A 56,161-nucleotide genomic window follows, 5' to 3' on the forward strand; every position below is an offset into this window, starting at 1 on the left:
AGCACGTCCATGCTCTGGGCGCGGGTGGTGCGCGGCGCGGCTTCGAGCGCGAAGGCCGTGAGGCCGGCCGTGGCCAGGCGCTGCAGGCCGGCCGCATCGAAGGGGTTGAGCATGCCGATGACCACGGTGCCGGGCTTCATGAGCGCGGTCTCGGCATCGCTGGGGGTGCGCACCTTGAGCACCATGTCGGCCGCGAAGGCGGCGTTCATGTTGACGATCTCGGCACCGGCGGCCTCGTAGGCGGCATCGGTGACGCTGGCGGCAATGCCAGCCCCGGACTGCACGCGCACGGTGTGCCCGGAGGCGGCCAGTTTCTTCACCGTCTCGGGCGTTACGGCCACACGGGTTTCGCCGGCCATCGTCTCGGCAGGCACGCCTATCAGCATAGAGATCTCCTCAGGGCAAGGGCAATACGGGAACGCGGCCAGAGCTTACAGCAAGATTACGGCTGCGCTGTCGCCAAAATCCACCGCCTGTTCGCCGCTTGATGACCGTAGTCATTGCATGTGTAGCTATATAAATGGTAGCGAAGCCGGCGGCATCGGGACCGGCAGGCCCGTGCATCGGTTGTTTCCCCCGTATCGGGCTCCCATGCTTCGGCGTGCCCGGCCGCCAAGCAGCGGCGTCCGGCAACGCTTGTCGTCAATTAGCGCGCATTTGTTTGCAATTGCTATCAACTCCAAGAAAGATACCTTCATTTCGTGCATTAGTTACGCGAAGCCTTTTTTCCGGAGACGCAGATAGATACACTTCTTTCACTCGAAAGCCCGCAGAGGCAAATTTGGCAGGAAGAAGGGGATGGAATGCGTATTGCAGTACTTGATCACGAGCCCGATCAGCTTCGGCTGATCGCCGAGGCGATGTCGGGGCTCGGCCACGAATGTCACTCGTACACCGAAGGGCGTCCCTTGCTCCAGGCGCTGCGCCGGCAAACCTTCGATCTTCTGATCCTCGAATGGAACCCGCCGGACATGCGCGGCCTCGAGCTCGTGAAGACCGCGCGCAACGAGCTGCGAAGCCGCGCGCCCATTCTTTTCGTGACCACCACGCGCGACGAGACCGCCGTGGTCGAAGGGCTCAATGCGGGCGCCGACGATTTCATGGTCGCGCCGGTGCGCGCCACCGAGCTCGAGGCCCGGGTCAATGCGCTGCTGCGCCGGTCCTATCCCGCGCAGCACGAGACCGAGCTGGTGTTCGGCCCTTATCACTTCTATCCGCCCGCGCGCGTCCTCAAGGTGAATGGCACGCCCGTCGAGCTGAAGAACCGCGAATACGCGCTCGCGCTGTTCCTGTTCCAGAACCTCGGCCGGCTGCTGTCGCGCGAGCACCTGCACGAGGCGGTGTGGGGCGTTGGCACGGCAGCGCTGTCGCGGTCGCTGGACACCCACATCTCCCGCCTGCGGACCAAGCTGGGCCTCGGGCCCGCGAGCGGCTTCCTGCTGCTGGCCATCTATGGGCTGGGCTACCGGCTCGAAGTGGTCGACGCCAGCACGCATCCCGACAGCCTCGCGCGCTGAGGCCCCGCCCGGGAATCTCCGCTCCGATACGGGCTCCAAACGGCTTCGGGCCCCTGCCGTGGGCCGCCCCAAAGGAATGAAGCCGATGAAAGTTCTCGCGAGGCTGCTGCTGGCCGCCGTACTGTGCTGGGGCGTCTTCGGTACGGCCGCCGCGCAGGATGTGGAAGCCAGCGACCTGGTGCAGGGCGGCATGCAGGCCATCCGGATGATCGACCAGGGCAGGACCGGCGAGCTCTGGGACGGCGCCACGGCCGCCACCCGCAAGCGCATCGCGCGCACCGACTTCGCCGCCAAGGTTTCCGGCAGCCGTTCCGCGCTGGGCGCGCCGCTGCAGCGCACCTGGGTGGCGGTCAAGCGCCGGGCCGTGGCCGATCCTGATGCCGAGGCGGCCGGACAATATGTCAGCATCGAGTACGAGACCCGCTTCAGCAACAAGCCGGATGGCACACTGCGCGAACTCGTGAGCTTTCACCTCGACAGCGACCGCATCTGGCGCTTCAGCGGCTACGCGCTGCATTGAGTAGTCAAAAGGGCCCAAGACAATGACGACCCCGCGCTGGAAACCCAACGTCACCGTGGCCGCCGTGATCGAACAGGACGGCCGCTTCCTGCTGGTCGAGGAGCACACCGCCCAGGGGCTCAGGCTCAACACTCCGGCGGGGCACCTCGACCCGGGCGAATCGCCGATCGAAGGCTGCGCCCGCGAAACGCTCGAGGAAACCGCCCACGCCTTCACGCCCACCGCGCTGGTCGGCATCTACATGGCGCGCTCGAGCCACCGCACGGGCAGCAAGGAGGACGTGACCTACCTGCGCTTTGCCTTTGCCGGCACGCTCGGCGCGCAGGAAGCGGGCCGAGCGCTCGACGAAGGCATCGTGCGCACGGTCTGGATGAGCGCCGACGAGATCCGCGCCTGCGTGCCGCGGCACCGCAGCCCGCTGCTGCTGCAGTGCGTCGAGGACCACCTGGCCGGCAAGCGCTATCCGCTCGACCTGATCCACGTCCACGAATCGGTGCGCTGACGGCGGCCGCGCGCCGGCCTCAGGCGGTCAGACGATGACCCCGCCGCCCAGGCAGCGCTCGCCGTCGTAGAGCACCGCCGACTGCCCCGGCGTGACGGCCCATTGCGGCTCGCCGAAGCGCAGGCCGAAGCTGGCCGCGGGGTCGCCGCCGCCTTCTTCCAGTTCGCACGCCGCATCGGCCTGGCGGTAGCGCGCCTTCGACCCGTAGCGGCCCGGCGCGGGCGCCTCGCCCGAGACCCAGCTCGCGTCGCCGGCCGCGAGTGCCGAGGACAGCAGCCAGGGATGGTCATGGCCCTGCACCACCCAGAGCGTGTTCTTCTCGACGTCCTTGCGCGCCACGAACCATGGCGAGTGGTCGCCCGAGCCGCGCTGCGCGCCCTTCTCCTTGACGCCGCCGATGCCCAGCCCCTGCCGCTGGCCCAGCGTGTAGAAGCTCAGGCCCTGGTGCTCGCCGAGCTTGCGGCCGCGGTCGTCCTTGATCGGGCCCGGCTCCTTCGAGATGTAGCGGTTGAGGAACTCGCGGAACGGCCGCTCGCCGATGAAGCAGATGCCGGTCGAATCCTTCTTCTTCGCGTTGGGCAGGCCGATCTCTTCCGCGATGCGGCGCACCTCGGTCTTGTGCAGCTCGCCCACGGGAAACAGCGTCTTCGACAGTTGCGCCTGGTTCAGCCGATGCAGGAAATAGCTCTGGTCCTTGGAGGGATCGAGCCCCTTGAGCAGTTCGTGCCTGCCCGTGGCTTCGTTCAGCCGCACGCGCGCGTAGTGGCCGGTGGCGATCTTCTCGGCCCCCAGGCGCATCGCGTGGTCGAGGAAGGCCTTGAACTTGATCTCGGCGTTGCACAGCACGTCGGGGTTGGGCGTGCGGCCGGCCTTGTATTCGCGCAGGAACTCGGCGAACACGCGGTCCTTGTAGTCGGCCGCGAAGTTGACGTGCTCGATCTCGATGCCCAGCACGTCGGCCACGCTGGCGGCGTCCACGAAGTCGATGTTCGACGAGCAGTATTCGCTGTCGTCGTCGTCTTCCCAGTTCTTCATGAAGATGCCGACCACCTCGTGCCCCTGCTGCTTGAGCAGGTGCGCCGTGACCGCGGAATCGACCCCGCCGCTCAGTCCCACCACGATCCGTTGCTTTGCCATAAGCCCGCCATTGTCCCAGCCCGGCGCCCGGGCGGCCGGCGTGGGGGAATCAGGCTTGGCCGCGCAAGCCGGCCAAGAGCTCGTAGGAGCGCAGCCGCGCCGCGTGGTCGAACACCTGCGAGGTGATCATCAGCTCGTCGGCGCCCGTGCGCTCGATGAAGGCCTGCACGCCTTCGCGCACGCGGGCGGGCGAGCCCACGGCCGAGCACGACAGCACCGAATCGAGCAGCGCGTTCTCCGCCGGGCCGACCTTCTGCCGGTAGCCCTCGACCGGCGGCGGCAGGCGCCCCGGCCGGCCGCTGCGCAGGTTCACGAAGGCCTGCTGCCACGAGGTGGCGCGAAATTCTGCCTCTTCGTCGGTGTCGGCCACGAACACGTTGAAGCCCAGCATCACATGAGGCTTCTGCAGCTGCGCCGACGGCTTGAAGGTCTCGCGGTAGATCTGGATCGCCTGCATCAGCTGCTGCGGCGCGAAATGCGAGGCAAAGGCGTAGGGCAAGCCCAGGTGCGCGGCCAGCTGGGCGCCGAAGGTGCTCGACCCGAGGATCCACACCGGCACTTCGAGCCCCGCGCCGGGCACCGCGCGCACGGGCTGCTGCGGCGCCTTGGACATGAAGTCCATGAGCTCGACCACGTCCTGCGGGAACTGGTCGGCGTCGGATTCGAGGTTGCGGCGCAGCGCGCGCGCCGTGCGCTGGTCGGAGCCGGGCGCGCGGCCCAGGCCCAGGTCGATGCGCCCCGGATACAGCGACTCCAGCGTGCCGAACTGCTCGGCGATCACCAGCGGCGAATGGTTGGGCAGCATCACGCCGCCGGCGCCGATGCGGATCGTCGAGGTGCCGGCGCCCACGTAGGCGAGCAGCACCGCGGTGGCCGCGCTCGCGATGCCCGGCATGCCGTGGTGCTCGGCCAGCCAGTAGCGCCGGTAGCCCAGCTTCTCCCCGTGCTGCGCGAGCGAAAGCGAGTTGCGGAACGACTGCGCGGCGTCGCTGCCTTCGGTGATGGGAGAGAGGTCGAGGATCGAGAACGGAATCATGGGCCGGATGATGGCGCGATCCGGCGATCCCTGCTCGTGCAAGCCATTGCCCGCTCTGCTAGGGCTGGCCGTAGCCCGGCTACGGGCTTCGCTTGCGCCACTGGCCCAGGTCGGCCTCGATGCGCTCGTTGATGTTGCCGCTCCACTGCGCGCCGAAGCCGGCCGCGCGCAGCAGCTCGACGATGCGCCGGCCGACCGCGACGGTGTTGGCCTCGCGCTGGTCGATCTCTGGAATCATGCCGCCGCTGAATGCGAGGTAGAGGCGGCCGGTGCGCACGGCGGTGTCGAGGTCCTGCGCGTGATAGAAGCAGCAGCCGCGAATGCCCGAGGCAAGCCGGCCCGCGGCACGCCACTGCTCGCGCACGTCGTCATGGCCATCGGCCAGCGAGTTGCCGGCGCGGTGCAGCGCAATGATCTTCTCGCTGCGCAGCTGGGCGAACACCGCTTCGAGCCGGTCGTATTCGGTCTGGGCGGGCCACGAAGCCTCGGCGGCGCGCTTGGCGGCGCAGGCGCGCGCGGCCTCGGCCTTGACCCAGGCGCGGTCTTCGGCCGTGAGCTCGTCGGGGTCGAGGTACTCGTCGGTGATCATCCATTCGATGTCGCCGTCGGGATGGAAGCCGCACCACGCCAGGCCGTGAATGCGTTCGCGCGTGTCTTCGGGGTCGAGCGTGAGGGCCATGCGTGCTCGGTTCAACCTGCCAGGCACGCGAAGGCATCGGCTTCGAAGCGGCCGGCGTCGTCTTTCAGAACCAGGGTGCAGCTCACGTTGTGGGTATCTTGCGGATGGGAGGCCACCAAAACCGCGCCGGCCAGCCCCGCCGCGGCGGGCACCATCGTACCGGGCTGCGGCCAAAGCTCGATGTCCGCCCGTGGAGGCGGCGGCCATTTTGTAAGGCGAAAGCATTTGCCTGCGTGGCAAATCAGCCACGCCCGGGCCGCGGGCCTCGCATCCGGAGCGGCGAGCACGGCAAAAAGCCGGCCCATGCTTTCGCATGGCCGGCTTTTTGGAGGATTGGCGCTCGCCGAGCGCCGGGGCCGTTTTACAGCGGCAGAGCGTCGCCGCGGGCAGCAGCGCGGGCTGCGGCGCGCACCGTGGCGCGGTCCACCGTGCTGGCGACGATCGGGGCCACGCCCGACGAGGCGCCTTCGGCGTACGGATCGGCGCTGCGGGCCGCGACGGCGGCTTCTGCACGGACCGCATCGCGGCTGTTCGACGAAACGAGCACCTGGGCCGGGCCTGCATTGGCGCCGGTGGCGTAGGGGTTGGCGCTGTGCGCGGCAACCACGGCCTGGCCGGCGACGTCGGCGCGGCTGGCGGCCGAGGTCAGCTGATGCACGCCTTCGTAGGTTTCGGCGTGGGCGGCACCGGCGACGGCCATGAGGGCAACAGCAACGGCGGAGAGGATCTTCGAGGCGGTCATTTTGATTTCCTTCAATTCAGTTCAGTTTTGACTTTGGATGATTTCGAACCGGTCTTGGGTGGGTCACCGTCCCATCGGGGGGCGGCCACCTCGCTCGGGGCCCTGTTCACCCAGATCGGCTTGGGGGCCGGTCTGTGAGATGAATTGTGCGCCGTCTTCTACGTAAAAACCCTTAGCAAAAAGAACCACGGCGTTCACGGAAAGGAAACAATCGCACCGCCCAAGCGAGAAACCGGGGCCATGGCGACGCCGGCCTTCGCAGATTGGAAAAAGCGACCGTCCCCAGGCGCTGCGGCTAAAGTAGTTGCCCCAAACGGCCCATCCAGCCACACACACAACACAAGGAACATCAGCCATGGGCGCACAGTGGAAAGCAAAGCACAAGGACCTGGCGGCCAATGCCAAGGGCCGCCTGTTCGGAAAACTGGCCAAGGAAATCATGGTGGCCGCGCGCAGCGGCGCCGATCCGGCCTCCAATGCGCGCCTGCGGCTGGTGGTGGAGCAGGCCCGCAAGGTCTCGATGCCCAAGGACACGCTGGACCGCGCCATCAAGAAGGGCGCGGGGCTCAGCGGCGAGGCGGTGCACTTCGAGCATGTGATCTACGAAGGCTTTGCGCCGCACCAGGTGCCCGTGATGGTCGAGTGCCTGACCGACAACGTGAACCGCACCGCGCCTGAAATGCGCGTGCTGTTCCGCAAGGGCCAGCTCGGCACCTCGGGCTCGGTGTCGTGGGACTTCGACCACGTGGGCATGATCGAGGCCGAGCCTTCGCGTGCCGATGCCGATGCCGAAGTGGCCGCCATCGAAGCGGGCGCGCAGGACTTCGAGGCGGCCGGCGAAGGCGGGGCCACGGTGTTCCTGACCGACCCGACCGACCTCGACCTGGTGAGCCGCGCGCTGCCGGCCCAGGGCTTCACCGTGCTGTCGGCCAAGCTGGGCTACAAGCCAAAGAACCCGGTCGATCCGGCCAGCCTCAGCGCGGAGCACCTCGAGGAGGTCGAAGTGTTCCTGGCCGCCATCGATGCCAACGACGACGTGCAGAACGTGTTCGTGGGCCTGGCGGGCTGAACCGCCGCCTTTCGGTCGATGGACAGTCCGGTGAGCAGCCCCGAGAACGCGGCCACCCGCACGCTGGCCGGCCGCTGCCTTTGCGGCGCGGTGCGCTACACGGTGGCCGACGCCTTCGCCTACGCGCTGAACTGCCACTGCGCCGACTGCCGGCGCGCGACCGGCTCGGCCTTCAAGCCCTTCGCCGGCATCGAGCGGCACAAGCTGGCCATTGCACAGGGCCAGGACGAACTCCTGGTCTTCGGCAAAGAAGACGCGGGCGACGTGCACTGCCGCCATTGCGGCTCGCTGCTCTACTCGGTGGTGCGCGATGGCCTGTTCGTGCATGTGACGCTGGGCACGCTGGTGGACGCCCCTTCGATCCGCCCGCGTGCGCACATCTTCGTGGGCTCGAAGGCGCCCTGGTTCACGATCACCGACGACCTGCCCCAATACGCGGGCCACGCCGACGCCGGCTGAGCCTCCGGCCTGCTACGCCGACCGCCCGCCGCGCTGGAGCGGCAGCCAGAGCGTGAACAGCGTGCCTCCGGGCCCCGAGCGCCACGACACCTCGCCCCCGACGGCCTGCGCCCGGCGCTGCTGGTTCTGCATGCCGCGCCCGCCGGCACCGGCCAAGGCCTTCTCGACGTCGAAGCCCTGGCCGTTGTCCTCGATGCTCACCCGCACGCCCGATGCCTGGCGCTCGGTGGCCACCCGGATCTCGGTGGCGCGCGTATGGCGCAGCACGTTGGCGATGCTCTCCTGCACGATGCGCAGGATGTGCAGCGCGCTGGTCGGGTCGAGCCAGTCCAGCGCCGGCAGCTCCTGCACCTGCCATTGCAGCGCCACGCCCGAGCTCTCGAGCCGCGGGCCGAGCCGGTAGCGCAGCGTGGCCAGCAGCAGCAGCAGGTCGTCCTCGAGCGGCTCCATCGAATCGATGGTGAGCTTGAGGTCGTCCAGGCAGCTCTTGAGCACCTGCGAGACCTTGTCGTCGCTCATGCTGCCGCCCTCCACCGAGCGGATGGCGCTGATCAGCGAGGAGCCCAGGCCGTCGTGCATGTCCTGCATGAGGCGCTGGCGCTCGTCGCTGATGGTCTGCTTCCTCTCGACCTCGCGCAGCCGCCGGTGGCTGAGCTCGAGCTCGGCTTCGCGGGCCGCAAGGCGCTGGGCCAGGCTGGCGTTGACGCGCTCGACTTCGGCAATGGCATTGACGTAGCGCCGGTACAGCAGCACCCCGAACACGCTGAAGGTGACGGCGTTGGTGTAGGCGCCCAGGTACCAGCCTTCGGGGCTCACGAAATTGTTCTGCAGCAGCCAGTCGGACACCCCCAGCAGCACGCACACGCCGATGCCCACGGCCACCAGCCGCCCCTCGCCGGAGCGGCGCCAGGCGCTGATGCCGCCCACCAGCGCAACGGCGACCCCCATCAGCGCCGCGCCCAGGTAGATCAGCGGCGTGACCTGCGGCGTGTTCCTCAGGATCGCCAGGCCCGGCAGCGTCAGCACGCCGGTCAGCACCGTCCACGCCACCACCGCGCCGGTGAACCACCGCAGCGGTCGGCCGTGCAGCTGGCGCAGCGCGAAGTGCACCACCGCCACCAGCCAGAACAGCGAGTTGACCGTGAGCCAGGCGAACCAGTCGTTGGCGACCGGAACGCCGACATAGAAATGCAGGCTGCGCAGGAAGGAGGTGGTCGCCAGGTTGAAGAAGAGCAGGTAGCCGGTTTCGTGGCTGCGCCTGAACCACACGAACAGCGCGAACACGCCCACCGCCATGAAGGCCGTGCTGAGCATGGCCGGCAGCTCCTGCTGCAGCCACTGCCGCATGCGGTAGCGCGGCTCCAGCGCTTCGGCGGGCCCGAGCCACAGCGACGAAACCGCCACCTGCGCGCCGCGTGTGTGCTCCATCCGCACCAGGATCTCGTCCAGCGGCGCGCCGTCGGTCGTCTTGCCCAGCAGCACCCACAGCGGCGTGCGGGTGCTGTTCCACAGCGGGCCCTGCACCTGCGCGCGGTGGACCTGCCGCCCGTTGGCGTACACCGCGATGGTGCCGTCGGTCTTGATGCGCGCGCCGTAGAGCGCGAGCGGCGCCTGCGCGGGCAGGCCGCGCGTGGAGATCCGCAGCCAGGTGATGCGGGTCGCACCCGCCGATGCACTGCCGTCGGCCTGGCGCAGCAGCGCAATGGGCAGCGCCAGCGGCAGCTCGACCGGCTGCCAGGCGGAAGGCAGGGCCTTGCTGTCCACGGCAAGCGGCAGTGCACGGAAGCCGGGTGCGTCCTGCACCTGCCAGTCGGCCTGCGTCAGGTGCAGCGCCGCGTTGTGCTGCGCAGCGCTGGTGCCGAAAAAGGCGGCCATGGCCACCAGCAGCGCCACGGACGCGGCGAGCACCACGTTCGCCCAGAAAGAGGCAAAGCGGTATCTGGAGAAATGTTCGAGCAGCCGGCGCGCAGATCCGAGGCTCATGCGAGGCTCATCCGCGTGCGGCCTGCCCGGTCCGGCTCAGGAAACAGTGCGATTCAGCTCAGAACGGAATGTCGTCGTCCATGTCGTCGAAGCCCGACGACGACTTGGCCGGAGCCTGGCGCGGTGCCGGTGCCGGAGCGCGCGGTGCCGCGGCCGGTGCGCGGGGGGCATAGCCGCCGCCACCGCCACCGCCGGCGCCTTGCGAGTAGCCGCCGCCACCGCCGCCCTGCGAATAGCCGCCGTCGTCCTCGGGACCGCCCGAGGGGCCGCCCTGGCCCTGGCGGCTGCCCAGCATCTGCATCTGGTCGGCGCGGATTTCAGTGGTGTATTTCTCGATGCCGTCCTTGTCGGTCCACTTGCGCGTGCGCAGGCTGCCTTCGACGTACACCTGCGAGCCCTTGCGCAGGTACTGGCCGGCGATTTCGGCCAGGCGGCCGTTGAAGACGATGCGGTGCCACTCGGTGGCTTCGCGCATTTCGCCGCTTTGCTTGTCTTTCCAGCGATCGGTGGTGGCCACGGTGACGTTCGCGACCTGGTCGCCGCTCGGGAAGGTACGCATTTCGGGGTCGCGCCCCAGATTGCCGACGACGATGACTTTGTTGACCGATGCCATATGCACTGCCCCTGATAAGTGGATGAAGGAGAAGGAAGAAAAGAACCCTAGATTGTGCCCGATGCCGGCGCCCCGGGCGCCCCCGCGGGGCCCCGCCGAAGCACCGCCTGCTTGAAACCGCCGCAACCCGCCCGCTCGCCATGAAATGCCGCTCGGACTATCATGTCCGGTTGCCCTCGGACGATCGCCCCCTTGAATTCCAAAGCCATTGAATACGCCGACGACGGCGCGCAGCGCGCACGCGACGCGGAACTCGAACGCGACACCTACCTCGGCGCGGTGCTCGCGCAGCAGCGCATCAGCATCCGCGGTGCGCGCACCCACAACCTGAAGAATGTCGACCTCGACATTCCGCGCAACAAGCTGGTGGTGATCACCGGCCTGTCGGGCTCGGGCAAATCGAGCCTGGCCTTCGACACGCTGTATGCCGAAGGCCAGCGGCGCTACGTGGAAAGCCTCTCGGCCTATGCGCGGCAGTTCCTGCAGCTCATGGACAAGCCCGACGTCGACGTGATCGAGGGCCTTTCGCCCGCCATCAGCATCGAGCAGAAGGCGACCAGCCACAACCCGCGCTCCACCGTGGGCACGGTGACCGAGATCCACGACTACCTGCGCCTCTTGTACGCCCGCGCCGGCACGCCCTACTGCCCCGACCACCACCTGCCGCTGCAGGCGCAGACCGTATCGCAGATGGTCGATGCCACGCTGGCCATTCCCGACGAACCGCGGCTCATGATCCTCGCGCCCGTGGCGCGCGAGAAGAAAGGCGAGTTCCTCGAGCTCTTCGCCGAGATGCAGGCCGCGGGCTACGTGCGTTTCCGTGTCGACGGCCAGACCTACGAATACAACGACCTGCCCAAGCTCAAGAAGACCGAGAAGCACGACATCGACGTGGTGATCGACCGCCTGCGTGCGCGCCCCGACATGCAGCAGCGCCTGGCCGAGAGCTTCGAGGCGGCGCTGCGGCTGGCCGAAGGCCGCGCCATCGCGCTGGAACTGGGTGCAAGGCCGGAAGGCAGCGCCGATGGCACTGCGGGCGCACCCGACAAGGAGCACCTGTTCAACGCCAAGTTCGCCTGCCCGATCTGCCACTACTCGCTGTCGGAGCTGGAGCCGCGCCTCTTTTCGTTCAACTCGCCCGTGGGCGCCTGCCCGAGCTGCGACGGCCTCGGCCACCGCGAGGTGTTCGACCCGGCGCGCGTGGTCGCCTTCCCCTCGCTCTCGCTCGCGAGCGGCGCCATCAAGGGCTGGGACCGCCGCAACGGCTACTACTTCAGCATGATCGAGAGCGTCGCCAAGCACTACAAGTTCGACGTCGACGCGCCCTTCGAATCGCTGCCCGCCTCGGTGCAGCAGGTGCTGCTGCACGGCTCGGCGGCCGAGGAGATCAAGTTCAACTACACCATGGAGTCGGGCAACTTCGCGGGCAAGAAGCTCACGAAGAAGCACCCCTTCGAGGGGATCATCCCGAACATGGCGCGGCGCTACCGCGAGACCGATTCGGTGATGGTGCGCGAAGACCTCGCGCGCTTTCGCAACCTGCAGCCGTGTCCCGACTGCGGCGGCTCGCGGCTGCGGCCTGAAGCGCGCAACGTGTTCCTGGTCGATGAATCGGCCCGGCCCGCGGACGGCGGCGAGCCGCCGCGCATGGCGATCTTCGAGCTCAGCCATCTCACGCTGCGCGATTCCCTCGCCTGGTTCCAGACGCTCAAGCTGCGCGGCGCCAAGGCCGACATCGCCGACAAGGTGGTGCGCGAGATCGGCCTGCGCCTCAAGTTCCTGAACGACGTGGGCCTGAACTACCTGAGCCTGGACCGCAGCGCCGAGACGCTCTCGGGCGGCGAGGCGCAGCGCATCCGGCTGGCCTCGCAGATCGGCTCGGGCCTGACGGGCGTGATGTACGTGCTCGACGAGCCCAGCATCGGCCTGCACCAGCGCGACAACGACCGGCTGATCGGCACGCTCAAGCATCTGCGCGACATCGGCAACAGCGTGATCGTGGTCGAGCACGACGAGGACATGATCCACGCCGCCGACCACGTGATCGACATGGGCCCGGGCGCGGGCATCCACGGGGGGCGCGTGATGGCGCAGGGCAGCTACGCCCAGGTGGCGGCCAACCCCGATTCGCTGACCGGCCAATACCTTTCCGGCACAAAGAAGATCGAAGTGCCCAAGCGCCGCACCGCCTGGCTGCCGGTCGTGAAGAAGCCGGCCTTCAACGAAGGCAAGAAGGCCTCGCGCTTTCCGCCGAGCCCCGCGGCCGAGCGGCGCGCTGCACGCGAAGCGGCGCACCTGGCCTCGCAGACCGACCTGCAGGAAATCCGCGTGGTGGGTGCCACCGGCAACAACCTGAAGAACGTGAGCGTGGCCTTCCCGGTCGGCCTGCTGACCTGCGTGACGGGCGTCTCGGGCTCGGGCAAGTCGACGCTGGTGAACGACACGCTCTACACCGCCGTGGCGCGCACGCTCTACCGCGCGCACGAAGAGCCGGCCGCGCACGAGTCGGTCGAGGGCATCGAGTACTTCGACAAGGTCATCAACGTCGACCAGAGTCCCATCGGCCGCACGCCGCGCAGCAACCCGGCCACCTACACGGGCCTCTTCACGCCGATCCGCGAGCTGATGGCCGAGACCAACACAGCGCGCGAACGCGGCTACGGCCCGGGCCGCTTCAGCTTCAACGTGGCGGGCGGGCGCTGCGAGGCCTGCCAGGGCGACGGCGTGGTGAAGGTCGAGATGCACTTTTTGCCCGACGTGTACGTGCCCTGCGAGGTGTGCCACGGCCAGCGCTACAACCGCGAGACGCTCGAGGTGCTCTACAAGGGCAAGAACATCGCGCAGATCCTCGAGATGACGGTGGAGACCGCGCACGAATTCCTGAAGGCCGTGCCGACCATCGAGCGCAAGCTGCGCACGCTGCTGGACGTGGGCCTCAGCTACATCAAGCTCGGCCAGTCGGCCACCACGCTCTCGGGCGGCGAGGCGCAGCGCGTGAAGCTGGCGCTGGAGCTCAGCAAGCGCGACACCGGCCGCACGCTCTACATCCTCGACGAGCCGACCACCGGCCTGCACTTTGCCGACATCGAGCTGCTGCTCAAGGTGCTGCACCAGCTGCGCGACGCGGGCAACACCATCGTCGTGATCGAGCACAACCTGGACGTCATCAAGACGGCCGACTGGCTGATCGACATGGGCCCCGAGGGCGGTGCCGGCGGCGGCACGGTGGTGGGCGAAGGCACGCCCGAGGACATCGCGGCCAACGAGGCGAGCCACACGGGGCGCTACCTCAAGCGGCTGCTGTAGCGCGCGCCCGTTTCCTGCACGAATGCGCGGGCCGCGCCACAATCGCGGCCCATGCCTTCCTTCACGCCGCGCCAGTTCGTCCTGCTCGTTCTCCTCACGCTTGCATGGGGCCTCAACTGGCCCGTGATGAAGCTCGGCGTGGCGGACTATCCGCCGCTGGCCTTCCGCGCGATCTCGATCTGGCTCGGCGTGCCGGTGCTGGGACTTGCGCTGGTATGGATGAAGGTGCCGTTCCACGTGCCGCGCCGCGCATGGCCCGAGCTGGTCTGGCTGGGCGCCACCAACATGTTCATCTGGCACGCCTGCATCATCCTGGCGGTGAAGGCGCTCTCGGGCGGGCGCGCCGCGATCCTGGGCTACACGATGCCGGTGTTCTCGGCGGTGATCGGTGCGCTGCTGTTCTCGGCCGTGCTCACGCGGCGCTCATGGGTGGGCGTGGGCGCCTGCGCGGTCGGCGTGTGGCTTTTGCTGTGGCACGAGCTCACCGACCTGGCGGGGCGGCCCGGCTACGTGGCGCTCGCACTGGTGGCGGCCGCGACATGGGCGCTGGGCACGCAGCTGCTGCGCCACTCGCGCATCGGGCTGCCGACGCTCACGCTCTCGTTCTGGATGACGGCGATGACGGCCGTGGTGATGACGGTGCTGTCGCTGCTGTTCGAGCGCGGCCCATGGCGCTGGCCCGGTCCCGTGACCTGGGGCTCGATCGCCTACAACGCGGTGCTGATCTTCGGCTTTGCGCATGCCGCATGGTTCTACCTGGCGCGCGGCCTGCCGCCGGTGGCCTCGACCCTGAGCGTGATGTTCATTCCGGTGCTGGGCGTGTTCAGCGGCGCGGTGTGGCTCGGCGAAGTGGTGCACTGGCAGGACTGGGTGGCCGTCGCGCTGATGATGGTGGCCATTGCCTCGGTGCTCTGGCCCTCGCGCAGCACCGCCAAGGCCTGAAGAAAGATCAGGTGGTCGTCTGCACGTGCAGGCGGCTGGTCTTGCAGCGGTGCAGCGCGCGGTAGTGCTCCAGCGGCCGGCCGTTGGCACCGTAGGCAATCGACTCGATGCGCAGCAGCGGCTCGGGCTGCGGCAGGTCGAGCAGCCTGCAGGTTTCGGCGTCGGGCAGCACCGCGTCGATCCAGCGTTCGGCGCGCACCAGGCGCAGGCCGTACTGGCGGCGCAGCACGTCGTAGAGCGAGCGGTCTTCCAGCCGCGCACGGTGCAGGCCGGGCGCGAGGTCCGCCGGCACCGCCGTCTCGACCAAGAGGCGCAGCTCGCCATCCACGCTGCGCAGGCGCTTGAGGGCCACCACCTGCGTGTCGTCGGCCAGGCCCAGCGCTGCGGCCTCGTGCTCGGTGGGCGCGCGCAGTTCCTGCGCGAGTATCTGCGTGCGCACCGAGCGGCCCTTGCGCTCCATCTCGTCGGAGAAGCCGAGCACGGTGGAAACAAAGTCCTCGTCGCGTTCGCGCGCCGATACAAAAGCGCCGCGGCCCTTGATCTTGTAGATGAGGTTGTTGCGCACCAGGTCGGCCAAGGCCTCGCGCACCACGATGCGCGAAATGCCGAACTGCTCGCCGAGCTCCGCCTCCGAAGGCAGCTTGGCGCCGATGGGCAGCACGCCCTGCAATATCTGCAAGCGAATGGCGTCGCGGAACTGGGCCCACAGCGGCGATTCGGAATTGCGGTCGAGCACGGTTGAGATGTCGTTGGGACTACTGTTCACTTTTAGGCTTGGCCGAGGACTGAGCTGGCCATCAATGATGCATCGAAAGAAGGCGCCTCGCCGGCCGCCACCGGGTGCAGCCGCACGTTGTGCCGCTCGCGCAGCGCGGTGGCGCAGGCGCACAGCTCGTTGTGGGCGTGGGTGGCGTCCCAGCCCAGCGCCTCGGCCGCCACGCCCGCGATCTCGGCGAGCGCGGCGTCGGTGACGAGGCCGCGAATGGCCAGCAGCGTGCGGCGGATCACGAGGTCGTCCAGGTGCAGCACGCCGGTCTCCAGGCACAGGTAGGAAAGCTCGGCGGCCGAGTAGTCCGGTGCATGCTGCAGCGGCACATCGCCCGAGGCCGCGAGCCGCTGCGCGAGCGGCAATGCCTTGGAGCCATAGCGGCCGAGCAGGGTCAGTGCGCGCCTGCGGTCCATGCCAGAGGCGCCCATCATCTTCTCGACGAAGCGCTCGGCCGCCGGTGCATCGGCCGGCAGTTCCGCGCCGCCGCCGATGGGCAGCAGCTCGGTCGATGCGGTGCGCGAGCGGCCGAGCAGCTGCAGCACCTCATTGGTGGCCTCCTCGGCCAGCGAGCGGAAGGTGGTCCACTTGCCGCCGACGAGGCCGACGATGGCGATGTCGCGCGTCGCGTTCGGCGGATCGACCACCACCGAATGGTCGCGCGAGATCTGGCCCGGCTTGTCGGCCTCCGAACGCGCGAGCGGCCGCACGCCCACATAGGTGTAGACCACGTCGCCGCGGCCGAAGGCCATGTTGGGGAAGACCTCGCGCAGCACGTCGATCAGGTAGTCGACCTCGGCCGGCTCGGTGACGATCTGGTCGGGGTCCTCGACCGGGATGTCGGTGGAGCCCACCAGCACGCGGTCCAGGAACGGATAGACGATGCACACGCGCCCATCGACCGCCTCGAAGTAGGCCATGCGGCCGTCGAGCGCATCGCGCAGCGCGGGATGGTCGAGCACGAGGTGCGAGCCCTTGGTGCCCATCACGCGCGGGCCGGCGCCGCCGAGCACGGCCGCGCTGCGGTCGAGCCAGGCGCCGGTGGCGTTCACCACCGTGTCGGCGGTCACGCGCACGAGCTCGCCGGCGATCTCGTCGCGCAAGGTGAGGATGTTGCCCGCGCAGCCCATCACGCGGCAGTAGTTGGCGGCCGCGGAGCGCGGCTGGTCGCGGCAGGCATCGCCGATCAGCTCGAGGATGAGCCATTCGGGATGGCTGATCCACGCATCGAAGAAGGTGGCGGTCCAGCGGATCGCCGTGCGGAACAGGCTGCGGTCGGCCAGTGGCACGCGGCTGATGCGGTGCCCCGGCATCACGCGCTGGCGGCGTCCCAGGATGTCGTAGAGCCGCAGGCCCAGCGCCACGGCCAGGAGGCCGCGCGTACGCTGCGGCGGGGTGCGGCCGAAGAACTTGAGCGCGCTGCTCATCAGGCCGCCGAAGAAGCTCGCGAGCGGCACCACCGTCTTGAGCGGCCGCACCAGGTGCGGCGCATTGCGCAGCAGCAGATTGCGCTCGCGCGTGGCTTCGGCCACCAGCGAGAAGCTGCCGTTCTCCAGGTAGCGCAGGCCGCCGTGGATCATGCGCGAGGGCGCGCTGCTGGCGCCGGCGCCGAAGTCGCCCTTGTCGACGATCAGGCAGTCGACGCGCTGCAGCGACAGGTCGCGGAACACGCCCACGCCGTTGATGCCGGCGCCCACGATCACGGTAGAGAAATGGCGGCCCGCGAGCGAAGCCGGGCGCACGAAGGGAAGTTGCCAGGCGCTCATTGCACGCTTTCCGCAATGTGGGTGAATACAGGTGACATGCTGTCGATCAGTTCGTTGAAACCGGCGTTGAAATCCGCATGGGCGCGTGCCTCGCGCGCATCGGGCTCGATCACGTCGCAGGGCGCGAGCAAGGCGCTGCCCTGCGCTGCGTCGCCCAGCCCTTGCGACATGGCGGCGTAGATCGCGGCACCGCGCGCACCGGTCTCGTCGTCGGCGCAGCGCTCGACCGGGCGCCCGAGGAAGGCCGCGAGCAGCCGCACGAGGCGCGCGTCGCCCGCGCCGCCGCCGAGCACCGTCGTCTGGCCCACCGCGAGGCCGGCCGCGGCCAGGCGCGCCGTGTGCCGCGCATGCAGCGCCGCCACGGCATCGACCACGGCGCGGGCCATGTCGGCGCGCGTGTGATGGCTCTTGAGCCCCACAAAGCCGGCCGTCACGCCGCCTCCGCCATTGACGAAGGGCAGGAAGCGCAGGCCGCCAGCGCCCAGCGGCACCGTCATGGCCAGGTCGACCACCGCGCGCGCATCGGGCAGCGCGAGCACGCCGGCCAGCCAGGCGATATTGGCCATCGAGGACGGGCTGTTCTCCATGTAGAGCCGCGCGTTGCCGCGGCCGAAATTCACGATGGCCGCGACGGCGGGCTTGGGCGCCATCACCGGGCCGACGACCGCGTTCACGCACCAGGTGCCGAGCACCGATACCGCGCGGCCCCGCCCTTCCGCGCGGATCGCGGTCATCGAGGCCAGCAGGTCGATCGCGCCCATGGCCACCGGGATGCCAGCGGGCAGGCCGTACAGCGCGGCCTCGGCGGGCAGGAGCTTTCCGATCGTGGTGCCGCTCGGCACGATGGGGCCGAAGGCGCCCGCGCCGAGCTCCGCGATGCCCGAGGCCTCGAGGGCCGTGCGCGACCAGCTGCCGGTGGCAAGCGACACCAGGCCGGCGGTGCTCGCATCGCTGGCGTCGGTGGCGATCTGGCCGGTGAGCAGAAAGCCGAGGTAGTCCTTGGCGAACAGCAGGCGGTGCAGTTCGCCGCGCTGCACGGCATCCGCACCCAGCAGCTCGGCCGCGATCACCGTGGGCTGCCCGGGCCAGGGGCTGCAGCCCACCTCCTCGAACAACTGCACGCCGTGGCTCGCCGCCAGCGCGCGCGCCCGGGCATCGGCGCGCTGGTCGGTGGAGCCGACGGCGCGGCCGCCGATGAGCTGGTTGCCGGCATCGAGCGCATAGAGGCCGGCGCCGTGGCCGGTGCAGGCCATGGCGCGGACTTCGGCTGCGCGCGGGCCGAGCTGGCGGACGACATCACGCAGCACATGCGTCAGCGCGGCGCGGATCGCGGGCGCGCCCACTTCGCAGCCTCCGCCGGGCAGCCGGTCGTGCGGCAGGGGCATGCGGGACAAGGCGACGGTGCGGCCGCTCGCGGCTTCGAGGGCCAGCGCCTTCAGGCTGCTCGAGCCCATGTCGACGCCGATCAATATGTTGGACTTCATGTCATAACAGCTTCGGCGAGTTGAAAGCAGCTTGCCAGTAGCGTTTCCCCTAGTTATCGCGGCGAACAACCCGCGATTACATTCTACCTGTCATAACAACTGTCGTGACAACGAGGTCCGAAGATCTGCTCGCAAGGCAGGTCGCAAGCTCTGCCAGTCAACGCGAGGAGACACAAGATGAGGCGAAATTTCCTGAAGTCCGCGGCGGCCGCCGGTATCGGCCTGGCCGGCACCAGCGCATTTGCGCAATCCACCCCCACGCCCGCCGCCACCGGCTTGCGCGGCAACGCGAGCGACGTCTACGTGATGAACGTGATGGTGTCGGGCGTCGAATACTGGTTTCCGGTCTACGAGATGATGAAGCAGCTGGGCCGCACGCTGGGCGTGCGCACGCGCTACACCGGCACGCCCGAGTACGACGTCAACAAGCAGCTGGCCTCGTTCGAGCAGGAGCTGGCGCGCAAGCCCGCGGGCATCCTGCTGCACCCGATGAACCCCGATCCGTTCATCGAGCCGATCAACCGGGCGGTGGCCATGGGCATCCCGGTCGTGACCTTCGCGGCCGACTCGCCCAACTCCAAGCGCGCCTCCTTCATCACGTCTGACAACGACCGCGAAGGCACGCAGGCGGCCGACGCGATTGCCGCGGCGCTGGGCGGCAAGGGCGAATACGCGGTGCTCGAGAACCCGGGCCAGGACAACCACGACCGCCGCATCGCGGCCTTCGTCAACCGCATGAAGACCAAGCATGCGGGCATGAAGCTGGTCGGCCGCGCCGCCAGCAACCAGGACCCGAGCAAGGCCTACCAGGCGGTTCTGAGCCTGGCCCAGGCCAACCCGAACCTGGGTGCGCTGTTCATGCCCGAGGCCAACTCGGCGCTGGGTGCCGCGCAGGCCAAGATCGAATCGAAGAAGAACATCCGCGTGATGTGCTGCGACGTGAACGCCAAGATCCTCGACATGATCAAGGCCGGCGACGTGTTCGGCGCCATCAACCCGAACCAGGGCATGCAGGGCTACATGGGCATGATGATGCTGTTCCTGGCAAAGAACCCCTCGCTCATCGACCCGATGAACGACGCCAAGCGCAACGGCACCAATCCGATGTCGGTGCCGTTCCTGGACAACGGCCTGTCGGTGGTCAGCAAGGCCAATGCCGACGACTTCTACTGGGACAAGTACCTCGCGCGCCGCGGCACCAAGGGAATCGGCGAGTGAGCGCTGTGGGCTCTTCTGCATTGCTCGAACTGCGCGGCATCAGCAAGCGCTTCGGCGCTTCGCGCGCGCTCTCGGGCGTGGACTTCTCGCTGCAGGCGGGCGAGATCCACGCCCTGTGCGGCGAGAACGGCGCGGGCAAGTCGACGCTGATGAACATCATCGACGGCATCCACCGCCCCGACGAAGGCGACATCGTTCTCAACGGCCAGAAGGTGGTGATCGACGGCCCGGCGCACGCGATGCGCCTGGGCATCGGCCTGGTGCACCAGGAGATCGCGCTGTGCGCCGACGCCACGGTGGCCGAGAACATCTTCATGCCCGAGATCAACGCCGGCCGGCAGGCCTGGATGAACTACGCCAGCCTGAACGCGCGCGCCGCCCAGGTGCTGGCGCGGCTCGGGCAGGACATCGCTCCCGCCACGCCGGTGCGAGAGCTGAGCATCTCGAGCCAGCAGCTGGTGGAGATTGCCAAGGCGCTCACGCTGGACTGCAAGGTGCTGATCCTCGACGAGCCCACGGCGGCGCTCACCGACAACGAATCGGCCGCGCTCTTTCGCGTGCTGCACGACCTGAAGGCGCAGGGCATCGGCATCATCTACATCAGCCACCGCATGGCTGAAATATTCACGCACTGCGACCGCGTCACGGTGCTGCGCGACGGGCGCAACGTGCATTGCGGACCGCTCGCCGGCATGACCGCCGACGAGCTGGTGCGCCGCATGGTGGGGCGCGACCTCGGCAACTACTACCCGCCCAAGCAAAAGGCCACCGAACCGTCCGGGCCGGTGCTCGAAGCGGTGGACATCGCCGATGGCGAGCGCGTGCACGGCATCTCGTTTGCGCTCCAGCGCGGCGAGATCCTCGGCATTGCCGGGCTCATGGGTGCCGGCCGCAGCGAACTGGCCGAGACCATTTGCGGCCTGCGCCCTGCCACGCGCGGCACGCTGCGCCTGCACGGCAAGGCGATCGCGATCCGCAAGTACAGCGATGCGCTGCGCGAAGGCATCGCCTACCTCAGCGAAGACCGCAAGGCAGCAGGTGTGTACCTGGACCTGCCGATCGCGCAGAACATCTCGTCGATGGCGCTGCGGCGCGTGAGCTCCGGCTGGGGCCTGTTGCAGCGCGCGGCCGAACACCGCCTGGCCCGCGAGCTGGGCGCCAGGCTCAAGCTCAAGTCGGACGGCGTGGCCATCGAGGTGTCGAGCCTGTCGGGCGGCAACCAGCAGAAGGTGGCGATTGCCAAGCTGCTGGCCACCAACCCCGTGGTGCTGCTGATGGACGAGCCCACGCGCGGCGTGGACGTGGGCGCCAAGTCGGAGATCCACCACATCCTGCGCGAGCTCGCGAACCAGGGCGTGGGCGTGATCGTGATCTCTTCGGAGCTGCCCGAGATCATCGGCCTGTGCGACCGGGCGCTGGTGATCCGCGATGGCCGGCTGGCCGGCGAACTGAATTCCAACGACATGACGGAGGAAGCCCTGTTGCGGCTGGCCTCCGGACTCTGCGAACAGGAGGAGATGGCATGAACTACCCGGCACAACTCGATGCGGGCCTGGCACCGCGCCCATCGGGAGGCGGCCCCGTGAAGCCCGCCAGCAAGCTCACCAGCATGCGCGAGATGGGCCTGCTGCTGATCATTGCGGTGCTGTGCGTGGCGATGAGCTTCGCATCGCCCTACTTCCTCACCTGGGACAACGTGCGCGCCATGCTGCTGTCCTTCTCGATCGAAGGCATCGTGGTGGTGGGCATGACCATTTTGCTGATCGTCGGCGGCATCGATCTGTCGGTGGGCTCGGTGGTCTGCTTCGCGATGGTGGTCACGGGCAAGCTGTTCCTGATGGGCGTGGACCCATGGATCGCGAGCCTGGTGGCCATCGGTGCGAGCGGGCTGGTCGGCGCGATGATCGGCGGCTGCGTCACGCGCATCGGGCTGAACCATTTCATCGCCTCGCTGGCTTTCATGGTGATCGTGCGCGGGCTGTGCCTGGCGCTCACGCAGGGCACGCCGCAGTCGCTGTTCTCGCTGCCGGCGGAGTTCAAGTTCATCGGGCAGGGCACGCTGTTCGGCGTTCCGGCCGTGATCCTGATCTTCGTGGCGATCGTGGTGGTGAGCGACTTCGTGCTGCGCCGCTCGACCTTGCTGCGGCGCGTGTTCTACACCGGCAGCAACGAGAAGGCCGCGCTGTACTCGGGCATCCGCGTGGGGCGCGTGAAGTTCTGGGTCACGGTGCTGTGTTCCGCATCGGCGGGCCTGGCCGGCGTGATCTATACGGCGCGCTTCGGCGCGGCCACGCCCACCTTCGGCGTGGGCATGGAACTCAACGTGATTGCCGCCGCGGTGATCGGCGGCGCGAGCCTCAAGGGCGGCTCCGGCACCGTGCTGGGCGCGGTGCTGGGCCTCGCGCTGCTGTCGGTGGTGACCAGCTCGCTGATCCTGCTCGACGTGTCGCCCTACTGGCAGGACGTGATCAAGGGCCTGATCCTGCTCGCGGCCGTGACCATCGACCACCTCCTGAACACGAGAAAGACAACGCGATGACGACGATGAAGAAGACGGCGCTGGGCCCCTCGGGCATCGAATGCTCGGCCATTGGCCTGGGCACCTGGGCGATGGGCGGATGGATGTGGGGCGGCGGCGACAACGCGGCGGCCGAGGCGGCGATCCAGGCTTCGCTGGATGCGGGCGTGACCCTGATCGACACCGCGCCGGCCTACGGCCTGGGGCGCTCCGAAAGCATCGTGGGCACCGCGCTCAAGGGGCGCCGCCACGAGGCCGTGATCGCCACCAAGTGCGGGCTGGTGTGGCACACGCAGCAGGGCACGCACTTCTTCGAGGAAGACGGACATCCCGTGTACCGCTACCTCGGCCGCGAGTCGATCTTCCATGAATGCGAAGAGAGCCTGAAGCGCTTGCAGACCGACTACATCGATCTCTACATCACGCACTGGCAGGACAGCACCACGCCCGTGGCCGAGACCATGGACGCGCTGCTCGCGCTCAAGAAAGAGGGAAAGATCCGCGCCATCGGCGTGAGCAACGTGAGCCCCGAGACGCTCGCCGAATACCTGCGCCACGGCCCGGTCGATGCGGCGCAGGAGCGCTACAGCCTGATCGACCGCGAGATCGAGCAGACGCTCGCGCCCCTGTGCAGCGAGCACAACGTGGCGGTGCTCGGCTATTCGTCGCTGGCGCTCGGCCTGCTCGCGGGGCCCATCGATCCGGCACGCGAGTTCAAGGGCGACGACCAGCGCGCGAGCAATCCGCGCTTCAGCTCGGCCAACCGAGCAACGCTCAAGGCCTTCTTCGAGGAACTCGAGCCCGTGCGCGCAAAGCTCGGCTGCTCCTTCGGCCAGATGATGATCGCGTGGACCGTCGCGCGCGGCACCGTGGCTGTCGCGCTGTGCGGCGCACGCGTGCGCCAGCAGGCCATCGAGAACGCCGGCGCCGGCGCGGTCGCGCTGGGCGGCGACGCGCTGCGGCTGATCGATGCCGCGGCCAGCCGCCACCTGGGCGCGCTCGCCTGAGCTTCGCTTCTTTTTTCCGATCCCCTACAAGGAGTTCTTTCCGATGTCGAAAGACAAGACAGCGCGGCTCAACCGCTTGCTCACCAACGGCCGCTGCCTGGACATCGCCCTGGACCACGGCGTGTGCAACGAGCCCTCCTTCCTCGACGGCCTGGAAGACATGCCCCAGGTCATGGAGAAGCTCCTGGCCGCCGGCCCCGATGCGATCCAGCTCAACTACGGCCAGTCCGACCTGCTGCAGGACCGCCCGGGGCGCAACAAGCCCGCGCTGGTGATGCGCATCGACATGGGCAACCCCTACAACGCCACGCTGCACCGCGTGATGTGGGCCCAGCTGCAGAACGAGCACGACCCGGTGCTGCCGGCGGTGCAGCGCGACGCGGCCTGCGTGGTGGTCAACCTCTTCATGCTGCCCAACGAGCCCGACCTGTTCCGCCAGTGCGTGCAGAACATCGCGCGCGTGCGCGCCGACTGCGACCGCTACGGCATGCCGCTGATGATCGAGCCGCTGGTGATGCAGTCGCCCACGCCCGGCAGCCGCTACCAGGTCGACGGCGACGCCGAAAAAATCGTCACGCTGGTGCGCCTTGCGCGCGAGATGGGCGCCGACATCGTCAAGGCCGACCCGACCAGCGACCCGAAGGACTTCCACCGCGTGGTGCAGGCCGCGCGCTGCCCCGTGCTCGTGCGCGGCGGCGGGCGCGAAGACCTGCAGCAGGTGTTCGCGCGCTCTCGCGTGCTGCTGGACCAGGGCGCCGTCGGCATGGTGTACGGACGCAATGTCTACCAGCACGCCAATCCTTCGGCGGTGGTGAGTGCGCTGATGGCCATGATCCACCGCGGCGCGAGCGCCGAGGCGGCCTGGGCCCTCTACGAATCGGACGGCGCGAAGTAAGGCAAAAGAAGAAATCAGCACGGCAGGCGATGCACCCGTCGCCAGCCGGGGTGCGTCCTGCGCGCGCACTGGAGAGGGATCGAGCAATGGGTTGCCCTGCGACTTTCCAACAACCTGGAGGCGACGATGAAGATCCGGTATTTCGTGATGGCGTTCCTGGCCCCGCTCGTCACATTGCTGACGCATGCGGCCATCACCGGGGTCAGCCCGATGACCACCCTCGGCAACATGGCCACGGCGGTTTCCGAGGCCGTTGCCGACCCGCTCCCGCTGCAGGGGCCGGGCCTGGGCAACCTCAGCTACACATCGGCGGAACTGTTCAAGCCGGTGTCGATGATCACGAGCCTCGCGCACCCGCTCGACCCGGCGCACAGCAGTGCCTACGAGTCGCGCGAGGTGCCCGCCACCTACCCGGGCCGCAAGGACTACGGCATGAACGCGGGCATCATGGTCAACGGCTACTTTCTCACCTCCTTCGCGCCGGACAGCGGCCTGGGCCCGGGCGGCTTCCTGCTGTACGACGTGTCGAACCCGCGCCAGATCCGGCTGGTCAAGAAGATCTACGAACCCGATGACGCGACAGGTGGCCGCATCAAGGAGTTCCGCGAGACGCATTCCTTCGGCACCGCGAAGATCGGCGGCAAGACGTACGTGGTGCTGCCCAGCATCAACGGCGTCGAGTTTTGGGACTTCACCGACATCAACGACATCAAGCAGGTGAAGAAGCTGGCGCTGCCCGGCGTCAACGGCGGCGACTACGAGAACGTCGCCTGGCAGCTCTGGTGGCAGGCGCCCTACCTGTACGTGGCCTCGGCGGGCCGCGGCATCTTCATCGTCGATGCCGCGGACCCCGCGAACGCCGTGGTGGCGAACCGCGGCGCCGGCAAGCCCAACCCGGTGCCCACGGGCGAACTCGGCAACTTCCGGATCGGTCCGATCTTCACCATGGGCAACCACATGGTGCTGACCGCGATGGAAAGCAACGGCGGCTTCGCGAGCCTCGACATCTCCGACCCGCTCAACCCCAAGGTGCTCGATTCCATCGTGGGCACCACGCCGTTCTACTACGCCACCTGCTTCGACGGCAGGAACCTGCACGTCTCGACGCGCGGCAGCGGCGCGAAGATGTACAGCTACGACCTCTCCGACCGCTCGCGCTTCGTGGCCGAGGACAACCGGCTGGCCATCGACGAACAGCTGTACTGCGCCACGCAGGACAACTACGTGATCCAGGGCGCGCAGACGCGCATCCACAAGGTCGACGTGAGCAATCCGCTCAATCACGTGGAGGTGGGCCGCGGCAGCATCCTTCGCGAGGACGACCCGAACTACTCGCATTCGGACAACGGCCAGGTCGCGATGTTCGGCAACCTGGTCTTCGTGGGCAACGACCACGGCTCGGGCAGTGGCTTCGTCGTGCATGCGGTGGACCCGGACACCACCCGGCCCGAGGTGAAGCAGGTCTCGCCGGCCAACGGCGCGAAGCAGCAGGCCCTGAGCTCGCGCATCGGCCTGGGCATGACGGACAGCATCCGCCCCGAGAGCGTGAACGCCAACACCTTCATCGTGCGGCCGGTGGGCGGCAACACGCTCGCGGGCACCTACAGCGTGCAGCTGGGCATCATCAATTTCCACCCGGAGCTGCCGCTTTCTCCGGGCACCAGCTATGAAGTGTTCCTGCCTGCCAACGGCGTGAAGGACTATGCGGGCAATGCCATCGGCGCCGACTTCAAGTCGACCTTCAACACCGGCAACGCGACCGACATCAACCTGCAGCACTACTGGACGCTGGCCGGCAACCTCTCCGACTCCATCGGCAGCAACAACGGCACGCCGGCGTCGGGCGATACCTTCGAAAGCATCGGCATGAGCTTCGCGAACCGCACCGCCGGTGTGCCGCTGAAGAACGAAAGCGTCGCCACCGTGCTCGGCGGCACCGCGTCGCTGAGCTTCTACATGAAGACCACGCAGGCCGGCAGCGCGAACCCATGGACCGCGCCGGGCATCTTCGGGCGCGACCAGGCCAGCGGAGCGGACGACGTGTTCTGGGGCTGGATCGACGGCAGCGGCTTCATGAACCTCTCGGTCGCGAACAAGGCCACCAACAACCCCGGCACCCGCTCGCAGGCGGCGGTGAACGACGGCAACTGGCACCACGTGGTGATGACGCGCGATGCGGCCTCGGGCGCGCAGGCCATGTACGTGGACGGCGTGAAGACCAGCTCCACGGGCCTCACCGGCACCAAGGGGCTCGCGAACAAGTTCCAGGTCATGGGCCAGATCCAGGGCAACGCCGACCTGTTCAAGGGCACGCTGGCGGAAGTGCGCGTGTACAGCCGCGTGCTCACCGACGGCGAGGTGGCCACGCTGCGCGGGCAGGCGATCATCGGCGACCCCGGCATCGGCGGCGGTCCGAAGATCGTCAACGGCCAGCTGGTGTTCGACCCGGCCACGCTCGGCAGCAGCGGCGCGCAGTTCCGCTGGAACTTCGGCGACGGCACGCAGACGGCCTACTCCACCCAGCCGCGCTACACCTACACCTACACACGGCCGGGGCACTACACCGTGACGCTGACGGTGCGCGACGCAAGCGGCCGCGAGACTTTCTACACCTACAACCTCACCGTGATCGTGCCGGTCACGGCGCGGGCGCCCACGCACACGACCAATATCGCGGGCGATGCGAATTCGGTCTACTCGCTCAACCCCGACAGCGGCACGGTCGCCGCCATCGACGCGCAGACCCTGGCGAAGCGCTGGGAAGTGCGCGTGGGCGACGAGCCGAAGACGCTGGCCGTGGGACCGGATGGGCGCATCTGGGTCGCGGTGCAGGGCGAGGACAAGCTGGTGGCGCTCAGCGCGGCCGACGGCAGCCTCTCGGCCACCGTGCCGCTGGCCTACGGCAGCGGCCCCTACGGCGTGGCCTTCACGCCCGACGGCGCGAAGGGCTTGCTGACGCTGGAGAGCAAGTCGGTGCTGATGAGCTTCGACCCAAGCAACGGCGCCACCACCGGCGCCGTCGCCCTCGAAGGCAGCCTGCGCGGCATTGCCGTGAGCTCCGATGCGCAGGTGGCCTACGTCACCCGCTTCAAGTCGAAGCTGACGGGCGGCCAGCTGCACAAGGTGAACCTGCAGAGCATGAGCGCAATGCCCACCATCGCGCTGCCGGTGGACACCACCACGGTGGACACCGAGAGCCGCGCGCGCGGCGTGGCCAACTACCTGAGCCAGGTGGTGATCTCGCCCGACGGCCGGCGCGCGGTGCTGCCTTCGAAGAAGGACAACATCGTGCGCGGCCGCTTCCGCGACGGCGTGGACCTGACGCACGACCAGAGCGTGCGCTCCATCCTCTCGCAGGTCGACCTGCAGGCGGCGGCGGAAGTGTTCGGCGAACAGATCGACTTCGACGACCGCGCCCCGGCGCGCGCGGCGCTGTTCTCTCCGCCCGGCGACTACCTCTTCGTGGCGCAGATGGAAGGCAACCGCGTCGCCATCGTCGACCCGTACAGCCGGGCCGTGCGCGGAGAGATCAACGCGAGCAGTGCGCCGCACGGCCTGTACCTGGATGCGGCGCGCAAGCGGCTGTTCGTCAACAACTTCCTTGCGCGCTCGGTGTCGGTGCACGACGTGTCGCTGGTGCTGTCGTCGGAATCGGCGGCGGCGACCTTCCTGCAGAACGTGGCGACGGTCGCGCAGGAGCCGATGGCGGCCGCGGCGCTGCGCGGCAAGCAGGTGTTCTACAACGCCTCCGACCGGCGCATGAGCAAGGACAACTACATCTCCTGCGCGAGCTGCCATGCGGACGGCGGCGACGACGGCATGGTGTGGGACTTCACGCAGCGCGGCGAGGGCCTGCGACGCACCATCAGCCTCATGGGCCGGCGCGGCGCGGGCCACGGCAAGATGCACTGGACCGCCAACTTCGACGAGGTGCAGGATTTCGAGAACGACATCCGCAACGAGTTCGGCGGCACGGGCTTTCTGACGAATGCGGATTTCGCCGCCACGGCCGACCCCTTGGGCGCGCCCAAGGCCGGCAAGAGTGCGCAACTCGACGATCTTGCGGCCTACCTGAGTTCGCTGAACAAGTACATGCGCAGCCCGGCGCGTGCGGCGGACGGCAGCCTGAGCGTGGAGGCGGCGCGCGGCCAGACGGTGTTCAACACCGCGCAGTGCGCCACCTGCCACACCGGCGGCACCTTCCGCGACGGCCTGCGGCACGACGTGGGCACGATCCAGCTCTCGTCGGGCAAGGGCCACAACCAGCCGCTCGCGGGGCTGGGCTTCGACACGCCGACGCTCTCGGGCACCTGGAACACGACGGCCTTCTTCCACAACGGGCAGGCCGCGACGCTGCAGGACGTGCTGAACAGCGGCCACGGCAATGCATCGAGCCTGCCGTCGACGGACGTGGTGGCGCTGCGCGAGTACGTGCGCTCGCTGGACACGGCCCCGGCGGTGGTGACGCGGCTGCGCTCGGACCTCAATCCGACGATGTGCGTGAACATCAAGGGCGGGGCGACGGCGAGCGGCACGGTGGCGGTGCAGTGGCCCTGCGGCACGGCGAGCCACGAGAAGTTCACGGTGACGTCGGTCACGGGCGGCTATGTGCAACTGGTGGCCGAGCACAGCGGCCTGTGCCTGGCGCAGAACGGCACCGCGACGACGAACGCGCCAGTGGTGCAGCTGGCATGCACGGCGGGCAACGCGGCGCAGTGGAGCCTGGCCGGCGGCACGCTGCGCAACCGCGCCTCGGGCTCGTGCCTCGACGTGCCCAACGGCTCGACGACGCAGGACACGGCGCTGATCACGTGGACCTGCAATGGGGGGAACAACCAGAACTGGACGCAGCTGCCTTAGGGCTTGCTTTTGTTTCGGGGCGCTCTTGTTCAGGGCGCTGCTGTTCAGGCGCTGTTGTTTGTTCAGGGCGCTCTTGTTCAGGGCGCGTGCCCAGGCCACCGGGTACTCCCCTCCGCGAATGTCCCCCGGGGCTACGCCCCTCCTCCTTGATTTCGCTGCGGGGAGCACCCGATGCCCTGCGCACCGGGCACGCTGTCGGTTCGCGGCTGATCAACGAGTGCTCTGAACACGCTCCCGCCGATGGGGTGCCCTGCGCAGCGAAATTAAGGAGGAGGCCGCAGGCCGGGGGACATTCGCGGAGCAGGGCACCCCGTCGGCGGGAGCGCGCCCACCACCCACAAACAGCGATCGTCGTTTTCGCCTCAAGCATGACCTCCCACGTCATCGACCGTACGCACCCGCTCTGGGAAAGTACCTCCATCGATCAACCACTGGAGAAAACACCATGACCGGCTTCAACATCCTTCCCCTCGCAGTCGCCCTGCTCATCGGCGTGGCAGCGCTCGGCTCCTGCCTGGGCATCGGGCTGGTCGGGCAGAAGTTCCTCGAGAGCACGGCGCGGCAGCCCGAACTGGTCGACACGCTGCAGACCAAGTTCTTCCTGGTGGCGGGCGTGACCGACGGCGCATTCATCATCGCCACCGGCATCGGCCTGTGGTTTGCAACGGCCAATCCCTTCGGCTGAAGCCGGCGAAAAGGCCCACCGAAACGGGCCCCGCGCACCAGGAAGCGGCACGGACCATTGGCACCATTCGTGCTAGTACCGTTGACAGCGAATTGTTTATGGTTAAAGTATTTAGCTATCAACGGTTCGACGTCTTCGGTGCTGCATGGCGCGGCGCCGGGGCGCCGTTTCACCCTTCCTCTGCCGGAGAATCCATGAGCCACCCGTCCCCGAAGTCGCCCGCGCTGCTGCCGCGCACCCTGCTCTCGCTGCTGCTCTGCGGCGCGGCCCTTGGTGGCGCGGCGTCGGCCGTGGCCGCGCCCGTGAAGGTGGGCCTGGCGCTCGACATCTCCGGCCCATTCGCGGCCCTGGGCGCCGAGGCGCGCGACGGCTTCGCGCTCGGCATCAAGCAGCTGGGCGGCAAGCTCGGCGGGCAGGACGTGGAGTTCGTGCAGGCCGACATGGCCGGCAGCCCCGACCAGGCCAAGCAGCTGGTCGACCGCATGATCCAGCGCGACAAGATCGACCTCTTCAGCGGCCCGATCGGCTCCAACGTGGCGCTGGCCGTGGGCCCGACGCTGTTCAATGCCAAGGTGCCGTACCTCTCGGCCAATGCCGGCCCGAGCCAGTTCGCGGGCGCGCAGTGCAATGCCTATTTCTTCGGCACCGCCTACCAGAACGACCAGTTCCACGAGGCCGCCGGCAAGTTCGCGCAGGACCGCGGCTTCAAGAAGACCGTGCTGATCGCGCCCAACTATCCCGCGGGCAAGGATGCACTGGGCGGCTTCAAGCGCCAGTTCAAGGGCCAGGTGGCCGACGAGCTCTACACCAAGCTCGGCCAGATCGACTACGCCGCAGAGCTCGCGCAGCTGCGCGCGGCCAAGCCCGACTCCATCTACTTCTTCCTGCCCGGCGCGATGGGCATCAACTTCATCAAGCAGTTCGTGGGCGCGGGCCTGTCGAAGGACATCACGCTCGTGACCAGCGGCTTCTCGGCCGACGAGGACGTGATCGGCGCGGTGGGCGAACCGATGCTGGGCCTGTTCAACACCTCGCACTGGGCGCACGACCTCGACAATGCCGCCAACAAGGCCTTCGTGGCCGCGTTCCGCAAGGAATACAACGGCCGCTACCCTTCCGTGTATGCGGCGCAGGCCTATGACGCGATCCTGGCGATGGACGCGGCCGTGAAGCAATCGGGCGGCAACGCGCAGAACCGCGAGGCCGTGGTGGCCGCACTGAAGAAGGCCAACTACGCATCCACGCGCGGCAGCTTCAAGTACGCGAACAACCACTATCCGGTCGAGAACTTCTACCTGCGCGTGATCGGCAAGGACGCGCAGGGCAAGGTCACGAACAAGCTGATCAACACGGTTCTCACGAACTACGGCGACTCGTACGCCGACAAGTGTCCCCTCAAGTGAGCGGCATCCTCGTTCTCGAGCAGCTGCTCAACGGCCTCGGCTATGGGCTGATGCTGTTCCTGCTGGCAGCGGGGCTCACGCTGGTGTTCGGCATCATGGACGTGCTGAACCTCGCGCATGGCTCGCTCTTCATGTCGGGCGCGTACGTGGCGGCCGAGGCGCACACGCGCACCGGTTCGTTCACGGCAGCCATCGTGATCGCGGTGGCGGTCACGGTGGTGGTGGCGCTGCTGCTCGAAGTGCTGCTGATGCGCCGCCTCTACACGCGCGACCACCTGGCGCAGGTGCTCGCCACCTTCGGCGTGATCCTGGTGGCCGACGACATCGTGAAGATGGCCTGGGGCCCGTCGCCGGTGATGGCGCCGACGCCGGCCGCGCTGTCGGGGCCCATCGATCTGGTCGACGGCCTGCCCTACCCGTCCTACCGCCTCGTGATCCTCGCGGGCGGGCTGCTGGTGGCGCTCGCGCTCTACCTCCTGGTCAACCACACGCGCATCGGCATGCGGGTGCGCGCGGGCGCGTCCGACCGGCCGATGGCGGAGCTGATGGGCGTGCGCGTGGGCCGCATCTTCAACGGCGTGTTTTTGCTCGGCGCGGCGCTGGCCGCGCTGGCCGGCGCGCTGATGGGGCCGATCGTCGCGGTGCAGGTCGGCATGGGCGAGGCGATCCTGATTCCGGCGCTGGTGGTGCTGGTGATCGGCGGCATCGGTTCGGTGCGCGGCGCCTTCGTGGCCGCACTGATGGTGGGCGTGGTCGACACGGTCGGACGCGCCTTCGTGCCGATGCTGCTGCGCGCCACGCTGCCGCCGGCCACCGCGGCCGACCTGGGACCGCTGTTCGCCGAAGTCGCGATGTACGCGCTGATGGTCGTCGTACTGATCTTCCGGCCTTCGGGCCTTTTCTCCGCCCGGTCATGAAGTTGTCCTCACGCTCTCTCGGCCTCGGGCTGCTCCTCCTCCTGCTGCTCGCGGCCTTTCCGCTGGTCGCGCCGCTGTTCGGGCTCGAGTTCTACATCGGCTTCGTGCGGCGCGTGCTCGTGGTGGCGCTGGCGGCTGCCAGCCTCAACTTCATCCTGGGCTTCGGCGGCATGGTGGCGCTCGGGCATGCGGGCTTCATCGGCATGGGCGCCTACACGGTGGTGGCGCTCAGCGATGCGGGCGTGGTGTCCGCATGGGTGATGTGGCCGCTGGCCGCGCTGGTGGCCGGCCTCGTCGCGGCGCTGATCGGCACGGTGGCGCTGCGCACGCGCGGCGTCTACTTCATCATGACCACGCTGGCCTTTGCGCAGATGCTGTACTTCGTGGTGGTTTCGCTGCGCCGCTATGGCGGCGACGACGGCTACACGCTGATGAGCCGGCCCACGCTGCTGCCGGGGCTCGACCTCGGCAACGAATCGAACTTCTACTGGGTGGTGCTGGCCATCGTGGCGCTCGCGCTCTGGTGGCTGCACCGCGCGACGCAATCGCGCTTCGGCCATGCGCTGATGGGCATCCGCGACAACGAGACGCGCATGCGGGCGCTGGGCTACCCGGTGTTCAAGCTGCAGCTCGTGGCCTTTGCCATCGCCGGCGCCATCGCGGGGCTGGCGGGCGCGCTGCTCGCGGGCGGCAATGGCTTCGTGAGCCCGGCGACGATGCACTGGACGCAGTCGGCCACGCTGCTGGTGATGGTGGTGATCGGCGGACTGGGACGCAGCTGGGGCGGGCCGGTGGGCGCCGTGGTCTGGCTGGTGCTCGAGGAAGCGCTGAAGCAGCACACGGAGCATTGGCACATGCCGCTCGGGTTGCTGTTGATTGCTGTTGCGTTGTGGGCGCCCAAAGGGCTCGCAGCCTTGTACAAGCGCCGCTTGCCCCTCACCCCAACCCTCTCCCCAGAGGGGCGAGGGAGTAAAGCATGAGCCTCTTCAGAATCGAAGGGTTGGTCAAGCGCTTCGGCGGCTTGCTCGCAACCGACCATGTGAACCTCACCGTGGAGCGCGGCGAAGTGCATGCGCTGATCGGGCCCAACGGCGCGGGCAAGACCACGCTCGTGAACCTGATCACCGGGCTGCTCAAGGCGGATGCCGGGCGCATCCTGCTCGACGAGAAGGACATCACCGGCTTCAAGGACCACCAGCGCGTGGCGGCCGGCATGTCGCGCTGCTTCCAGGTGACGCGCGTGTTTGCCAAGGAAACGGTGCACGACAACCTCATGCTCGCGGCGCAGGCCCATGCGGGCAGCAGCCTGCGCTTCATGGCGCCGCGCGCGGCGGAACGCGGCCTGGTGGAACGCGCCGTGGCGCTGGCCGACCGCGTGGGCCTCGGCAATGAGCGCCACCGCATCGCGGGCACGCTGCCGCACGGCGCACAGCGCGCGCTCGACGTGGCGCTGGCGCTTGCGGCCGAACCCAAGCTGCTGCTGCTCGACGAGCCGATGGCCGGCATGGGCCCCGACGAATCGGCGCGCATGGTGGAGCTGATCGAGTCGCTGCGCGAATCGATGGCCATCCTCTTGATCGAGCACGACATGGACGCGGTGTTCCGCCTGGCCGACCGGCTCACGGTGCTGGTGCAGGGGCGCGTGCTGATGAGCGGCACGGCCGACGAAGTGCGCGGGCATCCCGATGTGCAGGCGGTGTACCTCGGTACCGAAGCGGAAGGACACGCATGAACGCAGCCACCACATTGCTCGACGCGAAATCCGTCGAGGCCGGCTACGGCGCAAGCCAGGTGCTGTTCGGCATCGACCTGCGTATTGGCGCGGGCGAAGTGCTCGCGCTGCTGGGCCGCAACGGCATGGGCAAGAGCACGCTGCTGAAGGTGCTGACCGGCACGCTTTCGCCGATGCGCGGCAGCGTACATTTCGGCGGCGATGCCATCGGCGGCCCACACAAGACAATGAGGCCCGACGCCATTGCACGGCGCGGCGTGGCCATCGTGCCCGAGGGCCGCCATGTGTTTCCGAATCTCAGCGTCGACGAGCACCTGCGCGCCTTCGCACGGCCGCGCCCCGGCAGCGCGCCGCGCTGGACGGTCGAGGCGCTGTACGGCCTGTTCCCTCGCCTCGCGGAGCGCAAGGCCAACGCGGGCAACCAGCTCTCGGGCGGCGAGCAGCAGATGCTGGCGATTGCGCGTGCGCTGTCGACGCATCCGCGCCTCTTGATCCTCGACGAAGCCACCGAGGGCCTGGCCCCGGTGATCCGCGAGGAGATCTGGCATTGCATTTCCACGCTCAAGGCCGAGGGCGAGGCGATCCTGGTGGTCGACAAGTACGTGCAGCGCCTGCTGCCGCTGGCCGACCGCCACGTGATCCTGGAACGCGGGCGCGTGGTGTGGCAGGGCGATTCGGCCGCGCTCGACGCCGACCGCTCGCTCTGGACGCGCTACCTGGGCGTGTAGATCCCGGTTCGCTACCGCGGACGGAGCGCCAGGAAGTTGGCCCAGGCCACGTTGCCGCGGCCGATCCACTGGCTCTCCCACTGCATGCGCAGGCCCGCCGTCTCGAGCTGCGCGGCGAAGCGGTCCTTCGCCCAGTAGACAGTCTTGTAGTCGCCATTCGTCTCGCCTTCGCCGATGCGCATCGCCGCCAGGAAGACCCCGCCGGGCGCGAGCGCATCGAACACCTTGCGCAGGACCGGCGCGATCTGCGCGCGGTCGACATGGATCAGCACGCACATCGCGACGATCGCGCTGTAGGGCCCGCCCAGCGCATCCGTGACGACGTTGAGCAGCTCGCCCTTCTTGCCGCGCTCCGCCTGCAGGTCGAGAAAGGCCTGGACCGCATCGGTGCGCCTCACGGCCCCGCCCAGGGCCTCCACGAAGTCGGCGTCCTGCCCCGTTCCGGAACCGATCTCGAGCACGCTGCCGCCTGCCGGCACGAGCTGCATCATCCGGCGCAGCGCATCCTCGATTTCGGCCGGCCGGTGGCCCGCCACGATCGCGTTGTATTCGCGGGCGGACGCTTCGTAGGACTCGATGGTGCGGCGCATGTTCTCCTGCGCCGGGTCGGGAATGTTCATGGGAGCCTTTCCAGTTCCTGAGGAAAGTTACCTAAGCGCTCCACATTACACCGAGCGTGTGATGCCGCCATCCACGCGAAGGTTCTGCCCCGTGATGTAGCCCGCGCCTTCGGATGCGAGAAAGCCGATCACGGCCGCGATCTCGCTGCTCTTGCCGTAGCGGCCCATCGGAATGCGCGAGCGGAACTCGGGCTTCTCGGGCAGGCTGTCGATGAAGCCGGGCAGCACGTTGTTCATGCGCACGTTCTGCGCGGCGTATTTGTCGGCGAAGAGCTTGGTGAAGGCCGCGAGGCCGGCGCGGAACACGCCCGAGGTCGGGAACACGGGGTCGGGCTCGAAGGCGGCGAAGGTCGAGATGTTGATGATCGAGCCGCCGCCCTGCTTGACCATGAGCGGTGCCACGAGCCGCGCGGGGCGCACCGCGCTCAGCAGGTAGACGTCCATGCCGCGGTGCCAGTCTTCGTCGCTGATGTCGAGGATCGGCGCGCGCGGACCATGGCCCGCACTGTTGACCAGCACGTCGACGCGGCCCCATGTGTCCATGACCTTGTCGACGAGTCGCTGGAGGTCGTCGTTTGATTGGTTGGAGCCGGTCACGCCGATGCCGCCAAGCTCGGCGGCGAGCGCCTCGCCCTTGCCCGATGACGAAAGGATGGCGACGCGAAAACCGTCATCCGCGAGCTTGCGCGCCGCAGCCGCGCCCATGCCGCTGCCACCGGCGGTGACGATGGCTACTTTTTTCTGTGCTTCGGAAGACATGTGGGTCCTTGGTTCATTTCATGCGAGACCCGCATTTAGCCAAGGATTCGGAGGGCTTGCACGGGCTGGGCTCGGGCGCCGTTGTTCAGGGCGCGTGCACAGATCACCGGGTACTCCCCTCCGCGAATGTCCCCCGGGGCTACGTCCCTCCTCCTTGATTTCGCTGCGGGGAGCACCCGATGCTCTGTGCACAGGGACACGCTGCTGGTGTATCGCTGATCAACCAGTGCTCTGATCACGCTCCCGTCGATGGGGTGCCTTGCGCAGCGAAATCAAGGAGGAGCGCGAAGCGCGGGGGACATTCGCGGAGCAAGGTACCCCGTCGGCGGGAGCGCCGCCCTGAACAGCAGCATCGAATACTTCCTCAGCGCTTGACCCGCAGCATTCCCTCTTGCGCCGTAGAAGCCACCAACCGCCCGTCGCGCGTGAACAGGCTGCCGCGGCACAGGCCGCGCGCGCCGCTCGCGCTGGGCGAATCGAGCACGTAGAGCAGCCAGTCGTCCATGCGGAAATCGCGGTGGAACCACATCGCGTGATCGAGGCTCGCAGGGCGCACCTGGCCGCTCATGAAGCTCAGGCCGTGCGGCAGCATCGCGGCGCGCAGCAGGCCGTGGTCGGAGGCGTAGGCCAGCAGCGCGCGGTGCACCACCGGGTCGTCGGGCAGCGGCGCGATGGCGCGCATCCAGATGGCGCTTTCGGACGAGCGCACCGCCGGCGCCAGCAGGTCGTCGGCCTCGACGCCGCGGTATTCGATGCCGTGCGGCTCCAGGCCCTTGATGCGCCAGCGCCCGGGCAGGCGATCGCCGAGCGCGAGGCGCTGGTCGAGTTCGCTCGCGAGGCCCTCGGGGCCCTCCACTGCGGGCATGGCGAACTGGTGCTCGACGCCGTCGTCCACCGTCTGGAACGAGGCCGACATCTCGAAGATGATGCGCTCCTGCTGGCGCGCCACCACGTGCCGCGTGGTGAAGCTGCGGCCGTCGCGCACGCGGTCCACGCTGTATTCGATGGGCGCATGCTCGCCCGGCAGCAGAAAGTAGGCGTGCATCGAATGCACCGGCCGGTCGGCGCCCACCGTGAGGCTCGCGGCCGCGAGCGACTGGCCGAGCACCTGGCCGCCGAACACGGCGGGCGTGCCGATGTCTTCGCTCTGGGCCAGGAATTTGTCGCCTCCGAGGGGCTCGAGCTGCATGAGCGCGACGAGTTCGGCGACAAGGCGGGCGGCGGTGGCGGGATCGGTGGTCATCGGAGGAGGAAGAGCGTCAATGCGAAGGAAGCAACCCCAGACCATAGCAAAGGCCGCGCCCGCGGGCTGTCGCGGGGCGGTCAGTGCTTCGCCGGCGGCTCAGCGGTCGAGATCGGCGCCGTCGGCGGCCAGCTTCTCCTGGAGCGCCGGCACGTCGACCTCCGCGAACTTCGCGCTGGCACCCAGCGAAGCCGCGGCCGTGCCTGCCGCCTGCCCCATCACGAAGCAGCCGCCGCTCGCGCGCGCGGCCGACTGGCCTTCGTGCGTCATGGCAGCGCAGCGGCCGGCCACCAGCAGGTTGTCGACGCTGCGCGGCACCAGCATGCGCCAGGGCAGCTGGTTGTAGGTGCGGCTCTCGTCGCGCGGAAAGGCCCACTCGATGCGGCCGTCGGCATGCATCTCCATGGGCCAGGCGTTGATGCCGATGCTGTCGTCGAAGCTGGCCGACGACAGGATGTCCTCGCCCGTGAGCGCATAGAGGCCTTCGATGCGGCGCGTTTCGCGGATGCCGACCTGCGGCGCGATCTCGACGATGGCCGAGTGCGCGAAGCCCGGCACCTCGGCCTTCATGAACCTGAAGTACTCGGCGATCTGGCGCCGGCCTTCGAGCTCGCCTTCGGTGAGTTCGCGCGCATCGACGCCGTTCATCGCGCGGCCGGCCGCGTTGCGGATCTGCGTGACGTTGGCGCGCCACTCGCGCGGGTCGATGTTGGGCCGCAGGATCGCGCCTTCGCGCGGAAACCGGTAGGCGCCCGGCTTCTGTGCCTGCACCTGCGCCATCAGGTCGTTGATGGCCTTGAATTCGCCGACGGCCGCGAGTGCCGGCTGCGCATCGACCTGGCCGACGCGGAACATGGTGGTCGGGAACAGGCCGCTGCCGTGGCCATCGCCCACTTCGAAGGGCACGCCCGCAAAGGCCGCCACGTCGGCGTCGCCGCTGGCATCGACAAAGGCATTGGCGCGGATCGCCTGCCGGCCCGACTTGGTCTCGACCACCAGCGCCGCGATGCGCTCGCCCTCGCGCACCACCGCGGCGGCCCAGGCATGGAACAGCAGCTTCACGCCCGCGTCGAGCAGCAGCTGGTCGGCCGCGATCTTGTAGGCCGAGGTGTCGTAGGAACGCACGCGGATGCGGCCCTGCATGCCGTCCTGCGGCGTGTTGAGGCCGCCCAGCGCATCGATGCGCGCAAGCAGGTCGTCGGCCACGCCGCGCACCAGCAGCGTCATCTCGCCGTTGCGCTTGCCGTAGAGGCCCGCGAAGTTGGTCACGCCGCCCGCGGTGCCCATGCCGCCGAGGAAGCCGTAGCGCTCCACCAGCAGCGTGCTGGCGCCATGGCGCGCCGCGCTCACGGCGGCGGCAATGCCGGCGGGGCCGCCACCGACCACCACCACGTCGTATTCGCCGAACACCGGCAGCTCGCGCGCCGGTTCGCTCAGGGTCTTGTGTGGGACGGCGGCCATCACTGGATCTTGATGCCGCGGGCCGAGATGATGCGCGCCATGATCGCCGCCTCTTCCTTCACGCGCAGGCGCATGCCGTCGGGCGAGGTGCCCACCGCCTGCCAGCCCTGGTCGAAGAGCTTCTGGCGCACTTCGGGCTGCTTCATGATGACCTCGATCTCGCGGCTGATGCGCGCCTGCGCGGTCTTCGAGAGGTTGGCCGGGCCGAGCAGCGCCACCCACACCTCGAGGTTGAAGTCGCGCACGCCGGCGTCGGCCAGCGGCGGCAGCTCGGGCACCAGCGCGCTGCGGCCGCCCGTGAGGCCGATGGCCTTGAGCTTGCCGGCGCGCACCTGCGGCATGGCCACGCCCGGCGGGATGAGGCCCATCTGCACCTGGTCGCCGAGCATCGCGGTCACGACCTGCGGGTTGCCCTGGTAGGGCACGTGCTCGGGATTGAAGCCGGCCACGCGGCTCTTGAGCAGTTCCATGCCCAGGTGTCCGACCGAGCCCACGCCCACCGAGCCGTAGTTCCACTTGTCGCCGCCCTTGCGCGCCGCGTCGAAGAACGCGGTGCCCGAGGGCAGGTTGTTCTGCGCCACCAGCACCAGCGGGGCCGTGGCAATCAGCGAGAGGTAGGTGAAATCCTTGGCCGGGTCATAGGGCAGCCGCGGATACAGCATCTTCGACGAGGTGAGATTGCCGTTGATCACGATGCCCAGCGTGTGGTCGTCGGTGGCCTTGGCCACCATGTCGGCGGCGATGTTGCCCGAGGCGCCGGGCTTGTTGTCCACCACCACGGGCTGGCCGAGCGCCTTGGCGAGCGGCTCGGCGATGGTGCGGGCGGCGATGTCGGGCGTGGAGCCGCCCGGAAAACCCACGAGCAGGCGGATGGGCTTGGTCGGCCAGGCATTGCTCTGTGCGCTGGCCGCGAGCGGCAGCGCGGCGGCGGCGGCCAGGCCGCAGGCGATCAGGAGGGCTCTCTTGGTGGCGTGCATGGAAAGTGAAAAGGAAATGTGAAAAAACGTAATGGTAATGAGGGCCGCTAGTCGAGGCTGATGTTGCCGCGGCGCACCAGCTCGCCATAGACCTTGGACTTGGCCTCGGCGTTGCGCTCGATCTCCTCGGGCGACCAGGCCAGCGGCTCGAAGGCGAAGGTGTCGAAGCGCGCGCGGATCTCGGGGTCGGCAATGACCTTGGCCACGTCGGCGTTGATCTTTGCCTTGACCGCCGCCGGCACGCCCTTGGGCGCGAGCAGCGAGACGAAGGAGTTGACCTCCAGCGAGGCCGGCCCGCCGGCCTCGGCCATGGTCGGCACCTCGGGCATCTGCGGAATGCGCCTGGGCGCGGCAATGGCCAGGTAGCGCAGCTTGCCGGCCTTGTAGATGCCCTGGCTCGACGGAATGCTGGCAAAGCTCCACGGCACTTCGCCCGTGCCCACGTTGGAGAACAGCTGCGACACCTCGCGGAACGGCGCATGCCGCATGCGGATGCCGGTGAGCGCCTCCAGCTGCTGCGCGCCCAGGTGGCCCGGGCTGCCCACGCCCCAGGAGCCGTAGACGATGGCGTCGGGGCTCGCCTTGGCGGCCGCGATCAGGTCGCCCATGTTCTTCCACTTCGACTCGCTCGACACCGCCACGAAGAAGGGCGTGCGGAACAGCGAGGCCACGGGATCGAAGTGCTGCAGCGTCACGAAGTTGCGCGACTTGTACAGGTGCGGCAGCGCCGCGATGTGCTCGCTGTCGAGCTGCAGCAGCGTGTAGCCGTCGGGCGCCGCGCGCCGCGCCTGGTCGATCGCGATGAAGCCGCCGCCGCCCGGCCGGTTGTCGATCAGCACGCGCTGGTTCCAGAGGCGCGAGAGCTTGTCGGAGACCAGCCGCAGCACCGCGTCGGGCCCGCTGCCGGCCGCGAAGGGCGTGACCAGCGTGACCGGCTTGTTCGGATAGTCGCCGGCCTGCGCCAGCGCGCCGGTGGTGGCGGCCAGCGACACCAGGGCCAGGATGCCCGCCCGCAATGCGCGTGGTGAAAAAGTCATGTTGTCTCCTGGGCCTGCGGCCTCGAATAGTGATGATGAAAGAAACCCGTCCGCTCAGTGCGGCGAAAGCACGGCGGCTGCCTCGGCGCCGGGCACCGCGGCGGGGCGCAGCAGCGGCTGCGGCGCGTCGTCCAGGCAATGCTCGGGCCGCCAGGCATAGAGCCACTCGACCGCATCGTAGAAGCGTTCGGGCGTGCGGCCCACCCAGAGGCTGTTGCGCACCAGCCGCTCCACGCCCTTGGCGTGATAGAGCCGGCCCATCTCGCGCACCGACAGCACCACGCGGGCGGTGCGCGGAATGCGCGCGGCCTCGTAGAGCTTGAAGGCGGCCGGCATGTCGAAATCGCAGGCCTGCACCGCGGCGCCCAGCGTGACCGCGTCCTCCAGCGCCATGCAGGCGCCCTGCGCCAGGTACTGCATCATCGGATGCGCGGCATCGCCCAGCAGCGTGGCCGGGCCGTCGCTCCAGCGCGCCACCGGATCGCGGTCGGCCGTGCTCCAGCGCCGCCACGAGCTGGGCCGGTCGAGCAGCTGGCGCGGGCGCGCATGCACGCCCTCGAAGTAGGACAGCACTTCTTCCTTGCTGCCCTCGGAAACGCCCCACTCTTCCTGCTCGCGGCTGTGGAAGGTGACGACCAGGTTGTATTGCTCGCCATGGCGCAGCGGATAGTGCACCAGGTGGCAGTTGGGACCGGCCCAGACCACGGGCGCATTCCAGCGCAGGTCGGCCGGCATGTCGGCCACCGGCACCACTGCGCGGTACACCACGTGGCCCGAGACGCGCGCCTCGTCGCCAACCAGCCTGGCGCGCACCACGGACTTGACGCCGTCGCAGCCCACGATCGCATCGGCCTTGAAGTGCCGGCCGTCGCGCGTGGTGGCGACCACGCCCTTCGCGCCGCCTGCGCCGATGTCGAGCGATTCGACCTGCGCCGAGGTGTGGAAGCGGATCAGCGGATGCTGCTTCACGGCCTCGTGGATGGCACCGTGCAGGTCGGCGCGGTGGCTCACCGCATACGGGTTCCTGAAGCGCGCACGGAAGGCTTCGCCCACGGGCACCGAGGCCACTTCGCCGCAGTCGACCGCATCCATCATCACGAGCCGGTCGGTGAAGACCGAGTTGCGGCGCACCGCCTCGCCCACGCCGAGCGCATCGAGCGCCGCGAAGGCGTTGGGGCCGAGCTGCAGGCCGGCGCCGATCTCGCCGATGGTGGCGCTCTGCTCGAGCAGGTCGATGGAAACGCCGAGCCGCGCAAGCGCCAGCGCGGCCGCCATGCCGCCGATGCCGCCGCCGACAAGCAGCACGGTGGGGGGATTCTTCGGGAGAGATGTGCTCATCGCGGGGCCTCTGCGCTGCGCCTGCTCAGTCGATTCGCATGGTGAGCGAAGGCAGCTTGTCGATGCTCACCTTGAGCGTCTGGCCGGGCTTCACCGCGCCCACGCCTTCGGGCGTGCCCGTGAAGATCAGGTCGCCGGGCTGCAGCGTGAAGAGCGTCGAGAGATTGGCGATCACTTCGTTGACCGACCAGATCAGGTGCGTGATGTCGCTGTTCTGGCGCACCTGGCCGTCGACCTCGAGCCTGATGGCGCCGGCGTTGATCTCGCCCACCTCGGCCAGCGTGCGCAGCGGTGCGATGGGCGCCGAGAAGTCGAAGGCCTTGCCGATTTCCCACGGCCGGCCGGCTTCGCGCATCTTCATCTGCAGGTCGCGCCGCGTCATGTCCAGGCCCACGGCGTAGCTGTGGATGTGGCTGGCCGCCTGCTCCACCGCAATGTCCTTGCCGCCCTTGCCGATGGCCACGACGAGCTCGGCTTCGTAGTGGTAGTTGCTCGTGAGCGGCGGATAGGGAATGGCGCCGGTCTCGCCTTCGGCCACCGGCACCACCGAGGCGTCGTCGTTGGGCTTGCAGAAGAAGAACGGCGGTTCGCGGTCGGGATCGAAGCCCATCTCGCGCGCATGCGCCGCGTAGTTGCGGCCCACGCAGTAGACCCGGCGCACCGGGAACAGCTCGCTCGAACCCACGATGGGCAGGCCGACGATGGAAGGAGGCGTGAAGACGAAGGACATGTGGGCTCCTGCCGCGCGCGGCGGCACAGGGTCAAGACAACAAGAGAAGAAAGAAAGAAAGAAAAAATGCGGACGGTTTTCAGGCGTCTTCGTCGAGAAAGGCTTCGCGCAGGATGCCCATGGCCTGCTGCACGGGACGGTCCGAAAAGCTGAAGAGCACCACCTCCTCGCCGGGCGCCGAAAGGCGCAGCGGCGCCCACGAAGGCACCACGAAGGTGTCACGCGGGCCGAACTCGAAGCGCTGGCCCGCGATCTCGGCAATGCCGCGGCCTTCGACCACGCTGTAGACGGTGCCGTCGGTGGCGCGGTGCGCCTTGCCCGCGAAGCCCCGGGGCAGCAGCTGCAACTGGGTGCCGATGGTGGGCATCGGCGCGCCGCCCGTCAGCGGGTTGATGTAGCGCAGCTTGTGGCCCAGCCAGGCATCGGGCGCTTCCTGCTTCTGCAGCAGGGCCAGCGCCTCGCGGCTGCGGGCATAGGGGTAGTTGAAGATCGGCGAGGTGGGCGATGCGTGGTCGTGGCGCACCGGCACCATGTTGTGGCCGAAGCGCGCGAGGCTGTTGCCCTCGGGGCGCGCCACGTGCTGCACCTTGGCGTCGTGGTTCTCGGCAAAGCCGGCGTCGAAGAAGCGCAGCATCGGAATGTCGAGCCCGTCGAGCCAGACCACCGGCTCCACGGTGCCGCCAATGCCCTCGTTGCCGTGGTCGTGCCAGGCCCACGAAGGCGTGATGATGAAGTCGCCCGGGTACATGGTGGTGCGCTCGCCGCCCACCGTGGTGTAGGCGCCCTTGCCGTCGACGATGAAGCGCAGCGCCGACTGCACGTGGCGGTGCGAGGGCGCGACCTCGCCCGGCATGATGAGCTGCAGGCCCGCGTAGATCGACTGCGTGATCGACGAGTTGCCGGGCAGCGCCGGGTTCTCGAGCACGAGCACGCGGCGCACCGCTTCCTCGGCGGTGATGAGCGCGGCCGATTCCATCAGCAGCGGGCGGATCTCGTCGTAGCGCCAGAGCGCCGGCACGCAGGGCGTGGCGGGCTCGCGCGGCACCAGCGCATGCAGCGACTCCCACAGCGGCGTGAGGTGCAGCGGGCGGATGCGCTCGTAGTAGTTGCGGCGCTCCGCGGCATTGGCAGGCGCCGGGACGGCGGGTTTCTGGGCGGTGGGGTTCATGGGCAGCGGTTCCGGCCGTCGTGCGGCGGTTGTCTCCGGGGGAACGCTGATCTTCCGCCGGTACTACTATTGGCGCAATGGGTCCCTGGCGATAGGCCCGATCTTGTTTCTTGATAGTGGTCGCCGCAAAAGGAGATGTTCCATGGCCCAGCTCGATCTCGAATGGCTGCTGGTGTTCGACGAGGTCTACAAGACGGCCAACGTGTCGAGCGCGGCCGTGCGGCTCGGCCTTTCGCAGTCGGCGGCCAGCACCGCGCTGGCGCGGCTGCGCACGCATTTCGGCGACAAGCTGTTCGTGCGCACCTCGCGCGGCATGGAGCCCACGCCCTATGCGCGGCAGATCCAGCCGCTGATGCTCGACATCCTCGACCGGCTCAACCGGGCCAAGGGCGGGCGCGCGAGCTTCGAGCCCGCGAGCGCGGCGCGCAGCTTCCGCATCTGCATGACCGACATCAGCGAGGTGGTGCTGCTGCCCGGCCTGCTCGACCACCTGCGGCGCACCGCGCCGGGGGTGCGCATCGAGACCGAGATCATCTCCACCGAAAGCGGACGCCGGCTCGAGGACGGCGCGGTGGACCTGGCGGTGGGCTTCATGCCGCAGCTGGACGCGGGCTTCTACCAGCAGACGCTGTTCATGCAGAACTTCGTCTGCCTGGCCGCGCGCAACCATCCACGCATCGGCGAGCGGCTCACGCGCAAGCGCTTCGAGAGCGAGGCGCATGCGGTGGTGGCCTCGTCGGGCACCGGCCACGCCATCGTCGACAAGACCATCGCGCGGCTGGGGCTCCGGCGCAATGTGGTGGCCAGCCTGTCGAGCTTCCTGAGCGTGGCGCGCATCGTGGCGCACACGGAGCTGATCGTGATCGTGCCCAGCATCCTCGGCAAGGTGCTGGCCACGCAGGAGCCGGTGAAGCTGCTGGAGCCGCCCTTCGAGCTGCCCGCCTATGCCGTCAAGCAGCACTGGCACGAGCGCTTCCATGCGGACGCCGGCAATGCCTGGCTGCGGCGCACGCTGGCGGAGCTGTTCGGCGGCGGCGGCTGAGCGTGCGTGCCGCGCCGACCGGCGGCGCGCGCCGCGGTGGGCGCTCGCTCGCATAATCGGAACCCCATCCACGGCCCACACAAAGGCGGCGCATGTCCTCCATCACCCTTCGATTCCTGGCCGAGCCCAGCACCGTCAACTTCGGCGGAAAGGTCCACGGCGGCACCGTCATGAAATGGATCGACGAGGCCGGCTACGCCTGCGCGACCAGCTGGGCCAAGCGCTACTGCGTGACGGCCTTCATCGGCAGCATCCGCTTCCACCACCCGATCATGATCGGCGACCTGGTCGAGGTCGAGGCCCGGCTGGCCTACACCGGCACCACCAGCATGAACATCTCGGTCGAGGTGCGCAGCGGCGACATGAAGGGCGGCACCATGGACAAGACCACCGAATGCCTGATCGTCTTCGTCTCGGTCGACTCGCACGGCCGGCCGCTGCCGGTGCAGCCCTTCGTGCCGGGCACGCCGGGCGAAATGGCGCTGGCCGAACGGGCGAAAACCCATTTGGACGCCAGCCGCGCCGCGGGAGCCACGGTTTAGCCCGTGGCCATAGATACAAAGCTCTAAAAACGAGCGGGCCGAGCGGCTAGAGTCGCTCGTTGGTTTCACAGGAACATTTCGCACCATGGCTACCCAGGACGACGACGGCAACAAGGGCTCCGACCGCATCAAGGACTCGGCCCAGCAGATCTGGCTGGCCGGGCTTGGCGCCTTCGCCAAGATGCAGCAGGAAGGCAGCAAGGCCTTCGAGGCGCTGGTGAAGGACGGCGCCGGCCTGCAGAAGAAGACCCAGCAGGCTGCCGAGGAAACCCTTGCGCAGGCGCAGACGCGCATGGCCGGCTTTGCGAACGAGTTCGGCACCAAGGCCGCGGGCCAATGGGGCAAGCTCGAGAACATCTTCGAAGAGCGCGTGGCGCGCGCGCTCGAAAAGCTGGGCGTGCCCTCGGCCGCCGAGCACGCCGCGCTGCAGGCCCGCGTGGCCGCGCTCGAGGCCGAGCTGCAGCGCCGCCCGGGCAAGAGCGCCGCCCCGGCGCGCAGCGCGAGCCGCAAGACCGCGGGCCGTAGCGCAGCACCTGCCACCGCCGCCAAGAAGGCCGTGCGGCGCGGCAGCAGCAGCAAGCCCGGCTGAACGCCTCCTGGAGCCCCGTTTTTGCGGCGGTGCACAACACGCGCCGCCGCAAAACATTGCGCTGGCGCATTCATGGTGCAGTGCACATAGGCTAGAGTGTCCCCAAGAGATAAAAAACGGGGACTGACATGGCCAAGAAGGCGCCACGCCGCACAGCGCAACGCATCCTCGAAGCCGCACTCGAGCTGTTCAACCGCTTCGGCGAGCCGAACGTCTCCACCACGCTGGTGGCGGGCGAGCTCAACATCAGCCCCGGCAACCTCTACTACCACTACCCCGCCAAGGAAGAGCTGATCAACAAGCTCTACGAAGGCTACGAGGCCGAGCTCAACGAGCTGCTGCATGCCAGCGAAGGCGTGCACGATGTGGAAGACGCCTGGTTCTTCATGCACAGCCTGTTCGAGCTGATCTGGCGCTACCGCTTCCTCTACCGCGACCTGAACGACCTGCTGAGCAAGAACCGGCACCTGGAAACGCAGTTCCAGCTGGTGCTCAAGAACAAGACCCGCGCGATCCGCATGCTGATCGCCGGGCTCAGCCGGGCCGGTCACCTGGACATCGACGTGCACGAGGTCGACACCCTCGCCCAGAGCATGGTGGTGGTGCTGACCTACTGGCTCAGCTACGAGTACGTGCGCAATCCGCGCGAGGCGCTCGAACCCGCGCATGCCCAGGGCGCGCTGATGCGCGGCGGCCAGCACACGCTGCACCTGCTCGCGCCGTATCTCGGAGGCGAGCAGCGGCGGCATTTGCTGACACTGAGCAACGCCTACAGCGGCGATGATTCCGCAAGCGCGCGGCCTGCGCAGGCCAGCGCCGATTTGGCAGCCGAGGCCCGCTAACGCCATGTCCCATCCAGATTTCAAGCCGCTCTCGCTGATGTCCGCCAGCCCGGTTGCCGCGGCGGCTGCTGCGCAATCCTGGACACCGCTGCCCTACGCCGACCTGCCGCGCTACGACGCGCACAGCCTGCTGCCGCACTGGCCGCGGCTGCACGCGGGCCACGCGCTGCCGCCGCCGCCAAGCGGGCATCCGCTGGCCGATGGCTGGGCGCTCTATCACAACGGCGAGTTCGAGCGCGCCGCCGCGCTCGGCCTGGCGCACGGGCCGGAGGGCCTGGTGCTGGCCAACCAGGCCACCGCCGTCTATGCCAACTACCTGGAGCCGCGCGAATCGGTGCGGCTTTCGATGTTCCGCCAGGTCATCGAACGCGCCGCCGCGCAAGTCGGCGCCGAGCCCGACAACTGCCACGCGCTCTACTGGCAGGCCTATGCGCTCGGGCGCTACAGCCAGGGCATCAGCGTGGCGCGCGCGCTGGCGCAGGGCCTCGGCAGCAAGCTCAAGGGGGCGCTGGAGCGCGTGATCGAGCTGCAGCCGCAGCATGCCGATGCGCACATCGCGCTGGCCGCCTTCCACGCCGAGGTGATCGACAAGGTGGGCGCGCTGGTCGGCCGCATGACCTACGGCGTGCGCGCCGAAATGTCGGTCGAGCTGTTCGAGCGCGGCCTCGAGCTGCACCCCCATTCGCCCAGCGCGCTGATGGAATACGGCCGCGCATTGCTCATGCTGCACGGCGACGCGCGCCTGGGCGAGGCCACGCAGCTCTACGAGAAGGCCGCCGCGCTGAAGCCGGCGGATGCCAAGGAACGGCTCGACGTGGAACTGGCGCGGGCCGGGCTGTCGGACTGAGCCGCGCCTTGGTACCCGCGGGTACCGCGCACTTTAAGATGCGGGTTTCCCGCTTTTCAATCCGACCGCCATGTCTGATCTCAACGCCCTCTTCGAAGCCGCCCAGGCCAATTCCAAGCTGCTGCCGGAGCGCCCCGACAACCCCACGCTGCTCAAGATCTACGGCCTCTTCAAGCAGGCCACCGAAGGCGACAACACGGCCAAGAAGCCGAGCTTCAGCGACATCGTCGCGCGTGCCAAGTGGGACGCCTGGACCGCGCAAAAGGGCCTCGGCGCCGACGAGGCGAAGCAGAAGTACATCGACCTGATCGAATCGCTGCGCGCCTGAGCCGCAGCGCTCAGCCGACGATCCCGCGCGCATGCAGCGCGGCGATCTGCTCGGCGCTCAGGCCGATCTCCTTCAGGACCGCATCGGTGTCCGCGCCCAGCGCGGGCGCGCTGCGCCGGTGGCTGGCCGGCGTGAGCGAGAGCTTGGGCACGAAGCCGGGCACCGCGAGCGTGCTGCCGTCCGGCATGTGCACCTGCTGCAGCATGCCGCGCGCGGCGTAGTGCGGGTCGGCCGCGATGTCGGCAATGGTGTAGATGCGGCCGGCCGGCACCTGCGCCGCATCGAGCGCGGCGAGCACCTCGTCCACCGTGCGCGCTGCCGTCCACTCGCCGATGGCGGCATCGAGCATTTCCACCTGCGCCACCCGGCCCGTGTTGCCAGCCAATGACGGATCGGCCGCGAGATCGGGCCGGCCGATGCACGCCATCAGCCGGCGGAAGATGCTGTCGCCGTTGCCCGCGACGATGGCGTAGCCGCCGTCGGCGCAGCGGTAGGCGTTGGTCGGCGCAATGCCGGGCAGCGCGCTGCCGGCCGCCTCGCGCACCGCGCCGAACGCGCTGTACTCGGGCAAGAGGCTCTCCATGCAGTTGAAGACCGCCTCGTAGAGCGCCACGTCGACCACCTGGCCCCGGCCCTTCGGATACTCGGCGCTGACGGTGGCATGGCGGTGCTGCATCGCCATCAGCACGCCGATCACGCCATGCAGCGAGGCCAGCGTGTCGCCGATGGACACGCCCACGCGCACCGGCACGCGGCCGGGCTCGCCCGTGAGGTGGCGCAGCCCGCCCATGGCCTCGGCCACCACGCCGAAGCCCGGCCGGTCGCGGTAGGGGCCGGTCTGGCCGTAGCCGCTGATGCGCAGCATCACGAGCGCGGGGTTGGCGGCCAGCAGCTCGCCGGGTCCGAGGCCCCAGCCTTCCATCGCGCCGGGGCGGAAGTTCTCGACCAGCACGTCGGCCTCGGCGGCCAGCTGGCGCACCACGGCCTGCGCCTCGGCCTGGCGCAGGTCGAGCGCGAGCGAACGCTTGTTGCGCGACTGCACCTGCCACCACACCGAGGTGCCGTCCTTCAAGAGCCGCCAGGTGCGCAGCGGATCGCCCGCGCCCGGCGGCTCGATCTTGATGACCTCGGCGCCGAAGTCGGCCAGCGTGCGCGCCGCGAAAGGCCCGGCGATCAGCTGCCCGAGCTCGACAACCTTGAGGCCGGCCAGCGGGCCCGCGGCCGGGGGAGGAGAAGAGGTGTTCGTCATGGCGCCAGAGTGTGCCGTGCCGCCGCCCGGCCTTTGCGGGGCGGGAAAACACCTATGAATTCTTGATGCGGCGCGCGGCGGTCTTGCGGCGGTGCAGCAATCGCCGCGCGGCACGGCCTCTCTCCCGAGGAGAAAGGGCTTTGCTGCGATGCAATGCCCTGGCCGGCAGGCTTGCACAAAGGTCAAAAAAGTATCAATTTCGGGCGCCATCTCTGGTTGTTGGCGCCCGGGGCGATTCGTACAGTGCGCTCCGAGACAAGCAAAAGGAACCAACCGTCCATGCAACCCGATCTGGAAATCGTCGAAGTCCGCGGTGACGAATCGTTCACCGCCTGGGCGCACGGCTATCCGTATCGCACGGTACGCTGGCATTTCCACCCCGAGTACGAGATCCAGCTGATCGTCGAGACCCGGGGCGTGTATTTCGTGGGCGACCACGTCGGCCACTTCGAGCCCGGCAACCTCGTGCTCATGGGTCCCGACCTGCCGCACAACTGGATCAGCGACGTGCCCGCGGGCCAGAGCGTGGAGCGGCGCGGCATCGTGATCCAGTTTCCGGCCGGGCTGGCGAAGAACATGGCGGCCACCTTTCCCGAGTTCGAGCGCATCGCGCCGCTCCTGGCCGAATCGGGTTCGGGCCTGCTCTTCCCGGCCGAGACCGCCGCGGCCGCCAAGCCGCTGATGGAATCGCTGCTGGAGGCGCGCGGGCTGCGCCGCGTGATCCTGCTGCTCTCGCTGCTCGAGCTGCTGGCGGACAGCCAGGACCGCCAGCGGCTCGCGAGCCCCGCGTTCAAGCCCGACCCCAAGGCCTTCATGTCGCATGCGATCAACAACGTGCTCGCGCACATCGCAGCCAACCTGGGCGACGACCTGCGCGAGCCGATGCTGGCCGAACTGGTGGGCCAGAGCCCGAGCGCGTTCTCGCGCGCCTTCCGCAAGCACACGGGCCAGTCGTTCGTGCGCTACGTGAACCGGCTGCGCATCAGCCGCGCCTGCGAGCTGCTCACCAGCAGCGAGAAGCCGGTGCTCGACGTCTGCATGGACGTGGGCTTCAACAACGTGTCGAACTTCAACCGGCAGTTCCTGCTGCACAAGCGCATGCCGCCGACCAAGTTCCGCAATTTCCATCGCATGCAGGCCGCCGCATCGCGCGCCGCCAGCCCGCCCTAGCGCGCGTCCCGAGTTCCCCCCACGTCGTCTCTGGCGTGGCGCACGGGCGCCGCGCGGGGCGACCCTTTGCCAGCGTTTTTCAAACAGAGACAACCTCCAGGAGACAGCCACCATGAAGAACATCCTCAAAGCCACCGCCCTCGCCGCCGCCCTGGCCTTCGGTACCTCCGCCGCACAGGCGCAGGCACCGAAGCAGCCGCTGCGCATCGGCATGACCTTCCAGGAACTCAACAACCCCTACTTCGTGACGATGAAGCAGGCGCTCGAAGAGGCCGCGGCCAGCATCGGCGCGACCGTGGTCACCACCGATGCGCGGCACGACGTGGCCAAGCAGATCGGCGACGTGGAGGACATGATCCAGAAGAAGATCGACATCCTGCTGCTGAACCCGACCGACTCCACCGGCGTGCAGTCGGCCGTGCGCTCGGCCAAGAAGGCGGGACTGATCGTGGTGGCGGTGGATGCCAACGCGCAGGGTCCGGTCGACTCCTTCGTGGGCTCGAAGAACACCGACGCGGGCCGCCTCGCCTGCGAATACCTTGCCAAGAGCATCGGCGAGAAAGGCGACGTGGCCATCCTCGACGGCATTCCGGTGGTGCCGATCCTGGAGCGCGTGAAGGGCTGCCGCGAAGCGCTGGCCAAGTACCCCGGCATCAAGGTGGTGAGCACGCAGAACGGCAAGCAGGAGCGCGCCACCGCGCTCACGGTCACCGAGAACATCCTGCAGGCCAACAAGGGCCTAAAGGGCATCTTCAGCGTGAACGACGGCGGCTCGATGGGCGCGCTCGCGGCCATCGAGGCCAGCGGCAAGGACGTGAAGCTCGCCAGCGTGGACGGCGCGCCCGAAGCCATCAAGGCGATGCAGAAGCCGGGCTCGAAGTTCATTGCCACCACCGCGCAGTACCCGCGCGACCAGATCCGCCTGGCGATCGGCATCGCGCTGGCCAAGAAGTGGGGCGCCAACGTGCCGGCCGCGGTGCCGGTGGACGTGAAGCTGATCGACGCCGAGGGCGCGAAGACCTTCAGCTGGTAACCGGCACCGGCCATGGCCTCCTCCTCTGCACCAGAAGAGATGCTCCGGCTGGAAGGCGTGTCCAAGCGCTTTCCGGGCGTGAAGGCGCTCTCGGGCATCGACCTCTCGATCCGCAAGGGCGAGGTGCATGCGCTGCTCGGCGAGAACGGCGCGGGCAAGTCGACGCTGATGAAGATCCTCGGCGGCATCTACCAGGCCGACGAGGGGCGCATCTTCATCGAGGGCAGCGAGCGCAGCTTCGCGGGTTATGCCGACGCGATCGCGGCGGGCATCGGCATCATCTTCCAGGAGTTCAGCCTGGTGCCGTACATGAACGCGGTGGAGAACATCTTCCTGGGCCGCTACCTGACGAACCGCTTCGGGCTGATGAACAGGGCCGCGATGAAGCGTTCGGCGCAGCAGCTCTTCGACGAGCTGGGCGTGCAGATCGACCTTGGCGTGCCGATCTGCCGGCTCTCGGTGGCGCAGCAGCAGTTCGTGGAGATCGGCAAGGCGCTGTCGCTCGACGCGAAGCTGCTGGTGCTCGACGAGCCCACCGCCACGCTCACGCCCAACGAGGCCGGCCACCTGTTCAGGATCATGCGCGAGCTGCGTGCCAGGGGCGTGGCGATGATCTTCATCTCGCACCACCTGGACGAGATCTTCGAGGTGTGCGACCGCATCAGCGTGCTGCGCGACGGCGCCAACGCGGGGCATGCGGAGGTGGGCGCGACCGATGTGGATGCGCTGGTCGAGATGATGGTTGGCCGCAGGATCGAGCACAGCTTTCCGCCCAAGCCGCAGCCCGCACCGCGCGGGCGCAAGGTGCTCGAGGTGCCCGAGATCCAGCTCGCCAAGGGCGGGCCGGTGAACAGCTTCGAGCTGCATGAAGGCGAGATCCTCGGCTTTGCAGGGCTGGTGGGCTCGGGCCGCACCGAGCTTGCGCTGGGCATGATGGGCGCCGACCGCGCGCACCGCAAGACGGTGCTGCGCAACGGCCGGCCCGTTCGCTTGAACGATCCGACGCAGGCGCTCGCGAACGGCATCGGCCTGTTGCCCGAGAGCCGCAAGGTCGAGGGGCTGATCACCGACTTCACGGTCCGCTTCAACATCTCGATGAACAATCTCGGCCGCCACAGGCGCGCGGGGCTCGTGAGCCAGAAGTCGGAAAGGCAATCGGCCGCCGAGCTCTCGAAACGCGTGGGCGTGAAGGCGCCGGGCATCGAGACGCGCGTGGCCACGCTGTCGGGCGGCAACCAGCAGAAGGTGGTGATCGCGCGCTGGCTCGGCCACGCGAGCGAGGTGCTGATCTTCGACGAGCCCACGCGCGGCATCGACGTGGGCGCCAAGGCCGAGATCTACGGCCTGATGCGCGAACTCACGCAGCAGGGCAAGGCCATCATCATGATCTCGAGCGAGCTGCCCGAGATCGTCGGCATGTGCGACCGCGTGGCGGTGTTCTCGGGCGGCGCCATCGTGGCCACGCTCGAGGGCGATGCGATCAATTCGGGGGACATCATGCGGCACGCTACTTCGTCCGGGGGTTTGCAATGACTGCCGCTTCGGGGCGCGTTCCCGCCGACGGGGTACCTTGCTCCGCGAATGTCCCCCGCGCTTCGCGCTCCTCCTTTATTTCGCTGCGCAAGGCACCCCATCGACGGGAACGTTGGACAGAGCACTGGTCGATCAGCGGTACACCAGTGACGTGCCCAGGTGCACAGAGCATCGGGTGCTCCCCGCAGCGAAATCAAGGAGGAGGCCGCAGGCCGGGGGACATTCGCGGAGGGGAGTACCCGGTGATCTGTGCACACGCCCTGAACAACAGCGCCAAGAACAACAGCGCCCCTGTCTTCCAGCAATGCGCCATGGAGCACCTGAAATGAACGCAACCGCCACCCACCCGACACCGCCAGCACCCGATGGAGGACTCTTCACCCAATTGCGCCGCTCGACCGCCTTCCTCCCACTGGTCGGACTGGTAGCGATCTCGGTCTTCATGATCGCCGCGACCGACAACTTCCTGTCCTGGGGCAACCTGCAGAACATCGCGCTGCAGTCGTCGATCAACGCCATCATCGCGGTCGGCATGACCGCCGCCATCCTCACCGGCGGCATCGATCTTTCGGTGGGCGCGGTGGTGGCGCTCTCCGGCACGCTCGCCTCGGGGATGATGGTGCAGTTCGGGCTGCCGCCGGTGCTCGCCGTGCCGCTCGGCCTCGCCGTCGGCGTGGTGATCGGCCTCTTCAACGGCTACTGCGTGGCCTACCTGCGCATGCCGCCCATCATCGTGACGCTCGCCACCATGGGCATCGCGCGCGGCATTGCGCTCATCTACACCGGCGGCTACCCCATCGACGGACTGCCCGACTCGTTCGCCCTCCTCGGCGGCGGCGTGCTCGCGGGCATCAAGGTGCCCATCCTCATCATGCTGGCCACCTACCTCGTGGCATACGTGCTGCTCAACATGGCGCCCTTCGGCCGCTACGTGTATGCCATCGGCGGCAACGAGGAAGCGACGCGGCTCTCGGGCGTGCGCGTGTCGCGCTACAAGCTGCTCGTGTATGCGCTGAGCGGCTTCACCGCCGCCGTCGCAGGCATCGTGCAGGCGGCGCGCGTGACCAGCGGGCAGCCCGGCGTGGGCGTGGGCTTCGAGCTCGACGCGATCGCGGCGGTGGTGATGGGCGGCACGTCCATTGCCGGCGGCCGCGGCGCGATCGTCGGCACGCTGGTCGGTGCGTTGCTGCTGGGCGTGCTGAACAACGGGCTCAACATGATCGGCGTGTCGCCGTACCTGCAATTGATCATCAAGGGCGGGATCGTGCTGCTCGCGATCTTCATCAGCCGCGAGGCAAAACGCTGACCCTCTTCTGCCTTGCTCCTTCCCTTTCCGGGGGAAGGCTGGGATGGGGGCAGGCAGAGCGTGCCTGGAAGCGCCGCTTGCCCCCACCCCGGCCCTCCCCCGGAAGGGGAGGGAGAAATTTCCAACACCCCCTGACCACAAGGAACCCATGTCTTATCAAAAGCTCCAGCCCGGCGCATCGGGCGCCATCGGCCAACTCGCCGCCATGCAGGCCGTCGTCTGCCACGGCCCCAAGGACTACCGGCTCGAAACCGTCGCGATGCCCAGCATCGGCCCGAACGAACTGCTGATCTCCATTGCGGCCTGCGGCATCTGCGCCTCCGACTGCAAGTGCCACTCGGGCGCGAAGATGTTCTGGGGCGGCGACGGCCAGCCTTCGTGGGTCAAGGCGCCGGTGATTCCCGGCCATGAATTCTTCGGGTATGTCGAAGCGCTCGGCGAAGGCGCGGCCGAGCACTTTGGGGTGGAGAAAGGCGACCGCGTGATCGCCGAGCAGATCGTGCCCTGCGGCAAGTGCCGCTTCTGCACCTCGGGCAAATACTGGATGTGCGAGGTGCACAACATCTTCGGCTTCCAGCGCATCGTGGCCGACGGCGGCATGGCCGACTACATGCGGCTGCCGCCGACCTCGCGCGTGCACAAGATCCCGGACGGCATCTCGCTGGAAGACGCGGCCATCATCGAGCCGCTCTCGTGCGCGATCCACACGGTGAACCGCGGCGACATCCAGCTGGACGACGTGGTGGTGATTGCCGGCGCCGGCCCGCTCGGGCTGATGATGGTGCAGGCCGCGCACCTGAAGACGCCGAAGAAGCTGATCGTGATCGACCTCGTGCCCGAGCGGCTCGCACTGGCCAAAAAGTTTGGCGCCGACGTGACGATCGACGCCAGGACCGAGAACGCCGACGCCATCGTCAAGGGCCTGACCGAAGGCTACGGCTGCGACGTGTACATCGAGACCACCGGCGCGCCCATCGGCGTGACGCAGGGGCTGGAGATGATCCGCAAGCTCGGCCGCTTCGTCGAGTTCAGCGTGTTCGGCTCGGAGACCAGCGCCGACTGGTCGATCATTGGCGACCGCAAGGAGCTCGACGTGCGCGGCGCGCACCTGGGGCCCTACTGCTACCCGATTGCCATCGACCTGCTGGCGCGCGGCCTCGTCACCTCGAAGGGCATCGTGACGCACGATTTTCCGCTGACCGAATGGGAACGCGCCTTCGCGCTGGCAAACTCGCTCGATTCCATCAAGGTGCTGCTCAAGCCGCAGCCGCGGGCAACAACATCATCATGAAATACGTGATCGGCGTCGACATCGGCACGCAGAGCACCAAGTGCCTGCTGGCCGGCACCGACGGCAAGGTGCATGCGCAGGCGAGCGTGGCCTACCAGCCCGACACGCCCAGGCCGCTGTGGGCGCAGCAGGACTGCGATGTGTGGTTCGACGCGGTGTGCGAGAGCGTGCGCGCCTGCGTGGCGAAGAGCGGCATCGCTGCAACGGAGATCGCCGCGATGTGCGTGAGCAGCCTGTACGGCGGCGCGGGCATCCCGGTCGACGAGGCGATGCAGCCGCTGCACCCCTGCCTGATCTGGATGGACCGCCGCGCCACCGCCGAGGTCGATGCGGTGAACGCGAACGTCGACGTCGCGCGCCTGCAGGCGATCACCGGCAACGGCGTCGACAGCTACTACGGCTTCACCAAGATGCTGTGGATCCGCGAGCACCTGCCCGAGGTCTGGGCGAAGACGCGCTGGTTCCTGCCGCCCAACAGCTACGTCAACTGGCGCTTGAGCGGCGAGCTCGCGGTGGACCACAGCTCGGCCGGCAACATCGGCGGCGTGTACGACGCGGCGCAGCGCGGCTGG

The 56,161-nt window shown here is 68.5% G+C and carries 52 protein-coding genes (1 of these 52 cut by a window edge); 31 read left to right on the plus strand and 21 right to left on the minus strand.

Going from position 1 to position 56,161, the window contains the following annotated elements:
* A partial coding sequence (locus tag AC1DMS_RS28975; protein WP_478182052.1) for a Rossmann-fold NAD(P)-binding domain-containing protein occupies positions 1-386 on the minus strand: 386 nt, incomplete at its 3' end.
* 417 nt (positions 387-803) lie between these two features.
* On the opposite strand from AC1DMS_RS28975, the gene AC1DMS_RS28980 reads away from it, so the two are divergent.
* From AC1DMS_RS28980 to AC1DMS_RS28990, 3 genes are all read left to right on the plus strand, one after another.
* On the plus strand, positions 804-1,517 hold the full coding sequence (locus AC1DMS_RS28980; RefSeq protein WP_012745553.1) for a response regulator transcription factor: 714 nt from the start codon (positions 804-806) through the stop codon (positions 1,515-1,517).
* An 85-nt stretch (positions 1,518-1,602) separates the two neighbouring features.
* A complete protein-coding gene (locus AC1DMS_RS28985; RefSeq protein ID WP_012745552.1) occupies positions 1,603-2,037 on the plus strand; it encodes a DUF4019 domain-containing protein in 435 nt (144 codons plus the stop codon).
* A gap of 22 nt (positions 2,038-2,059) precedes the next feature.
* Positions 2,060-2,539 carry an NUDIX hydrolase gene (locus AC1DMS_RS28990; RefSeq protein WP_012745551.1) on the plus strand — a complete coding sequence of 160 codons (480 nt, stop codon included), beginning with the start codon at positions 2,060-2,062 and terminating at the stop codon, positions 2,537-2,539.
* Between the two features lie 27 nt (positions 2,540-2,566).
* On the opposite strand, the gene mnmA is transcribed toward AC1DMS_RS28990, so the two are convergent.
* The 5 genes from mnmA to AC1DMS_RS29015 all read right to left on the minus strand — a co-directional run bounded on the left by mnmA (position 2,567) and on the right by AC1DMS_RS29015 (position 6,133).
* A complete protein-coding gene (gene mnmA / locus AC1DMS_RS28995; protein WP_478182053.1) occupies positions 2,567-3,676 on the minus strand; it encodes a tRNA 2-thiouridine(34) synthase MnmA in 1,110 nt (369 codons plus the stop codon).
* 49 nt (positions 3,677-3,725) lie between these two features.
* Entirely contained in the window at positions 3,726-4,712 is a 987-nt protein-coding gene (locus AC1DMS_RS29000) for an LLM class flavin-dependent oxidoreductase (RefSeq protein WP_012745549.1), read from the minus strand.
* A 79-nt stretch (positions 4,713-4,791) separates the two neighbouring features.
* The gene (locus tag AC1DMS_RS29005; RefSeq protein WP_012745548.1) at positions 4,792-5,391 is read right to left on the minus strand and encodes a DUF6891 domain-containing protein; all 600 of its coding nucleotides are present in this window, start codon (positions 5,389-5,391) and stop codon (positions 4,792-4,794) included.
* A gap of 11 nt (positions 5,392-5,402) precedes the next feature.
* A complete protein-coding gene (locus AC1DMS_RS29010; protein ID WP_307592979.1) occupies positions 5,403-5,696 on the minus strand; it encodes a hypothetical protein in 294 nt (97 codons plus the stop codon).
* A 56-nt stretch (positions 5,697-5,752) separates the two neighbouring features.
* The gene (locus AC1DMS_RS29015; protein WP_018903959.1) at positions 5,753-6,133 is read right to left on the minus strand and encodes a hypothetical protein; all 381 of its coding nucleotides are present in this window, start codon (positions 6,131-6,133) and stop codon (positions 5,753-5,755) included.
* Positions 6,134-6,488: 355 nt separating this feature from the next.
* Here AC1DMS_RS29015 and AC1DMS_RS29020 point away from each other — a divergent pair, with 355 nt between their 5' ends.
* Complete coding sequence (locus AC1DMS_RS29020) at positions 6,489-7,202, plus strand: YebC/PmpR family DNA-binding transcriptional regulator (protein ID WP_012745545.1); 714 nt, start codon at positions 6,489-6,491, stop codon at positions 7,200-7,202.
* 18 nt (positions 7,203-7,220) lie between these two features.
* Positions 7,221-7,661 carry a GFA family protein gene (locus tag AC1DMS_RS29025; RefSeq protein WP_478182054.1) on the plus strand — a complete coding sequence of 147 codons (441 nt, stop codon included), beginning with the start codon at positions 7,221-7,223 and terminating at the stop codon, positions 7,659-7,661.
* 12 nt (positions 7,662-7,673) lie between these two features.
* On the opposite strand, the gene AC1DMS_RS29030 is transcribed toward AC1DMS_RS29025, so the two are convergent.
* Positions 7,674-9,644 (minus strand): sensor histidine kinase, encoded by a 1,971-nt coding sequence (locus AC1DMS_RS29030; RefSeq protein WP_478182055.1) that lies wholly within the window; start codon positions 9,642-9,644, stop codon positions 7,674-7,676.
* Positions 9,645-9,702: 58 nt separating this feature from the next.
* Positions 9,703-10,257, minus strand: a complete 555-nt coding sequence (ssb, locus tag AC1DMS_RS29035; protein ID WP_012745542.1) for a single-stranded DNA-binding protein — start codon at positions 10,255-10,257, stop codon at positions 9,703-9,705.
* 162 nt (positions 10,258-10,419) lie between these two features.
* On the opposite strand from ssb, the gene uvrA reads away from it, so the two are divergent.
* Complete coding sequence (gene uvrA / locus AC1DMS_RS29040) at positions 10,420-13,563, plus strand: excinuclease ABC subunit UvrA (RefSeq protein ID WP_012745541.1); 3,144 nt, start codon at positions 10,420-10,422, stop codon at positions 13,561-13,563.
* 51 nt (positions 13,564-13,614) lie between these two features.
* Positions 13,615-14,505 (plus strand): DMT family transporter, encoded by an 891-nt coding sequence (locus tag AC1DMS_RS29045; RefSeq protein ID WP_418146578.1) that lies wholly within the window; start codon positions 13,615-13,617, stop codon positions 14,503-14,505.
* Positions 14,506-14,512: 7 nt separating this feature from the next.
* Here AC1DMS_RS29045 and AC1DMS_RS29050 read toward each other — a convergent pair whose 3' ends face one another.
* Genes AC1DMS_RS29050 through AC1DMS_RS29060 form a run of 3 tightly spaced genes read right to left on the minus strand, consistent with a single transcriptional unit; the run spans position 14,513 to position 18,521 of the window.
* Positions 14,513-15,271 carry a GntR family transcriptional regulator gene (locus tag AC1DMS_RS29050; protein ID WP_478080635.1) on the minus strand — a complete coding sequence of 253 codons (759 nt, stop codon included), beginning with the start codon at positions 15,269-15,271 and terminating at the stop codon, positions 14,513-14,515.
* Positions 15,272-15,273: 2 nt separating this feature from the next.
* The gene (locus AC1DMS_RS29055) at positions 15,274-17,037 is read right to left on the minus strand and encodes a glycerol-3-phosphate dehydrogenase/oxidase (RefSeq protein ID WP_478182056.1); all 1,764 of its coding nucleotides are present in this window, start codon (positions 17,035-17,037) and stop codon (positions 15,274-15,276) included.
* Entirely contained in the window at positions 17,034-18,521 is a 1,488-nt protein-coding gene (locus AC1DMS_RS29060) for an FGGY family carbohydrate kinase (RefSeq protein ID WP_478182057.1), read from the minus strand. Before AC1DMS_RS29060 ends, AC1DMS_RS29055 begins: the two co-directional genes overlap by 4 nt.
* A 177-nt stretch (positions 18,522-18,698) precedes the next feature.
* Here AC1DMS_RS29060 and AC1DMS_RS29065 point away from each other — a divergent pair, with 177 nt between their 5' ends.
* The 12 genes from AC1DMS_RS29065 to AC1DMS_RS29120 all read left to right on the plus strand — a co-directional run bounded on the left by AC1DMS_RS29065 (position 18,699) and on the right by AC1DMS_RS29120 (position 34,484).
* The gene (locus AC1DMS_RS29065; protein WP_478182058.1) at positions 18,699-19,739 is read left to right on the plus strand and encodes a substrate-binding domain-containing protein; all 1,041 of its coding nucleotides are present in this window, start codon (positions 18,699-18,701) and stop codon (positions 19,737-19,739) included.
* The gene (locus AC1DMS_RS29070) at positions 19,736-21,265 is read left to right on the plus strand and encodes a sugar ABC transporter ATP-binding protein (RefSeq protein ID WP_478182059.1); all 1,530 of its coding nucleotides are present in this window, start codon (positions 19,736-19,738) and stop codon (positions 21,263-21,265) included. Before AC1DMS_RS29065 ends, AC1DMS_RS29070 begins: the two co-directional genes overlap by 4 nt.
* A complete protein-coding gene (locus tag AC1DMS_RS29075; RefSeq protein ID WP_012745534.1) occupies positions 21,262-22,278 on the plus strand; it encodes an ABC transporter permease in 1,017 nt (338 codons plus the stop codon). Before AC1DMS_RS29070 ends, AC1DMS_RS29075 begins: the two co-directional genes overlap by 4 nt.
* 5 nt (positions 22,279-22,283) lie before the next feature.
* On the plus strand, positions 22,284-23,264 hold the full coding sequence (locus tag AC1DMS_RS29080) for an aldo/keto reductase (RefSeq protein WP_478182080.1): 981 nt from the start codon (positions 22,284-22,286) through the stop codon (positions 23,262-23,264).
* A gap of 43 nt (positions 23,265-23,307) precedes the next feature.
* Positions 23,308-24,159, plus strand: coding sequence for a class I fructose-bisphosphate aldolase (locus AC1DMS_RS29085; protein WP_012745532.1), 852 nt, complete (start codon positions 23,308-23,310; stop codon positions 24,157-24,159).
* A 126-nt stretch (positions 24,160-24,285) separates the two neighbouring features.
* Complete coding sequence (locus tag AC1DMS_RS29090; RefSeq protein ID WP_478182060.1) at positions 24,286-29,019, plus strand: RICIN domain-containing protein; 4,734 nt, start codon at positions 24,286-24,288, stop codon at positions 29,017-29,019.
* A 445-nt stretch (positions 29,020-29,464) separates the two neighbouring features.
* Positions 29,465-29,704: a F0F1 ATP synthase subunit C gene (atpE, locus tag AC1DMS_RS29095; protein WP_012745530.1), complete on the plus strand. Its 240-nt coding sequence runs from the start codon at positions 29,465-29,467 to the stop codon at positions 29,702-29,704.
* A 194-nt stretch (positions 29,705-29,898) separates the two neighbouring features.
* Positions 29,899-31,107, plus strand: a complete 1,209-nt coding sequence (locus AC1DMS_RS29100; protein WP_436298736.1) for an ABC transporter substrate-binding protein — start codon at positions 29,899-29,901, stop codon at positions 31,105-31,107.
* Positions 31,104-32,024 carry a branched-chain amino acid ABC transporter permease gene (locus AC1DMS_RS29105; protein ID WP_012745528.1) on the plus strand — a complete coding sequence of 307 codons (921 nt, stop codon included), beginning with the start codon at positions 31,104-31,106 and terminating at the stop codon, positions 32,022-32,024. The genes AC1DMS_RS29100 and AC1DMS_RS29105 overlap by 4 nt, the downstream gene beginning before the upstream one ends.
* On the plus strand, positions 32,021-33,004 hold the full coding sequence (locus AC1DMS_RS29110) for a branched-chain amino acid ABC transporter permease (RefSeq protein WP_278880555.1): 984 nt from the start codon (positions 32,021-32,023) through the stop codon (positions 33,002-33,004). Before AC1DMS_RS29105 ends, AC1DMS_RS29110 begins: the two co-directional genes overlap by 4 nt.
* Complete coding sequence (locus tag AC1DMS_RS29115; protein ID WP_307592992.1) at positions 33,001-33,756, plus strand: ABC transporter ATP-binding protein; 756 nt, start codon at positions 33,001-33,003, stop codon at positions 33,754-33,756. The genes AC1DMS_RS29110 and AC1DMS_RS29115 overlap by 4 nt, the downstream gene beginning before the upstream one ends.
* The gene (locus AC1DMS_RS29120) at positions 33,753-34,484 is read left to right on the plus strand and encodes an ABC transporter ATP-binding protein (RefSeq protein WP_478182061.1); all 732 of its coding nucleotides are present in this window, start codon (positions 33,753-33,755) and stop codon (positions 34,482-34,484) included. The genes AC1DMS_RS29115 and AC1DMS_RS29120 overlap by 4 nt, the downstream gene beginning before the upstream one ends.
* Positions 34,485-34,495: 11 nt before the next feature.
* Here the strand turns inward: AC1DMS_RS29120 and AC1DMS_RS29125 are convergent, their stop codons facing one another.
* From AC1DMS_RS29125 to gtdA, 9 genes are all read right to left on the minus strand, one after another.
* Complete coding sequence (locus AC1DMS_RS29125) at positions 34,496-35,104, minus strand: methyltransferase (RefSeq protein ID WP_478182062.1); 609 nt, start codon at positions 35,102-35,104, stop codon at positions 34,496-34,498.
* Positions 35,105-35,149: 45 nt separating this feature from the next.
* The gene (locus tag AC1DMS_RS29130; protein ID WP_418146559.1) at positions 35,150-35,863 is read right to left on the minus strand and encodes an SDR family oxidoreductase; all 714 of its coding nucleotides are present in this window, start codon (positions 35,861-35,863) and stop codon (positions 35,150-35,152) included.
* Between the two features lie 364 nt (positions 35,864-36,227).
* Complete coding sequence (locus AC1DMS_RS29135; RefSeq protein WP_278879699.1) at positions 36,228-37,106, minus strand: acyl-CoA thioesterase; 879 nt, start codon at positions 37,104-37,106, stop codon at positions 36,228-36,230.
* Between the two features lie 99 nt (positions 37,107-37,205).
* Positions 37,206-38,567 (minus strand): FAD-dependent oxidoreductase, encoded by a 1,362-nt coding sequence (locus tag AC1DMS_RS29140; protein ID WP_436042250.1) that lies wholly within the window; start codon positions 38,565-38,567, stop codon positions 37,206-37,208.
* On the minus strand, positions 38,567-39,544 hold the full coding sequence (locus tag AC1DMS_RS29145; RefSeq protein ID WP_436042248.1) for a Bug family tripartite tricarboxylate transporter substrate binding protein: 978 nt from the start codon (positions 39,542-39,544) through the stop codon (positions 38,567-38,569). The genes AC1DMS_RS29140 and AC1DMS_RS29145 overlap by 1 nt, the downstream gene beginning before the upstream one ends.
* A gap of 47 nt (positions 39,545-39,591) precedes the next feature.
* Positions 39,592-40,581 carry a Bug family tripartite tricarboxylate transporter substrate binding protein gene (locus AC1DMS_RS29150; RefSeq protein WP_436042246.1) on the minus strand — a complete coding sequence of 330 codons (990 nt, stop codon included), beginning with the start codon at positions 40,579-40,581 and terminating at the stop codon, positions 39,592-39,594.
* Between the two features lie 54 nt (positions 40,582-40,635).
* On the minus strand, positions 40,636-41,919 hold the full coding sequence (locus AC1DMS_RS29155) for a 3-hydroxybenzoate 6-monooxygenase (RefSeq protein ID WP_478182063.1): 1,284 nt from the start codon (positions 41,917-41,919) through the stop codon (positions 40,636-40,638).
* Positions 41,920-41,944: 25 nt separating this feature from the next.
* Complete coding sequence (locus AC1DMS_RS29160; protein WP_436042242.1) at positions 41,945-42,649, minus strand: fumarylacetoacetate hydrolase family protein; 705 nt, start codon at positions 42,647-42,649, stop codon at positions 41,945-41,947.
* Between the two features lie 79 nt (positions 42,650-42,728).
* A complete protein-coding gene (gene gtdA, locus AC1DMS_RS29165) occupies positions 42,729-43,817 on the minus strand; it encodes a gentisate 1,2-dioxygenase (RefSeq protein ID WP_478182064.1) in 1,089 nt (362 codons plus the stop codon).
* Between the two features lie 142 nt (positions 43,818-43,959).
* Between gtdA and AC1DMS_RS29170 the strand changes: the two genes are divergently transcribed.
* The 6 genes from AC1DMS_RS29170 to AC1DMS_RS29195 all read left to right on the plus strand — a co-directional run bounded on the left by AC1DMS_RS29170 (position 43,960) and on the right by AC1DMS_RS29195 (position 48,007).
* On the plus strand, positions 43,960-44,859 hold the full coding sequence (locus AC1DMS_RS29170; protein ID WP_436042238.1) for a LysR family transcriptional regulator: 900 nt from the start codon (positions 43,960-43,962) through the stop codon (positions 44,857-44,859).
* A 92-nt stretch (positions 44,860-44,951) separates the two neighbouring features.
* Positions 44,952-45,401 carry an acyl-CoA thioesterase gene (locus tag AC1DMS_RS29175; protein ID WP_018903932.1) on the plus strand — a complete coding sequence of 150 codons (450 nt, stop codon included), beginning with the start codon at positions 44,952-44,954 and terminating at the stop codon, positions 45,399-45,401.
* Positions 45,402-45,486: 85 nt separating this feature from the next.
* The gene (locus tag AC1DMS_RS29180; RefSeq protein ID WP_278880134.1) at positions 45,487-45,990 is read left to right on the plus strand and encodes a phasin family protein; all 504 of its coding nucleotides are present in this window, start codon (positions 45,487-45,489) and stop codon (positions 45,988-45,990) included.
* 128 nt (positions 45,991-46,118) lie between these two features.
* The gene (locus AC1DMS_RS29185) at positions 46,119-46,832 is read left to right on the plus strand and encodes a TetR/AcrR family transcriptional regulator (RefSeq protein WP_012745512.1); all 714 of its coding nucleotides are present in this window, start codon (positions 46,119-46,121) and stop codon (positions 46,830-46,832) included.
* A 4-nt stretch (positions 46,833-46,836) separates the two neighbouring features.
* A complete protein-coding gene (locus tag AC1DMS_RS29190) occupies positions 46,837-47,679 on the plus strand; it encodes a tetratricopeptide repeat protein (protein WP_278880136.1) in 843 nt (280 codons plus the stop codon).
* Between the two features lie 70 nt (positions 47,680-47,749).
* A complete protein-coding gene (locus AC1DMS_RS29195; protein ID WP_012745510.1) occupies positions 47,750-48,007 on the plus strand; it encodes an acyl-CoA-binding protein in 258 nt (85 codons plus the stop codon).
* A 10-nt stretch (positions 48,008-48,017) separates the two neighbouring features.
* Here AC1DMS_RS29195 and AC1DMS_RS29200 read toward each other — a convergent pair whose 3' ends face one another.
* Complete coding sequence (locus tag AC1DMS_RS29200) at positions 48,018-49,256, minus strand: CaiB/BaiF CoA transferase family protein (protein ID WP_369664034.1); 1,239 nt, start codon at positions 49,254-49,256, stop codon at positions 48,018-48,020.
* 279 nt (positions 49,257-49,535) lie between these two features.
* Here AC1DMS_RS29200 and AC1DMS_RS29205 point away from each other — a divergent pair, with 279 nt between their 5' ends.
* From AC1DMS_RS29205 to AC1DMS_RS29230, 6 genes are all read left to right on the plus strand, one after another.
* Positions 49,536-50,426, plus strand: coding sequence for a helix-turn-helix domain-containing protein (locus tag AC1DMS_RS29205; RefSeq protein ID WP_012745508.1), 891 nt, complete (start codon positions 49,536-49,538; stop codon positions 50,424-50,426).
* A 112-nt stretch (positions 50,427-50,538) separates the two neighbouring features.
* Positions 50,539-51,459, plus strand: coding sequence for an ABC transporter substrate-binding protein (locus AC1DMS_RS29210; protein WP_436042232.1), 921 nt, complete (start codon positions 50,539-50,541; stop codon positions 51,457-51,459).
* A gap of 12 nt (positions 51,460-51,471) precedes the next feature.
* Positions 51,472-52,992 (plus strand): sugar ABC transporter ATP-binding protein, encoded by a 1,521-nt coding sequence (locus tag AC1DMS_RS29215; RefSeq protein ID WP_478182065.1) that lies wholly within the window; start codon positions 51,472-51,474, stop codon positions 52,990-52,992.
* A 325-nt stretch (positions 52,993-53,317) separates the two neighbouring features.
* Positions 53,318-54,298 carry an ABC transporter permease gene (locus tag AC1DMS_RS29220; RefSeq protein WP_478182066.1) on the plus strand — a complete coding sequence of 327 codons (981 nt, stop codon included), beginning with the start codon at positions 53,318-53,320 and terminating at the stop codon, positions 54,296-54,298.
* A 148-nt stretch (positions 54,299-54,446) separates the two neighbouring features.
* The gene (locus tag AC1DMS_RS29225) at positions 54,447-55,589 is read left to right on the plus strand and encodes an alcohol dehydrogenase catalytic domain-containing protein (protein WP_478182067.1); all 1,143 of its coding nucleotides are present in this window, start codon (positions 54,447-54,449) and stop codon (positions 55,587-55,589) included.
* Positions 55,586-56,161, plus strand: partial view of an FGGY-family carbohydrate kinase gene (locus AC1DMS_RS29230; protein WP_478182068.1) — the 5' end (the start) only. Its footprint extends 951 nt past the window's final position; the window shows 576 of its 1,527 coding nt (coding positions 1-576); it begins with the start codon at positions 55,586-55,588; its stop codon lies off the right edge, out of view. The genes AC1DMS_RS29225 and AC1DMS_RS29230 overlap by 4 nt, the downstream gene beginning before the upstream one ends.

The sequence above is a fragment of the Variovorax sp. 05T418 genome (assembly GCF_056396385.1).

Bases quoted from the DNA above. Each gene is read 5' to 3' on its own strand.
- AC1DMS_RS28980 (WP_012745553.1), top strand. From the start codon at position 804: ATGCGTATTGCAGTACTTGATCACGAGCCCGATCAGCTTCGGCTGATC.
- AC1DMS_RS28985 (WP_012745552.1), top strand. From the start codon at position 1,603: ATGAAAGTTCTCGCGAGGCTGCTGCTGGCCGCCGTACTGTGCTGGGGC.
- AC1DMS_RS28990 (WP_012745551.1), top strand. From the start codon at position 2,060: ATGACGACCCCGCGCTGGAAACCCAACGTCACCGTGGCCGCCGTGATC.
- mnmA (WP_478182053.1), bottom strand. From the start codon at position 3,676: ATGGCAAAGCAACGGATCGTGGTGGGACTGAGCGGCGGGGTCGATTCC.
- AC1DMS_RS29000 (WP_012745549.1), bottom strand. From the start codon at position 4,712: ATGATTCCGTTCTCGATCCTCGACCTCTCTCCCATCACCGAAGGCAGC.
- AC1DMS_RS29005 (WP_012745548.1), bottom strand. From the start codon at position 5,391: ATGGCCCTCACGCTCGACCCCGAAGACACGCGCGAACGCATTCACGGC.
- AC1DMS_RS29010 (WP_307592979.1), bottom strand. From the start codon at position 5,696: ATGGGCCGGCTTTTTGCCGTGCTCGCCGCTCCGGATGCGAGGCCCGCG.
- AC1DMS_RS29015 (WP_018903959.1), bottom strand. From the start codon at position 6,133: ATGACCGCCTCGAAGATCCTCTCCGCCGTTGCTGTTGCCCTCATGGCC.
- AC1DMS_RS29020 (WP_012745545.1), top strand. From the start codon at position 6,489: ATGGGCGCACAGTGGAAAGCAAAGCACAAGGACCTGGCGGCCAATGCC.
- AC1DMS_RS29025 (WP_478182054.1), top strand. From the start codon at position 7,221: ATGGACAGTCCGGTGAGCAGCCCCGAGAACGCGGCCACCCGCACGCTG.
- AC1DMS_RS29030 (WP_478182055.1), bottom strand. From the start codon at position 9,644: ATGAGCCTCGGATCTGCGCGCCGGCTGCTCGAACATTTCTCCAGATAC.
- ssb (WP_012745542.1), bottom strand. From the start codon at position 10,257: ATGGCATCGGTCAACAAAGTCATCGTCGTCGGCAATCTGGGGCGCGAC.
- uvrA (WP_012745541.1), top strand. From the start codon at position 10,420: ATGTCCGGTTGCCCTCGGACGATCGCCCCCTTGAATTCCAAAGCCATT.
- AC1DMS_RS29045 (WP_418146578.1), top strand. From the start codon at position 13,615: ATGCCTTCCTTCACGCCGCGCCAGTTCGTCCTGCTCGTTCTCCTCACG.
- AC1DMS_RS29055 (WP_478182056.1), bottom strand. From the start codon at position 17,037: ATGAGCGCCTGGCAACTTCCCTTCGTGCGCCCGGCTTCGCTCGCGGGC.
- AC1DMS_RS29060 (WP_478182057.1), bottom strand. From the start codon at position 18,521: ATGAAGTCCAACATATTGATCGGCGTCGACATGGGCTCGAGCAGCCTG.
- AC1DMS_RS29065 (WP_478182058.1), top strand. From the start codon at position 18,699: ATGAGGCGAAATTTCCTGAAGTCCGCGGCGGCCGCCGGTATCGGCCTG.
- AC1DMS_RS29075 (WP_012745534.1), top strand. From the start codon at position 21,262: ATGAACTACCCGGCACAACTCGATGCGGGCCTGGCACCGCGCCCATCG.
- AC1DMS_RS29080 (WP_478182080.1), top strand. From the start codon at position 22,284: ATGAAGAAGACGGCGCTGGGCCCCTCGGGCATCGAATGCTCGGCCATT.
- AC1DMS_RS29085 (WP_012745532.1), top strand. From the start codon at position 23,308: ATGTCGAAAGACAAGACAGCGCGGCTCAACCGCTTGCTCACCAACGGC.
- AC1DMS_RS29090 (WP_478182060.1), top strand. From the start codon at position 24,286: ATGAAGATCCGGTATTTCGTGATGGCGTTCCTGGCCCCGCTCGTCACA.
- atpE (WP_012745530.1), top strand. From the start codon at position 29,465: ATGACCGGCTTCAACATCCTTCCCCTCGCAGTCGCCCTGCTCATCGGC.
- AC1DMS_RS29100 (WP_436298736.1), top strand. From the start codon at position 29,899: ATGAGCCACCCGTCCCCGAAGTCGCCCGCGCTGCTGCCGCGCACCCTG.
- AC1DMS_RS29110 (WP_278880555.1), top strand. From the start codon at position 32,021: ATGAAGTTGTCCTCACGCTCTCTCGGCCTCGGGCTGCTCCTCCTCCTG.
- AC1DMS_RS29115 (WP_307592992.1), top strand. From the start codon at position 33,001: ATGAGCCTCTTCAGAATCGAAGGGTTGGTCAAGCGCTTCGGCGGCTTG.
- AC1DMS_RS29120 (WP_478182061.1), top strand. From the start codon at position 33,753: ATGAACGCAGCCACCACATTGCTCGACGCGAAATCCGTCGAGGCCGGC.
- AC1DMS_RS29125 (WP_478182062.1), bottom strand. From the start codon at position 35,104: ATGAACATTCCCGACCCGGCGCAGGAGAACATGCGCCGCACCATCGAG.
- AC1DMS_RS29130 (WP_418146559.1), bottom strand. From the start codon at position 35,863: ATGTCTTCCGAAGCACAGAAAAAAGTAGCCATCGTCACCGCCGGTGGC.
- AC1DMS_RS29135 (WP_278879699.1), bottom strand. From the start codon at position 37,106: ATGACCACCGATCCCGCCACCGCCGCCCGCCTTGTCGCCGAACTCGTC.
- AC1DMS_RS29140 (WP_436042250.1), bottom strand. From the start codon at position 38,567: ATGGCCGCCGTCCCACACAAGACCCTGAGCGAACCGGCGCGCGAGCTG.
- AC1DMS_RS29145 (WP_436042248.1), bottom strand. From the start codon at position 39,544: ATGCACGCCACCAAGAGAGCCCTCCTGATCGCCTGCGGCCTGGCCGCC.
- AC1DMS_RS29150 (WP_436042246.1), bottom strand. From the start codon at position 40,581: ATGACTTTTTCACCACGCGCATTGCGGGCGGGCATCCTGGCCCTGGTG.
- AC1DMS_RS29155 (WP_478182063.1), bottom strand. From the start codon at position 41,919: ATGAGCACATCTCTCCCGAAGAATCCCCCCACCGTGCTGCTTGTCGGC.
- AC1DMS_RS29160 (WP_436042242.1), bottom strand. From the start codon at position 42,649: ATGTCCTTCGTCTTCACGCCTCCTTCCATCGTCGGCCTGCCCATCGTG.
- gtdA (WP_478182064.1), bottom strand. From the start codon at position 43,817: ATGAACCCCACCGCCCAGAAACCCGCCGTCCCGGCGCCTGCCAATGCC.
- AC1DMS_RS29170 (WP_436042238.1), top strand. From the start codon at position 43,960: ATGGCCCAGCTCGATCTCGAATGGCTGCTGGTGTTCGACGAGGTCTAC.
- AC1DMS_RS29175 (WP_018903932.1), top strand. From the start codon at position 44,952: ATGTCCTCCATCACCCTTCGATTCCTGGCCGAGCCCAGCACCGTCAAC.
- AC1DMS_RS29180 (WP_278880134.1), top strand. From the start codon at position 45,487: ATGGCTACCCAGGACGACGACGGCAACAAGGGCTCCGACCGCATCAAG.
- AC1DMS_RS29185 (WP_012745512.1), top strand. From the start codon at position 46,119: ATGGCCAAGAAGGCGCCACGCCGCACAGCGCAACGCATCCTCGAAGCC.
- AC1DMS_RS29190 (WP_278880136.1), top strand. From the start codon at position 46,837: ATGTCCCATCCAGATTTCAAGCCGCTCTCGCTGATGTCCGCCAGCCCG.
- AC1DMS_RS29195 (WP_012745510.1), top strand. From the start codon at position 47,750: ATGTCTGATCTCAACGCCCTCTTCGAAGCCGCCCAGGCCAATTCCAAG.
- AC1DMS_RS29200 (WP_369664034.1), bottom strand. From the start codon at position 49,256: ATGACGAACACCTCTTCTCCTCCCCCGGCCGCGGGCCCGCTGGCCGGC.
- AC1DMS_RS29205 (WP_012745508.1), top strand. From the start codon at position 49,536: ATGCAACCCGATCTGGAAATCGTCGAAGTCCGCGGTGACGAATCGTTC.
- AC1DMS_RS29210 (WP_436042232.1), top strand. From the start codon at position 50,539: ATGAAGAACATCCTCAAAGCCACCGCCCTCGCCGCCGCCCTGGCCTTC.
- AC1DMS_RS29215 (WP_478182065.1), top strand. From the start codon at position 51,472: ATGGCCTCCTCCTCTGCACCAGAAGAGATGCTCCGGCTGGAAGGCGTG.
- AC1DMS_RS29220 (WP_478182066.1), top strand. From the start codon at position 53,318: ATGAACGCAACCGCCACCCACCCGACACCGCCAGCACCCGATGGAGGA.
- AC1DMS_RS29225 (WP_478182067.1), top strand. From the start codon at position 54,447: ATGTCTTATCAAAAGCTCCAGCCCGGCGCATCGGGCGCCATCGGCCAA.